The organism is Peribacillus sp. NPDC060253, from assembly GCF_042727425.1.
GTDB lineage: Bacteria > Bacillota > Bacilli > Bacillales > DSM-1321 > Peribacillus.
In genome coordinates this window covers 1-57,671 of the sequence record NZ_JBHXAS010000001.1, presented here as the reverse complement: position 1 = coordinate 57,671, position 57,671 = coordinate 1, and the positions used below count along the sequence as shown (strand labels likewise).

Here is a 57,671-nt window from a genome sequence, read left to right as displayed (position 1 = left end):
AATCATAAACTTACAAGCATTTCAGGAAAGGAATAAGGAGATTACTGATGAAGCCCTGACAAAATTAAAATTGGCAGCCATGGATGGGAACAATATCTTTGCTGAACTCATGAATTGTGTGAAAGTGGCCAGCCTGGGCCAGATAACCCGTGCGCTGTATGATGTTGGCGGACAATATCGAAGAAATATGTAGAGGTAAGAAGGGGGATCCAGGTAGGGTCCCCTTTTTTGATAACTTCCGTATTTTTTTCACAAAATGTAAATTTTCCCTTATAATTAATTGGAAAAGGGGCAAAAATGATGAATCAGCCCCCATTGGAGTTGAGGAAATGAACCTGAAAATGATTGGATTAATCATAGGTTACATTCTTGCCATCATTTTTTTATTTGAGCTGTATGAGCATCAATTGGGTGCCATTTCTTTTTTTATCCTGGCTATTGTTTTTTTTTCGGCAGCCTATCGTCAGAAATCGAAGAAAGAGAGTAAATAATTTTTGCTTTTGGGTTCCTGATAACATAGACATCAAGGTAAATCTGTGAAAGTATCAGATAGAACTAGCATAAACCCATTTAGATTGTTTATAATGGAGTATATGTCTAGCAGGAATTGTCGTTATTTTATCGAAATACTGTTTTAGATTATTTTTTTATGTAAAAAAACACGGCATTCAGTGTTTGAATAGAGAAGGGAAGTGCGGAATTTGAGTTTAAAACAATACTCAAAAGAGCAATTATTGGAAATGTCCTTAATAGAGATGGCATATGATTTATTAGTGGAAAGAAATGAACCGATTCCATTCAAAGATTTAATAAGTGAATTAGCTTCGCTGCATAATTTATCTAAAGCGGCAGTGGCAAAAAAAATTGCACAATTCTATACGGATTTAAATGTGGATGGCCGCTTCACTTCACTTGGTGACAACCGCTGGGGATTGAAAACATGGTATCCAGTTGACCAAATTGAAGAAGAAGTCGTACATGTTGTAAAACCGAAAAAGAAAAAGAAAGCTAAAAAAGCTGCTGTCGTTATCGATGATTTTGATGAACTTGAAGATGAAGATCTTGATTTTGAAGAAGATGTCGATGATTTGGACGAGGATGAAGATGACGAGGAAGATGATATCCTAGGTTCTCCAGTTCTCGACGAAGTGCTATTGGATGATGAAGTGGATGAAGATGACGATCTGGAAGAAGAAATAATTGAAGATGATGCATTTGTCCTGGAAGATGATGAGGACGAAGATGAAGACGAAGAAGAATTCGATGAAGAGAAAGATAAATAAATAATCGCCCTTGACTTTTTGAGGCGAAATTTGTAGAATCATTTTTGGGCTCCTTAAAAAAGGACACAATGATTAAATTATACCGCTCCCTTACTTTTATTGTAAGCGGAGCGTTTTTGTTTTTAATGATGGAATGAATAAATGACATCATTTTTTTATTTTTAAAAATGATTTCTCGTAGAATTGTAAAAACTATAGAGAACATATTTTGTTTTACTGTCATTTAAGGAAATTTTCTCTTGTTCATGCATCCTGCATGACTCTCACTAAAGACCTTTAAGTGATTAATGGTTTGTACTTGTTTACGTTTTTTTTGCTTTTAACCGCTTATATGGCGGCGATCTGATGCAAGTTCGATCTCATGGTGAACAGCATTGGAAGAAAACATTCTATAGGAGGATATGAGATGACAAAATATATTTTTGTGACAGGTGGAGTAGTTTCTTCCTTAGGAAAAGGGATAACTGCCGCTTCTTTAGGTAGACTTTTAAAAAATAGGGGATTGAATGTTACGATTCAGAAGTTTGACCCTTATATCAACTTGGATCCTGGTACGATGAGTCCATATCAACATGGTGAAGTGTTTGTGACGGATGATGGCGCTGAAACGGATTTGGATCTAGGACACTATGAGCGTTTTATTGATATCAACCTTGGTAAACACAGCAATGTGACGACAGGTAAAATTTATTCAACCGTCCTGAGAAAAGAACGACGCGGCGATTATTTAGGCGGAACAGTTCAAGTCATTCCCCATATAACGAATGAAATTAAAGAACGGGTTTTCCGTTCAGGTAATGAAACGAATGCGGATATAGTCATAACTGAAATTGGCGGTACTGTAGGGGATATCGAGTCTCTTCCATTCCTTGAAGCGATTCGCCAAATTAAAAGTGATATCGGAATCAATAATGTGATGTATATCCACTGTACACTTGTTCCTTACATCAAAGCTGCTGGTGAAATGAAAACAAAACCGACACAGCATAGTGTAAAAGAATTACGCAGTCTGGGCATTCAGCCGAATATCATCGTTGCACGTACAGAAAGCCCAATTTCACAAGATATGAAGGATAAAATCGCTTTATTCTGCGATATCGATAAAAATTCAGTTATTGAATGTCTTGATGCGGACACGCTTTACTCCATCCCTCTTGCGCTTCAAGCACAAAATATGGACCAAATCGTTTGTGATCACCTGAAATTGGACTGTGGCGAAGCGGATATGGAAGATTGGAAGGAACTTGTCAAAAAGGTCACTTCTTTATCAAAGAAAACGAAAATCGCGCTTGTCGGAAAATATGTTGAATTGCAAGATGCTTATCTTTCTGTAGTGGAAGCACTTAAGCATGCAGGCTACGCATTTGATGCAGATGTTGAAATCGAATGGGTGAATTCTGAAGATGTAACAAAAGAAAATGTTGCAGAGCTTCTTCAAGATTCAGATGGAATCCTTGTTCCTGGTGGATTTGGAGACCGTGGAATCGAAGGGAAAATTATAGCTACCGAATATGCCCGCACGACAAAAACACCATTCTTCGGAATCTGTTTAGGCATGCAGTTGGCATCGATTGAATATGCACGTAACGTATTAGGATTGCCGGAAGCACACTCAGCTGAAATAAAAGAGGATACTCCAGATCCAATCATCGATCTTCTTCCTGAGCAAAAGGATGTAGAAGATTTGGGTGGTACACTGCGCCTTGGTCTATATCCATGTAAGCTTATCGAAGGAACTAAAGCATACGAAGCATATAATGACGAGGTTGTTTATGAACGTCACCGTCATCGTTATGAATTCAATAACCATTACCGTCAGGCCATGGAAGAGGCAGGATTCATCTTCTCCGGTACAAGCCCAGATGGTCGTCTAGTTGAAATCGTTGAATTAAAAGATCATCCTTGGTTTGTGGCTTCTCAATTCCATCCGGAATTCACGTCACGTCCAAACCGTCCACAGCCACTATTCCGTGACTTCGTCGGTATGTCTTTAAAGCGCAGCGAAAAACTTTAATACAAAAAAAAACAGCCTTTGGGCTGTTTTTTTTGTTTAATAATTATTCTTCATCTTTATATTCTCGTATAATTTCTTCAAGTGTGAATTTAATTCCATAATAAGCGAAAAGAGCAGCAATGAGGGTGGGGTACCCATATCGATTGCCGGTTTCATCGGGAATCAATCCTCGTTGGATTCGTAAATCGATATGTACGTCAGCCAGCTCTGAAAGAGAATCTTCTTTAGGAGGAACGGATGTAGATACCGCAACAAATGGTATATCTTTTTCCTTTAGTTGTTGTGCCAGCTTCAATGCTTCCATATCATCGGAATGGCGACTGAATATAAGAAAACGATCTTCTCGGGAAATGGTTTCGCCTTCTTCGTACCTTTTTACGCTTGGAAATGGTTCTGCCCCTTCCACAGCCTCGGCAGTGACACCTTGCATTTCACCAAAACCGTGAATGAAAATGGAGCCATCCCCAACCGCGGCCTGGGCGAGCAGGCGACCGGCATCCTCCATTTCAAAGGTTTCATTTTCAATCATTTTTTTAAATAAACCGCTTATCTGTGTTGAGAAAATTTTTAACATGATCAGGGACTCCTTTAAAAAATAGTACCTTTATTATAAAGGACTTTCCCTTGCATTGACAGGTTTCGGGGCTTTTGATCCTAAGGGTTGAATTTACTAAATCGATCGAAAAAACAAAAAAATTAAAATTCCTTTTAGCTATATAGCAGGAATTTTGTTACAATTATCGAATATGAACAAAGAAATCATGAATGAGAATAAATGCATTAGGCCTCACAATTTGACGCAATCTATGTAACTACCCTTTTTTGGGTAATATGTCGATTAGGCTGATACATTTAATTTTATAAAATCTGAAAGAGTAGAGGTGATAAAATGTCAGGGAAAATATTAATTGTTGATGATCAATTTGGGATACGTATTTTATTGAACGAGGTTTTACATAAAGAAGGGTACGAAACATTTCAAGCCGCAAATGGCATTCAAGCCCTGGAAGTGCTAAATAATCATTCACCTGATCTTGTATTACTGGATATGAAGATTCCGGGAATGGATGGCATAGAGATCCTGAAAAGGATGAAAGTGGTCGATCCGGATATCCGGGTCATAATCATGACCGCATATGGTGAACTTGATATGATTCAAGAAGCAAAAGATTTAGGGGCAATGACCCATTTTGCAAAGCCATTTGATATTGATGATATCAGAAAAGCCGTTCGTGAATATTTACCTATTCAGTCCAGTTAATGGTCTGAAATTTAATAGGATGGACTGAAGAATTGTCGCGGCTATCTTTTTAAGATGGGCCGTGTTTTTTTGGAATGAAATTTGAGACGCGATATAGTGTATTTGTTGCTGTTTTTTTGATGTATTGATATGCTAAAAGAGGAGAGATATTCTGATTAATAAGCGTATGCTACTTTGGTTTTAGGGAATATCTAGAAAGAATTAACTTTAAAAATAAAAACACCCACTAGTAGGAGGAAATCGAATGCCTTTAGTTTCTATGAAAGATATGCTGAATAAAGCTCTTGATGAAAAATATGCAGTAGGTCAATTCAATATCAACAACCTGGAATGGACTCAAGCTATTCTAGCTGCTGCAGAAGAAGAGAAATCTCCAGTCATCCTTGGTGTTTCCGAAGGGGCTGCCCGGCATATGGGTGGTTTCAAAACGACTGTCATGATGGTTCAAGGATTGTTGGAAGACATGAAAATTACAGTTCCTGTGGCCATTCACCTTGACCATGGTTCAAGTTTTGATAAATGTAAAGAAGCCATCGAGGCTGGATTCACTTCAGTAATGATCGATGCATCACATCATCCGATTGAAGAAAACATCGAAACAACTAAGAAGGTTGTTGAATTCGCTCACGCACGAAATGTTTCCGTTGAAGCAGAAGTCGGCACAGTTGGTGGACAAGAAGATGATATAATCGCTGATGGAGTCGTATATGCGGATCCTCAAGAATGTGAACAATTAGTTAAGGAAACGAATGTTGATTGTTTTGCTCCAGCATTGGGATCCGTTCACGGGCCATATAAAGGTGAGCCTGACCTTGGCTATAAAGAAATGGAAGAAGTACGGGATTTAACTCAAAAACCTTTAGTTCTTCATGGCGGCACAGGCATTCCTACTAAAGATATCCAAAAAGCCATTTCACTTGGAACATCAAAAATCAATGTGAATACGGAAAACCAAATCGTTTTCACAAAAGCTGTCCGTGAGATTCTAAATAACGATGCAGAAGTATACGATCCGCGTAAATACATGGTTCCTGGCCGTGAAGCGATTAAGGAAACTGTCATCGGCAAAATTCGTGAATTTGGTTCAAACGGTAAAGCATAATTTCAAATGCAACCAGGGCTTACATCCCTTAAATGCATGAAAACAAAGGTAATAACTCCATTGGGGGGCATCCCCTCCAATGGTTTCTTTTAAATGCAGGGCGGAATAGGAGCTCTATTTTTTGAACAATTAGATTTCGAAAAATAGAGAATGAAAAAAATCGATTACATACGGAGGATAATTTATGAAATTCTTTATAGATACAGCAAACATGGAAGAAATCGAACAAGCGCACCAACTTGGCGTTTTAGCAGGAGTTACGACTAACCCATCCCTTGTTGCAAGAGAAAAGGGAGTTTCTTTCCATGACCGCCTTAAAGAAATCACAAACCTTGTTAAGGAATCCGTTTCTGCAGAAGTCATCGCGCTTGATTTTGAAGGAATGATGGCTGAAGCGAAAGAACTTGTTGCAATTGCACCTAATATCACGATTAAAGTACCAATGACTCCAGACGGTTTGAAGGCTGTTGCAGCTTTAACAAAACAGGGTGTCAAAACAAATGTAACCCTTATTTTCAGTGCTAACCAAGCATTATTGGCTGCTAGGGCTGGAGCAACTTACGTATCGCCATTTTTAGGGCGCTTGGATGATATCGGCCAAAATGGTTTGGATTTAATCTCGGATATTGCTGATATCTTTGCAATCCATGATATCAATGCCGAGATCATTGCAGCTTCTATCCGCCATCCGATGCACATTACGGAAGCGGCACTTAAAGGAGCGCATATTGCAACAATCCCTTATAAAGTTTTAATGCAATTATTCCACCACCCATTAACGGACAAAGGAATTGAAGCTTTCTTGAAGGATTGGAATTCACGTACAGAAGCATAATTCCTTGCCGCTAAGTCGCTATAGATTGCACCGGTAAAATAAAAATTAACATAAATTAGAAATTTTTATCTTTTTTTACATGAATTTTCTACTTTTGTGTAAACTAAAGAACTAGATAGTGAATGTTGTCGGATTATGCAATTTTCTTGTGGTAAAATATTACTTTTGAAAAGTAGCTTCTAAGTGCTTAGCGTGGAAGGGAGTATATTATGGAAAAACTTAAAATTGCCGGTGGCTATCCTTTAAAGGGAAGCATTCGTGTCAGCGGTGCAAAAAATAGTGCGGTCGCCCTTATCCCTGCAACAATTTTAGCGGACTCTCCTGTAACGATTGAAGGCCTGCCTGATATATCGGATGTACAGATGCTGAAAGCGTTAATGGAGGAAATTGGCGGCGAGGTTTCCTTTGATGATGGAGAAATGACAGTGAATCCCAGCAAGATGATTTCAATGCCTCTTCCCAATGGACGAGTGAAGAAGTTACGTGCCTCTTATTATTTAATGGGGGCTATGCTTGGTAAATTCAAGAAGGCAGTGATTGGCTTGCCTGGTGGCTGCCATTTAGGACCTCGCCCAATAGATCAGCATATAAAAGGGTTTGAAGCACTTGGCGCACAGGTGACGAATGAACAAGGAGCCATTTACCTAAGGGCGGACGAGCTACGGGGCGCACGCATTTATTTGGATGTCGTTAGTGTCGGGGCAACGATTAATATTATGCTTGCCGCCGTTTTGGCCAAAGGCCGCACCGTGATCGAAAATGCTGCGAAAGAACCGGAGATCATTGATGTTGCCACTTTGTTGACTAATATGGGTGCGAAAATCAAGGGTGCCGGAACAGATATCATTCGTATTGATGGTGTGGAAAGTTTGCATGGGTGTAAACATACGATCATACCAGATCGGATTGAAGCAGGGACTTTCATGATTTTAGCCGCTGCAGTCGGTGAAGGAATCTTGATTGATAATGTCATCCCCCAGCATTTGGAGTCATTGACTGCTAAAATGAGGGAAATGGGTATAAATATTGAGGCCGGTGATGATCAGATATTTGTCTCACCAGGAGAAAAATATAAATCCGTTGATATTAAGACATTGGTTTACCCTGGCTTTCCGACAGATCTTCAGCAGCCTTTCACGTCTCTTTTAACAAAAGCAAGTGGTTCGAGCATGGTGACAGATACGATTTACGGGGCACGATTTAAGCATATTGATGAGCTGCGACGCATGAATGCTAAGATCAAGGTCGAGGGCAGAGCGGGCATCATTGATGGTCCTGTCCAACTTCATGGAGCAAAAGTGAAGGCGAGCGATTTACGTGCCGGAGCGGCTTTAGTCATTGCTGGCTTAATGGCCGAAGGGATTACTGAAGTGACCGGGCTTGAACATATAGATCGTGGATATAGCCATCTAGTTGAGAAACTTTCAGGTTTGGGAGCAACGATTTGGCGTGAAGAAATGACACAAGAAGAGGTGGAGCAGCTGAAAAGCTGATCCCTTTTCTTGTTACCTCATTGTGTTACTATATATGATATAATGTGTTATACTAATATATAAATAAATCATGCTATTGTACATGAGGGGGAACCGGAAATGGAAAGAAGTTTATCGATGGAGCTTGTTCGCGTAACAGAGGCGGCGGCACTGAATTCTGCTCGTTGGATGGGAAGAGGAAAGAAAGACGAAGCAGATGATGCAGCAACCTCTGCAATGCGGGATGTTTTCAATACAATTCCTATGCAAGGAACAGTTGTAATCGGTGAAGGGGAAATGGATGAAGCGCCAATGCTTTATATTGGCGAAAAACTTGGTACTGGTCTTGGGCCACTAGTGGATGTTGCGGTGGATCCATTAGAAGGAACGAATATCGTTGCATCAGGCGGCTGGAATGCTTTGGCTGTCTTGGCTATAGCCGATAAAGGGAATTTGCTTCATGCACCGGATATGTATATGGATAAAATAGCCGTTGGTCCTGAGGCTGTAGGTCAGATTGATATCAATGCTTCTGTATTGGACAACCTGAAAGCGGTAGCTAAGGCAAAAAATAAAGATATCCAAGACGTAGTTGCCACTGTATTGAACCGCGATCGTCATTCGAAAATCATTCATGAACTTCGTGAAGCAGGGGCACGTATTAAGTTGATTAACGATGGAGATGTAGCGGGAGCCATCAATACGGCTTTCGATCTTACTGGTGTTGACATCTTATTCGGTTCAGGCGGAGCTCCAGAGGGTGTCATTGCAGCTGTTGCTTTAAAATGCCTCGGTGGAGAAATCCAAGGTAAGCTTCTTCCTCAAAGTGATGAAGAAGTGGAACGCTGTGGAAAAATGGGCCTAGATTTAGGAAGAGTTCTAAGAATGGAAGACCTTGTTCGCGGAGATGACGCAATTTTTGCTGCAACAGGTGTGACGGATGGGGAACTTTTACGTGGCGTTCAATTTAAAGGGCATTACGGCGAAACACAATCCGTGGTCATGCGTGCCAAATCAGGAACAGTTCGCTTCATTGATGGGCGTCATAGTCTAAAAATTAAACCAAATGGTTTGATAGACTGAGATCGTTTTTCAGAAAAAACACCGAGAGAAAGCGAGCGGTTCCATCGCTCGCTTTCTCTTTTAAAAAATTTAAGTTGAATAATTAAAATAAAAAAAGTAAAATAAAGCTTGGTCTACTATTAATTGATTGATATATATAAAATCTGCCCTTTCACTCCAAACTTCAAGAAGCCTTCAAATAATTTTCTTCTTTACATGTAAAAATGTATCATCCTTTCTAAGAAAACTCTGGTCGGGTACATGGATTGCGGTTTTTCTTCCATCTAACAAACCATTTCTTTTTCAGTATGGGTGAAAACGTTTAATTAATAAAAGTGTGGTGTCATAATGAATTTAACTATTTCTAATTTAGAAAACATGAAACTAAAGGATCTCTATGAGCACGCGCGTGAATATAAAGTTTCCTATTACAGCAAACTTTCAAAAAAGGAACTTATTTTCGCTATCCTAAAAGCACAAGCTGAGCAGGATGGTCTCCTATTCATGGAGGGCGTTTTAGAGATCATCCCTTCTGAGGGCTTCGGTTTCTTGCGTCCAATTAATTATTCTCCAAGCTCGGAGGATATTTATATTTCTGCTTCACAAATCCGGAGATTCGATTTGCGAAATGGAGATAAAGTGTCCGGTAAGGTAAGGCCTCCGAAAGAAAACGAGCGCTATTATGGGTTGTTGCATGTTGAAGCCGTCAATGGCGATAATCCAGAGTCAGCTAAAGAGCGAGTTCATTTCCCGGGCTTAACACCACTGTATCCAAACAGGCAAATTAAACTGGAAACTACACCGAAGAACATATCAACAAGAATTATGGATGTTCTGGCACCGGTTGGTTTTGGACAGCGAGGATTGATTGTCGCACCGCCAAAAGCTGGTAAAACGATGCTTATCAAAGAAATTGCCAATGCGATAACAACGAACCACCCTGAATCGGAATTGATTGTGCTATTGATCGATGAACGTCCGGAAGAAGTGACGGACATTGAACGTTCCGTTGCTGGTGATGTGGTAAGTTCAACGTTCGATGAAGTGCCGGAAAACCATATCAAGGTGGCAGAACTAGTGTTAGAACGTGCGATGCGCCTAGTGGAGCATAAACGGGATGTCATTATTTTAATGGACAGCATAACTCGTCTTGCCCGTGCATACAACCTTGTCATTCCGCCGAGCGGGCGTACACTATCCGGAGGGATTGACCCTGCTGCATTCCACCGTCCAAAACGCTTTTTCGGTGCTGCAAGAAATATCGAAGAAGGCGGTAGCTTGACGATTCTTGCTACAGCTTTGGTGGATACGGGATCAAGGATGGACGATGTCATTTATGAGGAATTTAAAGGTACTGGTAATATGGAACTTCATTTAGATCGTGCCCTTGCCGAAAGACGTATCTTCCCGGCGATCGACATTCGCCGCTCAGGCACTCGTAAAGAGGAATTGTTAATTCCGAAAGATCGCCTGGATAAACTATGGGCCATTAGGAAAACGATGTCAGATTCACCTGATTTCTCAGAGAAATTCCTTCGCCGTCTAAAACAGACAAAAGGTAATGAAGAATTTTTCAGTAAGTTGGATGAAGAGATGTCAGAAATGAAAAAGGGGCCAGCGAGCGTAAAACGTTCTTAAACCCTGTTAGAAACAAACAGTTGCACAACTAGTCTTAAGTTGTTATAATGAGTTCATGTGTTTTTACAATAAATGTGAGGGTGTTTTTCCCTCAACTTGAAGTATATAACTCTGTTTCGAATGATTCAGGGCATAAGGAGATGAAAAGAATGAAAACTGGAATTCATCCAAATTATAAGCTTTCAAAAGTAATTTGCTCTTGCGGAAACACTTTTGAAACTGGTTCAGTTAAAGAAGAGATCAAAGTTGAGACTTGTTCAGAGTGCCATCCATTCTATACTGGTCGTCAAAAATTCGCTGAAGCTGGCGGACGTGTTGATCGTTTCAACAAAAAATACGGTATTAAATAAGCCGGACTTTTTAAAAAACAGGCAAGTATTTTTCTTGCCTGTTTTTTCTTTTTCATAAACAAGTAAGAATTTATATAAAGCCGGGTCCACTTCAATTATGGCCAAGGGATCGACAGGTGGAAGGGAGTAGCTGTTTCCATGTATGTAATGAAACAAACAGGCTGGATCGAGCTTATTTGCGGAAGCATGTTTTCAGGTAAATCTGAGGAATTGATTAAACGAGTCAGCCGTGCTCAATTTGCTAAAGAGCAAATAGCTGTATTTAAACCAGCTATAGATAATCGCTATGCGGAAGAGGCTGTCGTATCACACAATGGCTCTTCTGTGATGGCAAAACCGATTGCCCATTCAACGGATATTTTTAAGTGTTTGGACAAGCCCCTGGATATCATTGCAATAGATGAAGTTCAATTTTTTGATCATGAAATTATCGGGGTTGCCCAGCATCTTGCGGACAGCGGTTATCGAGTGATTATGGCTGGACTCGATCAAGATTTCAGAGGTGAACCATTCGGTCCTATGCCTGTTCTATTATCGCTAGCAGAATCAGTGACTAAGCTACAGGCTGTGTGTGAAGTGTGCGGATCACCTGCGAGCAGGACACAGCGTTTGATTGATGGGGCGCCGGCCTCCTATGATGAGCCGATCATTCTTGTGGGTGCATCGGAATCATACGAGCCACGTTGCCGCCATCATCACGAAGTTCCAGGTAAGCAGGCGGCTGGGATTAAAGAACATATTTGAATGATGATGCCCTATGATCCAAGAGATCATAGGGCATTTTTGAATTTTAGGGAAGTGGATGAAAAGAATGGTGTACTCTACATCGTTATTCTTCTGATGCGAAGATAAAAAGTTAGTGTATAAGAACTATGTGAAAAACTTGGTAATAAGTATGGCGGATAGTGTGGTGGGACCAATACATGGTAAGGAAATAAAAGATTAAATATTGCCCCATGTTGGGAAGGCTAACTTAGGAAATGTTCTTCTTAAAAATTCAAATTGGAGGGAAAAATATGAAATCCATACTGCTTTTTATGACGGCTTTTCTTCTTGCTGCACTAACAGCATGCGGTCAAAACGACAATGCAATAAATAATGATTCGGAATATGGGGATCAAACCCGGGATGGCCAAGATTTTGTGGGCAAAGGTTTAAAGCGAGTGTCCAATGATGATTGGGACAATGAAGCGGAACGGCCATCGGATCAAGTCCTCAACACTCCGCATCATACATCCAATAATTCTATATCCATGGGGCAGGAAATAGAGAAAATCCGAGAAATCATTAAGTCGGAAACGAATTATGAGGCAGGCACCGTTATGTTTAATGGCAATACCATACATGTTACGGTCCATGATAAAGGTGAAATCAAGACTGAGGAAGAAAGAAACAAGGAAAAGAAGCGATTGAAGGACCTGATAACCAGGGGCGTGCCCAGCTACAATATAGATATTGATTTAAAGAAATGACCATAACCTTGAATCCTCTTTGACGTTGATTATTCACCTATACTATAATTAACCTAGAAGTGAACTGAGCTGGGGCACTGAACTACTTATTTATAGTAAAAAAAGATGGATTACTTCCAATTCATTATGTAGATGAATTGGAAAATTTATGAGGTGAATAATTTGTTTGATCGATTGCAAGCAGTAGAAGATAGATATGAAAGATTGAATGAACTATTGAGTGACCCGGAAATCATTAATGATTCGAAGAAGCTAAGGGAATATTCGAAGGAGCAATCCAGCATTCAAGAAACCGCATCGACTTATAAAGAATATAAAGCGGTTCGTGAGCAACTCCAGGAAGCTAAGGCGATGCTCGAGGATAAACTTGATGCGGATATGCGTGAAATGGTTAAAGATGAGATCAACGAACTTGAAGAGATGATACAAGGTCTTGAAGATAAGCTGAAAATATTGCTCATTCCAAAAGACCCTAACGATGATAAAAACGTAATTATGGAGATCCGCGGTGCTGCAGGCGGTGATGAGGCGGCCTTATTTGCTGGTAGCCTATATCGGATGTATAGCCGTTTTGCCGAGGTCCAGGGTTGGCGGACTGAAGTCATTGAGGCCAGCCCTACGGGTCTTGGAGGCTACAAGGAAATCATATTCATGATTAACGGCAATGGAGCCTATTCTAAATTGAAATTCGAAAATGGAGCCCATCGAGTTCAGCGAGTTCCTGAAACTGAATCAGGCGGACGGATTCATACATCTACAGCCACTGTTGCCGTTTTGCCTGAAGCAGAGGAAGTAGAAGTGGAAATCCATGATAAGGATGTGCGGGTCGATACCTTTGCATCAAGTGGTCCGGGAGGGCAAAGTGTCAATACGACAATGTCAGCCGTGCGATTGACGCATATTCCGACTAATACCGTTGTATCTTGTCAGGATGAAAAGTCACAAATCAAGAACAAAGAAAAAGCAATGAAAGTATTGCGTGCCAGGGTGTATGATAAAATCCATCGCGAAGTGCAGGCGGAGTATGATCAAAACAGGAAGCTTGCTGTTGGAACGGGCGATCGATCTGAACGGATACGCACGTATAACTTTCCGCAAAACCGCGTTACCGACCACCGTATTGGTTTAACGATTCAAAAGCTGGATCAAATCATGGAAGGTAAACTGGATGACATCGTGGATGCTTTAATCATGGAAGACCAATCTTCAAGGTTGGAAAATGCGGATGAATGATTCTGCATTGAAAGTATTTGAGGCCCTTAAATGGGCTTCTTCTTTTTTAAAGGAAAACGATCGGGATTCCAATGCGGGGGAAATACTGTTACAGCATTTTTTAAAACAAACTCGTTCCCAGCTCCTAGCGAACATGCATGAAGAGCTCGGTGAAGCGGTTTTTGGACAATTTAAGGCAGCTGTTGAGTTGCATGCTCATGGAACACCCGTCCAATATATAATAGGAAGTGAAGAGTTTTATGGGCGGACCTTCTTTGTGAATGAAGAAGTGCTGATACCGAGACCTGAAACAGAAGAATTGATTTATTATACACTGCGTAAGCTCCCGGCAATTTTTAAGGAGGGACAGGCGCTTAGTTTAGCGGATATTGGGACAGGCAGCGGCGCTATCGCCATTACGATGAAGCTTGAGGAAACAAACTTGTTGGTGACGGCCACGGATATAGCAGAGCCTTCAATTGAAGTGGCGAGGAAAAATGCTGAATCACTTGGTGCCGCCGTGCGATTTATGCAAGGTGATATGCTTTTGCCATTCATTAAGTTAAACCAGAAGGTGGACATCCTTTTATCGAATCCGCCATATATACCAAATGATGATCAAAAATCCATGTCTGTAGTCGTAACGGGCCATGAGCCACATCGCGCCTTATTCGCCGGTGTCGATGGTCTGGACTTTTACCGCCGCTTTATGGAACAATTACCGCTAATCATGAAGGTGCCAGGATTGGTCGGTTTTGAAGTGGGGAATGGTCAGGGGCAGGCGGTTGCCGACTTACTGAGACGGACATTTCCTGGGGCGGAAGTATCCATTGAAAATGATATTAACGAAAAAGATCGAATGGTCTTTGCTGTATTAAAATGAGGGTTCATCTACATTTTAAAAACAAGTTGCTTGGAACGGGTGAGTGAGGCTCCTGCGGGAATACGCGTCCAAGAGAGACGCCAAGGCGCAAAGGCGCCGAGAGGGCGGGACCGTCCGCGGAAAGTGAGTGCCCTACGTTTCAAGCAATGTTCTGAACCCGTCTCTACTATGAGACGGTTTTTTTATGTACACCAACCTCATAATCCAATTAGGAATCTATATTTCCAGCTATCAACTTTTTTTGTTTTTACTAGTTTAAGATAGCTGCAAAATGGTGAGACTAATTCATGTGAGGGGGCGAAGGCGATGAAAACAAAACATTTAGCCATTATTTATCTATTAATCTTAACAATAGGAACGATTGTGAGTATATATATGCCTAAGGTCGAAACGGCAAGCGCTGAAGAAACGATGGTGATCCCGGATGAAGCAATCCGTCTGCGGATACTTGCTAATAGTGATACAGAAGAGGATCAAGCGGTTAAGCGGCTGATCAGGGATAAAGTAAATCAAGATATAACGAAGTGGGTTGCGGAGCTTACATCTTTGGAAGATGCAAGAGATGTGATTACCTCCCATTTACCTGATATTCAAGCGACGGCGGAAGCAGTCGTAAAGGAAAATGGTTTGGAACAGTCAGTAAAAGTAGATTTTGGACAAGCGAAATTTCCAACGAAACTTTACGGGCAATATTTATATCCTGCAGGGGAGTATGAGGCTGTGATTATCACCCTTGGTGAAGGGGAAGGGGCCAATTGGTGGTGTGTGTTATTCCCCCCATTATGTTTCTTGGATTTTTCAAATGGGACGGCTGTAAGTCAAAGCCCGATTGTTGAAGATGAAGATGAAGGATCCGTAACTACGAATGGAAAGGCGTATGCTGCAACGAATGAAGAGAAAGAAACTGTTCCGGAGGAAGAAGTTAAAGATGAAGTCATAGATGATAATGTAAAGGAATCAGAGGAAAAAGTTATAAAGGAAAGTGTAAAAGAGGAAGCACCTGAGGAATCTCAAGAAGTAACGGTAAAAGGTGAGGTTATAGAGCCGAAGGTAAAAGAGGAAGTGATAGAAGTAGAAGGGAAGGAAGAAGTAACACAGGAAATCATTGATGGGAATGTTGAAGAAAACAAAGATAAACTTGCGGATTCAAGTAAGCAAGGTCAACAATTATATGAAGGGGATAAGGAGCCTGAGGTAGAAGTGAAGTCCTTGTTTGCGGAAATTTTCAATGAAATTTTTTAAAGTGAGGGCAGCTGCCCTCATTTTTTGCGATTAAATAAAACATATCCACAGGGTTATTAACAAAATATCAAAAAAGTCTGTCATTAATCTTTAATATCCACAAACTTATCCACCGTTTCGATATGTTTATCCACAATTTGTGGATAACACTTGAATTATGTGTATACTTCTTTTATACTTTCAAGGTACTTTTAAGTAAAATTAGTACGTTAAGTTGAAAATATCGTTCATATAAAAGCGATTATATAAAATAAGAAATGTTAAAAGGCGATGGTGTTTAAGATGAAAACGAAAGTTTGGTCAGTGGATAAAAATGTGGATAATTTACAAAGTTATCCCCAGATTACACAATCAGCGGAATTATTAAAGGCTAATCAAGTGGTTGCTTTCCCTACAGAGACCGTTTATGGATTAGGTGCGAATGCCAAAAGTGACGAGGCGGTCAAAAAAGTGTATGAAGCAAAGGGGCGTCCGAGTGATAATCCTTTAATCGTTCATATAGCCTCTGAAGACCAGCTGTTAGATATTGTTGAAGACATTCCGGAGCAGGCACGGAGGCTCATGGCAGAATTTTGGCCGGGTCCCTTGACTTTGATCATGAAACGAAAACCGGGCCAGCTATCAAACCTTGTGACTGCAGGATTGGACACGGTGGCAGTCAGGATGCCAGATCATCAGGTCGCACTCGGTCTTATTCGTGCGAGTAATTTGCCCATTGCTGCCCCGAGTGCAAATACTTCAGGGAAACCGAGTCCCACTTCAGCTAAACATGTCGAAGATGATCTGATGGGACGAATTGCAGGTATAGTCGATGGCGGGACTACAGGTGTAGGTGTAGAATCCACAGTCCTGGATTGCACACTGGAAGTTCCTGTTATTTTACGGCCTGGCGGGGTTACTCTAGAACAACTGGAAGCAGTCATAGGGGAAGTTGGGCAAGATATTGATTTGAGGAATCAGGAGACGGCCCCAAAAGCTCCGGGCATGAAATATACCCACTATGCTCCGAAAGCCCCTCTTTACTTAGTCAAGGGTAAACAAGCATTCCTACAAAAGCTTGTGGATGAAAAAAGAAGTGACGGGTTAAAGGTCGGAGTCATAACAGCTCGCGAACATCAACAGGAATATAAAGCGGATTATGTGGTTGTCCCTGGTTCATTAGCGGACATGCAAACAATTGCCACGGGGTTATATGATACTTTACGAAAATTTGATGAGTTGGATGTCGATATCATTTTCAGTGAAATGTTTCCTGATTCAGGAATAGGGGCTGCGATCATGAATCGACTTGAGAAGGCTGCAGGTCATCAAATCATCGAGGAATATGTGTAATAAGGACTGATTTATTCTTCTAATTCTTTTCGGACATGCATAACATGTAGTAGGCACGTCCGAGGGAGGATTGGAATGAATACATTTGCTGGAGAAATCATCACCTTATTGCTAATGGCATTTGCGTTGGGAATGGATGCCTTTTCAGTCGGCCTTGGAATGGGAATGTTTAAGCTGAGGTTAAGGCAAATACTTTATATAGGGCTGATAGTAGGCATTTTTCATATGTGGATGCCCTTGCTTGGTATGGGGGCAGGCCGTTTCATTTCAGAGAAATTCGGGACCTTTGCTACATACGCCGGAGGTCTATTGCTGATCGTTCTTGGCATACAGATGTTTATCCCAGGTAAAAAGGGTGAAGCCGGTAGCAGGGAAAATAAGATGCTGGCACCTGTTGGGAAAGGTCTATTCATTTTTGCTTTAGGCGTAAGCTTGGATAGCTTTTCGGTGGGATTGACCCTTGGAATTTATGGTGCGAAGATGATTTTGACGATTCTGTGTTTTGGGATGGCCGCCACTCTTTTAACGTGGGCAGGGCTTTTGCTTGGAAGAAGAATGCAGGGATTGCTTGGTGTTTATAGTGAGATACTTGGAGGAAGCATTCTATGTGCATTTGGTTTGAAATTATTGTTCTCTTTTTAATGTATGTAACTACATATCTTTCCTTCCTCAACTGTTCCGATTACCGGGGCGGTTTTTATTTTTTTATGACGATCTCAATAAAGGGAGAAGATTTGGGGTGATAGCTTATAATGAATAAAAAAGGAGGCGTTAACATGATTCGAGTATTATTTGTATGTACAGGCAACACATGCAGAAGCCCCATGGCAGAAGCGATTTTAAAAAATAAGAATATTGCGGGGGTTGAAGTGAAGTCCGCCGGTGTTTATGCTTCAGCTGGCCAAGATGCTTCAATGCATGCTAAAAATGTTATAACTGAAAATGATATAGTGCATAACCATTATTCAACGCCTTTATCCGAGAAGGAAATGGAGTGGGCTACTCATATTTTCACCATGACGGAAGGGCATAAAGCAGTCATTATCAGAGCAAACCCCAAAATAATTGATAAGACGTTTACTTTAAAAGAATTCATTATTGACGATAAATATGATAGAGACATAATAGATCCATTTGGTGGTTCAGAAGACCTTTATCGGGAAACGTTCAGACAACTGCAAGAGCTAATAGAAGAATTAGTTATACGGCTGAAAGAGTAAACAGTCTACAGGGGGAAAAGAATGGCGGAAAGAACACGTTATAAGTTTGGCTTGCGAAAAAAATTAGTTATCTTCATCACAGTCCTTGCTCTGATCACGTATTCGAGCTCGGCATTTTTCATATTCGTGGTCCATCCTATGTTTTTTGAAAAAATGAGTTCGCTAAGTTTTAATGTAGTGACGCTGATGTTAGGTATATTGTGGTCAGGAATTCTTGCGTTTTTTGCAGCCGGCCTTATTACTAAACCCCTGCAAAGACTAGAAAAAGTTGTGTTACGTGCGGCAGAGGGAAGGGTAAGTGAAGAAGTCGTGTTGTCGAAGACGGATGATGAAATCCGTTCATTAGGCACTGCTTTCAACCATATGCTTTCTAACCTGCGGGAAATGGTTCAAAATATTGAAGAGAATTTCCATGAGACCAACCAAAAGGTCATCCATATCTCGCGAGAATCTTCCAAAGCATCGGAACAGGCTGAAAATATAGCAAGAACCATTGAGGAAATTTCAAAAGGGGCAGATACATCTGCCACTTCCATCATGAATACTGCAGAATCCATTGATGATGTCATCACAATTGCCCAAAAGGTTCAAACTAAAGCACAGGAATCATTTGGATTGTCCAGTGAAATGGCTAATTAACTCATTCAGAGTAAAGAGGTGGTCAAATCCTTGGTTGATGGCATTAAACAATTGGCTGAAGAAAATCAACAGTCGCTGAAAACAGTCAAGCGTTTAGAAGAAAATGCCAAAAAGGTGGAACGAATCATCGAGCTTGTCGGCAATATTGCAGCTCAGACAAACCTGCTGGCACTGAATGCTTCCATTGAGGCTGCACGGGCAGGTGAACATGGAAAAGGGTTTGCTGTTGTCGCTGAAGAAGTCCGCTTGTTAGCAGATCAAAGTGCTAAGGCTGTTCAAGGCATTTCGAACTTAGTCCAAAATATTCAAGTTGAGGTCCAGGCTGTTGTGAAACAAATCAACGATCAGGTCATCTCTGCAAATGAAGCAGCCCAAAAGGGGACCGATACGGATATGGCGATTCGTGGAATGACAAAAACGGTACATAATGTTGTCGTTGCGGTAAAAGATATTACTGAGCTTGTTGACCTTCAAATGGAAAGTGTAGAGGAAACATCAAGGCAGTCCCAAGAAGTGGCTGCGATTGCAGAAGAAACATCTGCTGGAGCGGAAGAAGTAACGGCTACGACGAACGAGCAAGCAATCGTCATGGAAAACGTCGAAAAATCGGCGATGGAACTTAAAGAGCAAGCGGAAAAATTGAATAGGACCATTATTCGCTTTCACACTTGAGATTTTCCTGCAGGAAACCTAAGCCGGTTTCCTGCTTTTTTATGCGCTTAAAAAACGTCGGCCATCCTTTATCTTTTCATAATTTTGTGACACAATAAAATCAAATAAAAAGCAAGAGGAGGATTTTGATGAAAGTTGCGATTGCTTCGGATCATGGTGGTATTCATATCCGTGAAGAAATAAAGAATTTAATGAATGAGTTACAGATTCCATATGAGGATTTTGGCTGTGAATGCAGTACGTCAGTGGATTATCCGGATTATGCCCTGCCGGTTGCAGAAAAAATAGCAAATGGTGAGTTTGATCGTGGAATTTTAATCTGTGGCACAGGAATTGGGATGAGCATTGCAGCGAATAAGGTTAAAGGGATACGATGTGCTTTGGTTCATGATGTCTATAGTGCGAAATTGACCCGTCAGCATAATGACACCAATATGTTAGCAATGGGGGAACGTGTAATTGGCCCGGGTCTTGCCAGGGAAATTGCACAAACATGGCTGACCTCGGAATTTGAAGGCGGTCGTCATCAAAACAGGATCGGTAAGATAGCCGAGTATGAAGGGAAACACAGCTAATCGTTAAGGTTGTGGAAAAAGAGCTAGAAAGACCTCTCTTTTCTTCCAACAGCAAGTTTTCATATTGAAAGGAGGCGTTTTCATGACAAGTGATGCTACAATTTCAAACGAGCTTGATATATGGGAAAACCAGTTTCGGATACTATTGAATGAGTTTCAAGAAGAGGCAGCTTTAAAAGAGAAACAGCTATTGGTAATCGGCTGCAGTACGAGTGAAGTGATCGGGAAGCGAATTGGGACCGAAGGAACGCTTGATGTTGCGGGGATGATTTTTTCTGTAGTGAAGGATTTTCAAGAAAAAACGGGCGTTTTTGTTGCTTTTCAATGTTGTGAGCATCTAAATAGGGCCCTGGTTTTACAAAGAGAAACGGCGGTTCGAAAAGATTATGAAGAAGTGTCGGTGGTACCGGTCAGAACAGCTGGGGGATCGATGGCAACGTACGCCTATCAACAATGGAAAGATGCTGTCGTCGTTGAGCATATTAAAGCGGAAGCTGGGATAGACATTGGGGACACCTTCATTGGCATGCATCTAAAACATGTGGCCGTTCCTGTTCGATCTACCATTAAAGAAATAGGACATGCACATGTGACCATGGCAAAAACCCGCCCGAAACTGATTGGCGGAGAGCGAGCCGTTTATCGGGACAGCTCCGAAAACAAGAGGTGTACGTAAACTTATAGGTAAGTGAGACAGCATTTCTCGGATGGGGAATGCTGTTTTTGTATAATTTGTTAAAAAGATAAAAAAATGTAAAGGTTAATAGTAAGATTCACAATAAAAAAGTTTTTATCTTACGTTAATCGAATGGTTTTTTCGCTAATCAAATATAGGGTAAAAGGGCTATTCAGCTTGAAATGGATGTCAAATACGAACGTTTTTAAAAGAAAAAACATTTAATGTTCGATAAAAATAGACTATCACTTCTAAAATAGACATGTTAAAATGGAATAGAATTTTCTAATAACTATAGGTAAGGCTTTTTCATGTCTTTTTGAAGACATGTTGCACATAAATACTAAAAAGCGAATCACGCACAATTTGGGGAGGAATTACGGAATGAATCGTTTAGCAAAGCAAGATGAGCAAGTGTTTAACGCAATTCAACTGGAATTAGGGCGTCAAAGAAGTAAAATTGAGCTTATTGCTTCTGAAAACTTCGTGAGTGAAGCTGTCATGGAAGCGCAAGGGTCGGTCCTAACTAATAAGTATGCAGAAGGTTACCCTGGAAAACGCTACTATGGCGGATGTGAGTATGTCGACATCGTTGAAGATCTAGCGCGTGAGCGTGCGAAAGAAATTTTCGGCGGGGAGTATGTGAACGTACAGCCTCACTCTGGAGCTCAAGCTAATATGGCCGTTTACTTTACAGTACTTCAAACTGGAGACACAGTGCTTGGGATGAACCTTTCCCATGGAGGTCACTTAACACATGGAAGTCCAGTTAACTTCAGTGGCGTTAACTACAATTTTGTTGAATATGGTGTAGACGAAAAAGATCACCGTATCGATTACAATGACGTATTGGAAAAAGCACGTCAGCACAAACCGAAATTGATCGTAGCTGGTGCAAGTGCATATCCACGAGAAATTGATTTCAAGCGATTCCGTGAAATTGCAGATGAAGTTGGGGCTTATTTAATGGTCGATATGGCGCATATCGCAGGTTTAGTTGCGGCGGGATTACATCAAAGTCCGATTCCTTATGCTGACTTTGTAACGACAACTACTCATAAAACACTTCGCGGACCACGCGGAGGGATGATCATCTGTAAAGAAGAATTCGGTAAGAAAATTGATAAATCCATCTTCCCTGGAATTCAAGGCGGGCCGCTGATGCATGTAATATCCGCTAAGGCTGTTGCATTCGGCGAAGCGCTTCAAGATGATTTTAAAGTGTATGCACAACAAATCATCGACAATGCTAAACGCTTGGGCGAAGGCTTGAAGAAAGAAGGATTCACCCTTGTTTCTGACGGAACGGATAATCACTTAATTCTTCTTGATGTACGATCTACAGGATTAACAGGAAAAATTGCAGAACACGTTTTGGATGAAATCGGTATTACCGTTAACAAAAATGCAATTCCTTATGATCCGGAAAAACCATTCGTTACTAGTGGTATTCGTATTGGGACTGCGGCAGTGACATCACGTGGCTTCGGGTTGGAAGACATGGATGAAATAGCGTCAATTATCGGACTTGTTCTGAAAAACAATGAAGATGCAGCTACACTTGAAGAAGCAAAACAGCGTGTTGAAACATTAACGAATAAATTTGATTTATATACTTCATTGTAATATCGGAGCCGCTCCCATTTAAAGGGAGCGGTTTTTTTTGTACCTTCTGGAAGGTCAATGTGTTAGAAGAATCCGAATAGTGAAAATAGGTCTGACATCTAAACCTTTATTGAAGATTTAAACGTTTTTCTGTAAAATAGGTTGAAGTGAATTTTAAACGACACGAATATTTTTCTATTCGATTAGGGAAATCATAAAAAAACGCAAAACTAAGCAATGGAATTGGAGAGATGCTAAATGGGAAAAGTTTATGTTTTCGATCACCCGTTAATTCAACACAAATTAGCCTATATACGTGATATAAATACAGGAACAAAAGAATTCCGCGAACTAGTGGATGAAGTCGCATCATTGATGGCATTTGAAATCACAAGGGATATGCCGCTGGAAGAGGTGGAAATCCAAACACCGGTAAGCACGGCGAAAGTGAAAATGCTTTCTGGTAAAAAAGTGGGAATCGTCCCGATTTTACGTGCGGGCATAGGGATGGTGGACGGGATCATTAAATTGATTCCTGCTGCAAAGGTTGGCCATGTTGGTCTTTACCGTGATCCGGAAACATTGAAACCTGTTGAATATTATGCGAAAATGCCGAGTGATTTGGCAGAAAGAGAATGCATTGTCGTTGACCCGATGTTAGCTACAGGCGGTTCTGCCATCGAAGCGATCCATTCTATTAAAAAGCGCGGTGCAGTCAATATTAAATTCATGTGTTTGATTGCAGCACCAGAAGGTGTGGAAGCATTGAAAGAGGCCCATCCTGATGTAGATATTTATATTGCAGGACTTGACGAAAAACTGAATGAACATGGTTATATCGTTCCAGGCCTTGGAGACGCGGGAGATCGTTTATTCGGCACAAAATAAAGGAAAGAAACTGAGGTGTCACGAATGAACAAACCGATAAAGGTCATGACAATTTTCGGGACGAGACCAGAAGCTGTAAAAATGGCTCCCTTAGTACTCGAATTTCAAAAACACCCAGAATATTTCAATCCGGTCGTTGCTGTTACGGCTCAGCATCGCCAAATGTTAGATCAAGTTCTTGAATTATTTTCCATACAACCAGACTATGATTTGAACATAATGAAAGAAAGGCAAACGCTGGCTGATATTACAACAAGAGCATTAAGTGGTCTTGATTCCATAATGAAGGAAGCTAAACCTGATATTGTTCTTGTCCATGGTGATACAACGACAACGTTTGTCGCAAGTCTGGCAGCTTTTTATAATCAGATCGTCATTGGACATGTAGAAGCTGGGCTGCGCACTTGGAATAAGTATTCTCCATACCCGGAAGAGATGAATCGACAACTTACCGGTACGATGGCGGATTTACATTTTGCGCCCACTTCAAAAGCGGAAGAGAATTTGCTGAATGAAAACAAGAGAGATAATATCTTCGTGACGGGAAATACGGCAACCGATGCTTTAAAAACGACTGTACGTTCTTCGTATTCTCATCCTGTTTTAAATGGACTGGGAGAGGATAAGCTCATTTTACTTACCGCTCATCGCAGAGAAAATCTAGGGGAACCCATGAAGAATATCTTCAGGGCAGTCAAAAGAATCATTGCCGAGCATGATGACATTCAAGTGGTATATCCTGTCCATTTAAATCCGCTTGTTCAAGAATTAGCAAACGAAATTCTCGGGGACGATCCGCGTGTTCATTTGATCGAGCCGCTGGATGTATTGGATTTTCATAACTTCGCTTCAAGAGCCTATTTGATTTTGACCGATTCTGGAGGAATCCAAGAGGAGGCGCCATCACTTGGAGTACCTGTTCTTGTTTTAAGGGATACGACTGAACGCCCAGAGGGGATATTAGCTGGAACCTTAAGGCTGGCGGGTACTGATGAACAGACCATATTTAATATGGCACATGAATTGCTTACCAATCAAGAAGAGCATAAAAAAATGGCAAAGGCTTCAAACCCATATGGGGACGGAAATGCTTCGGTCCGCATAGCTGAAGCCATCCGTTACTATTTTAAGCAAGTAAAAGTGCCACCAACTAGATTTGACTCATAAAAAAGGAAAAGCCATGCGGCTTTTCCTTTTTTATTTGCATACTCCAAGGCTGTTGAGAAAAGATAACTGCTAAGGGGATGATGATTATGTTGGGAAAGAAAAGGTTCATAGTGTTTGTTTTCCTTTTTATGTTTATTTATTCAAGTGAAAAGGGAGTAGCCTCCGTCATTCTGCCGCCCTTACCAAAACTATCCGAATCCAAGAAAGTAACGGTTGTCGTCACGATGGATACAGCATTTCAACAAAAAAAGATCAATAAACTGCTTGAAAAATATCCATCCCTTCAATTACGGACTGTTTATTCGGTTGCCCTGAATGGATTTTCCCTCCATGGAAAAAATACTGAAATAGAACAACTCAAAAAGGAGAATGATATTCAGACTGTTACTGAAGTATCCATGTATCATGCCGTATTGGATGAAAGTGTCCCATACATAGGAGGAGACAAAGTGAGGGGTTTCTTTGATAAGGAGAACCGTCGAATCACAGGGAAAGGGATAAAAGTAGGAATTATCGATACAGGGATTGATTATTCACATCCGGATTTACAACGTGCTTATAAAGGAGGTAAAGATCTAGTTGATGACGATGAAGATCCGATGGAAACCAAAAATCAAGGAGATCTAGATACATTACATGGAACTCATGTGGCCGGTATCATAGCAGCCAATGGAAAAATGAAAGGCGTCGCTCCAGATGCGGAGATATATGCATATCGGGCATTGGGACCGGGCGGAGCAGGAGATACAGAACAAGTCTTGACAGCTATTGAGTCAGCAATGAAGGATAAAGTGGATGTATTGAACCTCTCTCTTGGAAATAACGTGAATGGGCCGGATTTACCGATATCTCTTGCGTTGAATAAGGCAGTCGAAAGCGGCATCGTTGCCGTGACATCAAATGGGAATTCCGGTCCTGCTGTATGGACCGTCGGGTCGCCCGGTACAGCGGAAAAAGCGATTTCCGTTGGAGCATCGACACCTCCCTTAAAGGTTCCATATATGATTTACGGACTCGGTTCAAAAAAGTATAAAACCCATTTAACTTTATTTCAAGGTTCTAAGAAATGGAACCTGACGTTTTCGGAAGATGTGATATACGGGGGACTTGGAAATGAAAAAGATCTGAAGGATGTTCAGGGTAAGATTGTGTTGGTGGAACGAGGTATCCTCACCTTTCAGCAGAAAGTATCCTATGCACAAAAGGCAGGTGCAAAAGGTGTAATTATCTATAATAATACAAGCGGTACATTCACTGGAAGTTTAGAGAAAAAAATGAACATCCCGGCAGCTTCTATTAATAGAAGGGATGGAATGCTTCTGAAGAAGTTCCTGAAGCAAAAGCATAGCAAAACCGTTCAATTTGTTTATAAAAACGAGCAAGATAGACTCGCCGATTTTAGCTCAAGAGGCCCTGTAACCGTATCGTGGGGAATAAAGCCGGATGTGTTGGCTCCGGGAGTGGAGATCGAAAGCACCATTCCTAAAGGATATATGTCCCTGGATGGTACAAGTATGTCTGCACCGCATGTTACAGGTGCGTGCGCTCTAATCTTGCAAAAGCACCCTGAATGGACTCCTGATCAAGTCAAATCAGCATTGATGAGCACTTCCAAGCCATTAAGGAAAACGGCCAATCAATTTTATCACACATATGAACAGGGAGCTGGCCGCATCCGGATTGATGAAGCATTAAAAGCGGATACGCTCTTGAATCCAAGCTCTTTATCCTTTGGGATGTATACGAAAAAAGAAGGAATTGAAGAGCATCATGAAACGATAGTCATTGAAAACACAGGAAAGCAGATGAGGAATTACTCTTTTATGGTTCCATTAAAAGAGAGAGGACTCACTTGGGAATTGCCGAAATCCCTGATTTTGAAACCGAAGGAAAAGAAAAAGATTAAAGTGGGGCTGCAAGTTAACCCGGCCGAACTTAGAAAAGGGGTCTTTGATGGTTACCTTATTATAATGGAAGGAACGAAAAAAATTTCCCTTCCTTATTTATATGTAAAGGAAGAGCCAGATTATCCGAGGGTAATGGGGTTTGACTTTGGCCAAGGAGACCAAGCAGGCACATATCGATATGAAATGTACCTGCCTCGGGGGGCTGAGGAATTCGGGATTGCTCTTTATGAGGAAGATAGCTTGAAATTCGTTGGATATTTGGATTGGTCGAGACCGGCACCCTCGGGATTGATCAAAAAAGATGTATTGAGGAAGAACTTACCGCCTAAAGGAGTGTATAAAGCGATAATCTTTGCGAGAAGGGATGGAAGGGAAGATCGGGTAGAAAAGACGTTACTTATTGAGTGAACAGAGAGCAATAAGTAAAATAAAATGGATGTCAATAGTATAAAAAAGATAATTTGTGAACAATTCGTTAATAATTACAAACCTGTGACAAATTTCACTAACCACTCATTGACATTGATTCTTGCCTATTGTATGCTAACTAAGGATGTAAAATGAGAGGGGTTTCATACGTTAATAATGTGTCAAATAGAAGTAAGTTTTTGACCTTCTATTTGGACTTGTTACGGGCAAATTCTCCTAGCTAAACACAGATACTACAATATTTCTAGGGAGATTACATGACAAAATGCTAGAATTGGAAAAAATGTTCAATAGGCAGCTAAAATACATGTTGTATTTAATGGGTATTTATGTACTTGGGGTGGTCTTCACTTCACATGATTCAGTCTTCCAAGGATTATTGCTTGGAACTGCCTTCAGCCTATTTATATTCTGGTCAATGGTCAAAAAAAACAAAAAGTTCGCTCAAGAGGTTGCCGAAGGTAAGAAAACGCGCTCCCTTGGTAGTTTAACTAGAATGTCTGTAGCGGGTTTAGCTGCAATTATTGCATTGAGATATCCTGATGAGTTTCAAGTAGTCTGCGTGGTTGTGGGATTAATGACAGTTTACTTTGTCATTATGATAGATTATTTTATGCAAAACATATGTAGTAGTAAAGAAGAGAGGTGAATACTGTTGAATCATGAAGCCCCTATGTGGGAATTTATGGATACCGGAATACATTTCAACTTGGCTAATGTTCTTATGATGACTATCGCAAGTCTCATTGTCTTCATAATTGCTGTTACAGCAACTCGTAAACTTGCGATGAAGCCAACAGGAATCCAAAACTTTATCGAATGGGTTATGGATTTTGTGAAAAACATCATCAACAGCAATATGGATTGGCGTACGGGTGGTCAGTTCCTTATGTTGGGAATGACGTTAATATTGTACGTATTTGTTTCAAATATGTTAGGATTGCCGTTCTCGATTGTAATAGGAGGACAGCTTTGGTGGAAATCACCTACATCTGATCCAGCAATAACTTTAACCTTGGCAGTTATGGTAATGGGTTTATCTCATTATTATGGTATCAAGATGAGAGGCATGAAAAATTATGCCAAAACTTATGTCCAACCAATGGGTTTCTTGTTTCCGTTAAAGATTATTGAAGAGTTCGCTAATACATTAACTCTAGGATTGCGGCTTTACGGGAATATTTATGCGGGTGAGTTACTATTAACTTTACTTGCTGGACTAGGAACAAGTAGTGTTTTGGGTGCAGCTACTGCTGTATTACCAATGTTAGCTTGGGAAGGATTTAGTATCTTTGTCGGCTCCATTCAAGCTTTTATCTTTACTATGTTAACGATGGTTTATCTTTCACATAAAGTAAGTGACGACCATTAATTATAAATATTGTTCATTTTGAACATTATATTGATGAAAAAATAAAACAACATTTCAAGGAGGAAATTTATCATGACAGGTTCTTTAGGTCTTATAGCTGCTGCTATCGCAGTTGGATTAGGTGCACTAGGTGCGGGTATTGGTAATGGTCTTATCGTTGGGCGTACAATTGAAGGAATGGCTCGTCAGCCAGAAGCTCGTGGTATGCTTCAAACTACAATGTTCGTTGGTATTGCGTTAGTTGAGGCACTTCCAATTATCGCTGTAGTTATCGCGTTTATTGTTATGGGTAAATAAGATAACTTGAAAAAGTTCAATAATGGCGAAGATGATCCAAGGAGACCCTTCGCCATTGCTCTGTGTTAAAGTGAACATTTATGGCAGTGATACTGTCAATTGAAAATACAGAACTTCAATAGTGAATCTCATGAAGGGAGTGAACCGAGCGTGTTAACAAGCAATTTTGTTCTTGGTCAAGCAGCCCACTTTAATGGTGGGGATATCATATTCCAGCTTTTTATCTTTATTATTTTGTTAGCGTTGCTTAAGAAGTTTGCATGGGGTCCGCTAATGGGCATCATGAAAGAACGTGAAGAGCATGTTGCAAATGAAATTGAAGCAGCTGAAGTTAGTAGAAAAGAAGCACTGAAGTATTTAGAAGAACAGCGTGAAATCGTAAAACAATCTCGCACAGAAGCGGGACAACTTATAGAGAATGCTAAGCAACAAGGCGAAGCACAACGCGAAGATATTATTAATCAAGCGCGTGCAGAAGCTGAACGTGTTAAAGAATCAGCAAAACGTGAAATCGTTCAAGAGAGAGAAAAAGCAGTTGCCGCCTTACGCGAGCAAGTAGCTTCATTATCTGTTATGATCGCATCTAAAGTGATTGAGAAAGAACTTTCATCAGCTGATCAAGAAAAACTAATCAATGAATATATTCAAGAGGCAGGAGAAGGTAAATGAGCGATATAACTGTAGCAGGACGTTATGCTGTAGCTCTTTTCCAAATTGCGAAAGAGCAAAATCTCATTAACCAACTTGAAGAAGAGCTTCGCATAGTGACTGAAGTTTTTACAAAAGATAAAGAGCTATTAGGCTTCTTGGCTCATCCTAAAATGACTAGCAGTGCAAAAAATGCATTGCTTGCAAATGCATTTGCAAGTCTATCATCTTCCGTTCAAAACACTGTAATGTTAATGGTGGAGCGTCATCGTACAGATGAAGTGACTGCTATGGCACAAGAGTTCATTGAACTTGCGAACGAAGAAAATTCAGTTGCGGATGCGACTGTTTATACCGTGAATCCTTTAACTGAAGCTGAAGCGGAAGCTGTGTCTTCAGCTTTTGCTGCAAAAATCGGCAAACGGAATTTACGTATTACCAATATTACGGATAGCAATATCATTGGCGGCATCAAACTTCAAATCGGTAACCGTATTTATGACGGAACGATAAGCGGGAAGCTTGATCGCCTTAGCAAACAACTATTAGGTTAATATTCACAGATAGGGGTGAAATTCATGAGCATCAAAGCTGAAGAAATCAGTGCGCTGATTAAAAAGCAGATTGAAAACTATCAGTCGGAAATTAAAGTAAGCGATGTAGGTACAGTAATCACTGTTGGTGATGGTATCGCTCGCGTTCATGGTTTAGATAATGCAATGGCTGGGGAGCTCTTAGAATTTTCTAATGGTTCAATGGGATTGGCACAAAACCTTGAGCAAAATAACGTAGGTGTTGTTATTCTTGGACCATTCAGAGACATTCAAGAAGGCAGTGAAGTACGCCGTACAGGAAGAATCATGGAAGTACCAGTTGGAGAAGAATTAATCGGACGTGTCGTGAATCCGCTAGGACAACCTTTGGATGGTCTTGGTCCAATCGCTACAACAAAAACTCGTCCAATCGAAAGCCCTGCTACAGGTGTTATGGACCGTAAATCTGTTCATGAGCCATTACAAACAGGGATTAAAGCAATCGATGCTCTAGTACCAATCGGACGTGGACAACGTGAGTTAATCATTGGTGACCGTCAAACTGGTAAAACATCAGTTGCGATCGATACAATCCTTAACCAAGCTGACCAAGACATGATCTGTATTTATGTTGCAATTGGTCAAAAAGAATCAACAGTTCGTGGAACAGTTGAGACACTACGTAAAAATGGTGCACTAGATTACACAATTGTTGTATCTGCATCAGCTTCTCAACCAGCACCACTTTTATACCTAGCTCCATATGCTGGTGTGACTATGGGTGAAGAGTTTATGTTCTCTGGCAAGCACGTTTTAGTGGTATATGATGATCTTTCTAAACAAGCATCAGCATACCGTGAACTTTCCTTGCTTCTTCGCCGTCCTCCAGGTCGTGAAGCATTCCCTGGGGATGTATTCTACTTGCACTCCCGCTTACTTGAGCGTGCAGCTAAATTGAATGACACTTTAGGTGCCGGTTCAATCACTGCGCTTCCATTTGTTGAAACACAAGCAGGCGATATCTCTGCTTACATTCCAACAAACGTTATTTCCATTACAGATGGACAAATCTTCTTACAATCTGATTTGTTCTTCTCAGGTGTACGTCCTGCGATTAACGCTGGTCTTTCCGTATCCCGTGTTGGTGGATCTGCACAAATTAAAGCGATGAAAAAAGTTGCTGGTACATTACGTCTAGACTTAGCTTCTTATCGTGAATTGGAAGCATTCTCTCAATTCGGTTCTGATCTTGATGCTGCTACTCAAGCAAAACTTAACCGTGGTGCTCGTACAGTTGAAGTTCTTAAGCAAGATCTAAACAAACCAATTAAAGTTGAAAAACAAGTCATGATTTTCTATGCATTGACTAAAGGTCATCTTGATGATATTCCAGTATCCGATATCCTTCGTTTTGAAGAAGAATACTATGTGTTCCTAGATCGTTCTCATCCGGAATTATTAGATCACATTCGCACAACTAAAGGTCTTCCTGAAGACGCTGCTATCGTTGGTGCAATTAACGAATTCAAAAAGAACTTCGTTATTTCTGAATAATAAGGTCTAACTAATTTATAAAGGGTGGTGAGAATGAATGGCCTCTTTACGCGATATTAAGTCTCGGATTACTTCAACGAAAAAGACGAGTCAAATTACAAAAGCCATGCAGATGGTATCTGCTTCTAAAATGAACCGTGCTGAAGCTAATGCTAAAGCATATGTTCCATATATGGAAAAAATTCAAGAAGTAGTGTCAAGTATTGCGAACGGAAGTACGGGTGCAACTCATCCAATGCTTGTCTCACGTCCAGTGAAGAAAACCGGTTACCTGGTAATCACATCGGACCGCGGATTGGCAGGAGCATACAACAGTAGTATCCTTCGCCACGTTCATAAAACTATTCTTGAACGTCATAAATCCAATGATGAGTTCGTCATTATCGCAATCGGAAGGGTTGGCCGTGATTTCTTTGTCAGCCGTAATATGCACGTAGAGCTTGAAGTAATTGGTGTTCCTGATCAGCCATCTTTCGCTGACATTAGCTCCCTTGCTAAATCAACAGTGAATTTGTATCTAAATGAACTGTGTGATGAGCTTTATATGTACTATAACCATTATGTCAGCCCAATCCAGCAGGATGTAACGGAAACGCAAGTACTTCCTTTAGCTGACTTTAATACTTCCAATGCAAAATTGACATCTTATGAATTTGAACCGAATGCAGAAGAAATTCTTGAGGTATTACTACCTCAGTACGCAGAAAGTTTAATTTATGGTGCTTTGTTAGATGGTAAAGCAAGTGAGCACTCTGCACGTATGACTGCAATGAAAAATGCAACCGATAATGCGAAAGAATTGATTGATTCACTTTCATTGCAATATAACCGTGCACGTCAGGCCGCAATCACTCAAGAAATCACGGAAATTGTTGGCGGTGCAGCAGCTTTAGAATAAAATTATTTAAGGGACGGTCGGCTCGGACGATGCTTGGCCGTTCCATAAACTTGATTGTCGTTATAAGCAACGTTAGGAGGGAAAACGATGAATATAGGACGCGTTACTCAAGTTATGGGTCCGGTTGTTGACGTGAAATTCGAAGACGGACAACTTCCTAAGATCTATAACGCGTTAAGAATCGAAAATACAGCGTCTGGTACAGGACTAACTCTTGAAGTAGCCCTTCAACTAGGTGATAATACAGTTCGTACTGTAGCAATGTCTTCCACGGATGGTTTAACTCGTGGTGCAGAGACTGTTGATACAGGAGCTCCAATTTCCGTTCCTGTAGGTGAAGTAACTCTAGGCCGCGTTTTCAACGTATTAGGGGAAAACATTGACCTATTTGAACCACTTACAGCAGAAGTACGTCGTGATCCAATTCACAGACAAGCACCAACTTTTGAGGACTTATCAACAACAGTTGAAATTCTTGAAACTGGTATTAAAGTAGTAGATTTACTTGCACCTTACATCAAAGGTGGTAAAATCGGTCTCTTCGGTGGTGCCGGTGTTGGTAAAACTGTACTTATCCAAGAACTTATTAATAACATCGCACAAGAGCACGGCGGTATCTCTGTATTCGCTGGTGTAGGTGAGCGTACTCGTGAAGGAAATGACCTTTTCTACGAGATGACTGATTCTGGTGTTATTAAGAAAACAGCGATGGTATTCGGACAAATGAACGAGCCACCAGGTGCACGTATGCGTGTAGCTCTAAGTGGTTTGACAATGGCTGAATATTTCCGTGACGAACAAGGACAAGACGTTCTTTTCTTCATCGATAACATCTTCCGTTTCACTCAAGCAGGTTCAGAGGTTTCTGCCCTTCTAGGCCGTATGCCTTCAGCGGTAGGTTACCAACCAACCCTTGCTACAGAAATGGGTCAATTACAAGAACGTATCACATCAACTAATAAAGGTTCTGTTACATCTATTCAAGCTATCTATGTACCTGCCGATGACTATACGGATCCGGCTCCAGCTACCACTTTCGCTCACTTAGATGCAACAACTAACCTTGAGCGTAAACTTTCTGAAATGGGTATCTACCCAGCAGTTGATCCATTGGCTTCTTCTTCTCGTGCTCTTAGCCCAGAAGTCGTTGGAGCTGAGCACTATAAAGTAGCTCGTCAAGTTCAATCAACTTTACAGAAATATAAAGAACTTCAAGATATTATTGCGATCTTGGGTATGGACGAGTTAAGCGAAGGCGAAAAAATAATCGTTGGCCGTGCTCGTAGAATTCAAAACTTCTTGTCACAAAACTTCCACGTGGCTGAACAATTTACTGGTCAAAAAGGATCTTATGTACCAGTTAAAGAAACAGTCCAAGGATTCAAAGATATCCTAGCTGGAAAATATGACGAACTTCCTGAAGATGCTTTCCGTCTAGTTGGTCGCATCGAAGAAGTTGTTGCTAAAGCAAAAGAAATGGCTTAATTAAAGGGACCTAGGAGGGAATGAAATGAAGACCATTAAAGTCAATGTTGTTACTCCCGATGGCCCAGTATATGATGCAGAAGTTGAAATGGTAAGCACTAAAGCTAAAAGTGGTGAGCTGGGAATTATGGCTGGACACGTTCCAACTGTAGCTCCTCTTACCATCGGTGCTGTCCGTCTTAAAAATGGAAGCAACACAGACTATGTAGCTGTAAACGGTGGCTTCTTAGAAGTTCGCCCTGATGTGGTAACCATTTTAGCTCAATCTGCTGAAAGAGCTGAAACTATCGATCTTGCACGAGCTCAAGAAGCAAAAGCACGTGCGGAACAAAGATTGCAGAATAATGATGGATCAAATGATACCAAAAGAGCTGATTTAGCACTTAAACGTGCTATTAATCGGATTCAAATTGCAGAAATGCGATAACCTAAAATGATAAAAAACCTGATCAAACCATTCGTGGTAAGATCAGGTTTTTTTATCCCTCAAAAAAGTTTTTGAAGTTTTTTGTCATGGAATGTCGAAATGACCTGCTGAAGATTTGAAAATATTATCGAATTATAAAAAAAAGTATTTTCCATATATAACCTAGGCTCATCGACATACCATTATTTTGATGTTATAATGTATACGCTTACATATATTACTTCAAACCTCCTCCAGTCACGTATGCTTCTAAAAGATTGTTACCCTGCATAAATATTTAAAAAGGTATCCTACAAAAAAAGAAGACAAGCAAAAGTAAAATGTACCCATTAAACATGATTTATCCATAAAGGGAGATGAATATGGGACAACTGCATATTTACCAAAATAATTATTTAATTGTATTTGTTTTTCTTTGTCTCGGCATTTTATTACCAGTGATTGCATTATTTCTTGGCAGACTGCTTAGGCCCCATAAACCGACAGATATGAAATATACGACTTATGAAAGTGGAATCGAGCCTTTTCAGGATTCGAGAGTTCAATTCAATGTCAGATACTACTTATTCGGCTTGATGTTCGTCATATTTGACGTAGAAACGGTTTTTCTATATCCATGGGCGGTAGCTTATGATGAGCTCGGATTGTTTGCCCTGTTTGAAATGCTATTTTTTGTTCTTATCCTTATGTTGGGACTAATCTATGCTTGGAAAAAGAAGGTGTTAAAATGGAATTGAAGTTAGACGAACTTACTCCCGCAGAAATGGAAGAAATGCGTAACAGTATTTTTTTATCGACACTTGAACAAATAAAGGGATGGGCTAGAAGTAATTCACTTTGGCCAATGACTTTCGGTTTAGCATGCTGTGCAATTGAAATGATGGGTGTGGGCTCCTCACATTATGATTTGGATCGTTTTGGTTCATTTTTCCGGACATCACCAAGACAATCTGACGTCATGATTGTCTCAGGAACGGTAACGAAAAAAATGGCCCCGATAATAAGTAGATTGTACGATCAAATGCCTGAACCGAAGTGGGTAATTGCAATGGGATCTTGTGCTACAGCAGGCGGACCCTATGTGAAATCCTACTCGGTGGTCAAAGGAGTAGATCAAATAGTACCTGTCGATGTATATATTCCGGGGTGTCCCCCAAACCCGGCAGCACTTATATATGGAATCAATAAATTAAAAGAGAAAATCCGTTATGAGGCGAAAACCGGAAAGCGGGTGATATAGATGAGCGAGAAGCAGGACTTAGCCCAACAAAAGAAAGAGGCAGCGGCTAAGGCGAAGGCCACCGCACTGGCCCGAAAACATGCGAAGGAGGAAGCGACGGAAAAGCCGGAAGGTGAACTGAATCTGTTGAAACAAAAGGCGGCCGCGGCAGCCAAGGCGAAAGCTGTAGCTCTGGCTCGGAAAAAGGCGAAGGAGGAAGCGACGGAAAAGCCGGAAGGTGAACTGAATCTGTTGAAACAAAAGGCGGCTGCGGCAGCCAAGGCGAAAGCGGCAGCGCTGGCTCGAAAAAAGGCGCAGGAGGAAGCGGTCGAAAAGCCGGAAGGTGAATTGGATCTAGCGAAACAAAAGGCGGCTGCGGCAGCCAAGGCGAAAGCGGCAGCGCTGGCTCGAAAAAAGGCGCAGGAGGAAGCGGTCGAAAAGCCGGAAGGTGAATTGGATCTAGCGAAACAAAAGGCGGCCGCGGCAGCCAAGGCAAAAGTTGCCGCGCTGGCTCGAAAACAGGAATCCAGTGATAATGATGATGATCTTGAAAAAGCCAAGGCAAAGGCAATTGCAGCTGCCAAGGCGAAAGCTGCTGCTGTTGCGAAGGCCAGGAATAGTGTAATGGAAAGCAAGGAAGATCAAATTCCAGATGAACCCTCTCCAAACCAGGCCAAACTCGATCAAATTGTTCATGCTATTGAAAGGAATGTGGGACAAGAGGCATTAATAGACCACTATATTAATAGACTATCAAAAGATGTACCCACAATAGTAGCTAATCCAGATACATATTTCTCAATAGCGAAATTCCTTCGATATGATGAACAGCTTAACTTTTCGTATTTATCGGAACTTCATGGAACGGATTTCGAAACCCATATGGAAATTTATGTACATTTGCATTCATTCAACATGAATCAATCAGTTGCCTTGAAGGTGAAGCTGGACAGGGATTCTCCCGCTATTCCATCATTGGTTCCATTATGGTCAGGAGCCAATTGGCCGGAATGTGAGGCGTATGATTTATTAGGTATTCATTTTCATGAACACCCTGATTTAAAGAGGATTTTACTTGGTGATGATTGGAAAGGGTATCCCCTTAGAAAAGATTATCAGCCTTATGATGTGGAGGTGTAACCCCAATGTTAAGGACAGAAGAAATGCTTCTCAATGTCGGGCCGCAGCATCCGAGTACACATGGTGTTTTTCGGCTTGTCATCAAAATCGATGGTGAAATTATAAAAGAGGCTACCCCTGTCATTGGGTATCTGCATCGTGGTACGGAAAAACTAGCGGAAAACTTGCAATATACACAAATCATTCCATATACCGATCGGCTGGATTATCTGGCCGCAATGACAAATAATTATGTGCTTTGCCATGCTGTTGAAACAATGATGGAGATGGAAATCCCCGATAGGGCAGAATATTTGCGGGTAATCGCAATGGAGTTGGGCAGAGTTGCAAGCCACCTTGTCTGGTGGGGTACATACTTGCTTGATATAGGTGCGACGAGCCCTTTTTTATACGCTTTTCGTGAACGGGAAATGATCGTTAATTTACTAACTGAATTGTCAGGGGCACGGCTTACTTTCAATTATATGCGTGTTGGTGGTGTAAAATGGGATGCCCCTGAAGACTGGATTGAAAAGGTGGCCGAGTTTGTGCCGTATATGAGGGAACAGCTTGCCGGTTACCATGAGCTTGTAACAGGGAATGAAATCTTTGTGAATCGAGTTAAAGGGGTAGGCACCTATACGAAGGAAGAAGCGTTGCAGTATTCGCTTAGCGGGGCAAACTTAAGATGTACAGGTGTGAACTGGGATTTACGAAAAAATGAACCATATTCCATTTATGACAGGTTCAACTTTGATGTACCTACACGGAGAGAGGGCGATGCCTTTTCACGCTATCACTGTAGAATGGAGGAGATCGAAGAATCATTGAAAATTCTTGAGCAGGCGGTCGAGCAATTTCCAGAAGGGCCGGTCCTTGCTAAGGTCCCGAAAATAATAAAGGTTCCCAAGGGTGAAGCATTTGTCCGAATTGAATCACCAAGAGGGGAGATCGGCTGTTATATTGCGAGTGAAGGGAAAAAGGAGCCATATCGTTTGAAATTTCGCCGACCTTCATTTTATAATCTGCAAATACTTCCGAAGTTATTGGAAGGGGAAAATATGTCGAACTTGATAACGATATTAGGTGCAATCGATATTGTTCTAGGGGAGGTGGATGGATAAATGATCAAGGATTTGCTTCACTCCACTCCAAGCTTACTGAATTTTGGCATTTTTTTTGGTTTGGCAGTCCTGCTGCTATTCGTTGTGTTAGGGTTTGTTACCTATGGAATCCTATCAGAACGGAAAATCATGGGGTTCATGCAGCTACGGGTGGGTCCCAACCAAATTGGAGGAAAATGGGGTCTCTTGCAGACCGTTGCCGATGTTTTGAAACTTCTGATCAAGGAAGATACGATACCCAAAAAAGCCGATAAGCCGCTTTATATATTAGCGCCAGTGATTGCTTTTGCTCCAGCCTTCATGGTCCTTGCCGCCTTGCCGTTCACGGATGCCTTCCAATTTGCCGATATAGGTGTAGGGCTTCTGTATTATATGGCCATTTCCGGCATATCGACAATCGGAATCGTCACGGCTGGCTGGGCATCCAATAATAAGTATTCGTTGATCGGCGGGATGCGGGCAGCCGCACAAATGATATCTTATGAGATTCCGTTGGTGATGTCGCTAGTGGGAATCGTACTCTTAACAGGTAGTTTAAACTTGAATGAAATAGTCGCAGCCCAGGAGAAGGTTTGGTTCATTTTTCTTCAGCCGATTGCATTTATCGTGTTTTTTATTGCATCGGTTGCCGAGTTGAACAGGGTACCTTTTGATCTTCCGGAAGCGGAATCTGAACTTGTTGCGGGGTATCATGTTGAATACTCTGGTTTTCGCTGGGCCTTCTTTATGTTATCCGAATATGTATATATGTTTGCAATGGCCACGCTAACCACTGTATTATTTTTAGGGGGATGGAATTCTATTCCGTTTTTGGATTTTATTCCTGCGGCTATCTGGTTCGGTCTGAAATTCAGTGCTGTGTTCTATGTACTGGTTTGGATCCGTGTAACCTTTCCTCGTATAAGGGCCGATCAATTGATGGAGTTCGGATGGAAAGTATTGCTCCCGGTTGCGTTAGCTAATATATTTTTGACAGCACTTATAAAAGAATTAATCAACCTTTTTTAAAAACTTAAGCTGGTCAGAAAGCGAGGGATTTAAATGCTTGGTTTAGCAAAAGGTTTAACCTATACATTAAAGAACTTGACCCGGAAAAAAGTGACCTATGACTACCCGAATGAGCCGCTGCCGCTCCCTGACCGATTCCGCGGAATCCAGAAGTTCTACCCTGAAAAGTGCATTGTATGTAATCAATGCGTGACGATTTGTCCAACGGATTGTATTCAATTAACCGGTAAAAAGCATCCTGATCCGTCGAAAAAAGGAAAGATCATCGATACGTATGACATTAATTTCGAGATCTGTATTTTATGTGATCTATGTACGGAGGTCTGCCCTACAGAAGCAATCGTAATGACGAACCAATTTGAGCTGGCGGAGTATAGCCGGGATCATTTATTTAAAAATCTGGAGTGGTTGGATGAGAACGATGAAAATATCCGGAAGGTGAATAAAGTATGACTTTATCCGGTGAATTAATTGCCTTTTTTGGCTTGGCACTTGTAGCCATATTAGGCGGGGTGCTGCTAATTACGTTAACTAAAGTGGTCCATATGGTCATTGCACTTGTTTTTACTTTCTTAAGTATTGCCGGCATTTATTTGTTGCTCTCGGCAGAGTTTGTCGCCGTCGTCCAAATCCTGATTTATTCAGGGGCCATTACGATCGTGATGTTATTTGGCATTATGCTGACTAAACACCAAGAAAGTGACGAACCGGCAAAAGGAGGCTGGGGGAAAATCACTTTGCTATTAGCGATTGCTGGATTCGCCGTGGCGGTTTATCTGGGGATTTATAATCTGGATATACCTGTACAGCCAGCCACCTTGCATGAGGAAAATACAAAACAAATAGGAATCGAACTTTTTTCAAAATATGTAATCCCATTTGAAGTAATGTCTGTACTCCTGCTTGTAGCTTTAGTTGGTGCCATCGTATTAGCTAAAAAAGATGATGAGGAGGGAGATCAATCATGACGGGAGTTCCCTTGTCAGCTTATCTCGTATTGGCACTCGTTTTATTTTGTATAGGGTTGTATGGAGCATTGACAAAAAGAAATGCTGTCATTGTTTTGATTTCAATCGAGCTGATGCTAAACGCCGCGAATATCAATTTAGTTGCCTTCAGTAAATTAGGGGTAACGCCATCTATTACGGGTCAAGTGTTTTCATTATTCACGATTACAATTGCTGCAGCCGAGGCAGCTGTAGGTCTGGCTATATTAATGTCCCTATATCGCAATCGGAAGACGGTCAATGTCGATGAAATGGACATTATGAAGCATTGAAGGTTCATATAAATGAAGAAGGGGATTTGATACGATGATGGAGAACGCTTGGCTCATACCGATCTTTCCACTCGTCACGTTTCTGGTTCTGCTTCTATCAGGTGGGCGGTTGCGGGAAAGAGGGGCATATATTGGAATAATATGTACTCTTGCTTCGTTTATTTTATCGTTGCTTGTCTTGATGGAACGGTTTAAGGAACCTACTTATAAAATAACGATAGATTGGCTTTCCATCGGAGGGACGCAACTTAAAGCGGGATTTGAAATCAATCAGCTTAATGCTTTGATGCTTGTGATCGTTTCTCTTGTCAGCCTGCTTGTCCAGTTATATTCGAAGGGATATATGAAGGGTGAAGAGCGATTCTCAACTTTTTATGCTTATCTGGGCTTTTTCACATTTGCCATGCTTGGGCTTGTCATGGCACCCAATTTATTACAACTTTATTTTTTCTGGGAATTGGTAGGGGTGGGCTCCTTCCTGCTGATCGGATTTTACTATTATAAACAGGAAGCCAAGAATGCAGCGAAGAAGGCGTTCATCATGACCAGAATTGGGGATGTAGGGCTCTTGGTCGGTATTATTCTACTTTTCTGGGGAACAGGTAGCTTTGAATATGGAGAGATCTTTCAAGCCGTTCAATCGGGCGTGATATCAAATGAAAGCTTGACGTTGATTGCCATTTTAATTTTTATCGGTGCGGTTGGGAAATCTGGACAATTTCCTCTTCATTCATGGCTTCCCGATGCAATGGAAGGCCCGACTCCAGTTTCCGCGCTGATTCACGCAGCAACCATGGTTGCTGCAGGGGTTTACCTGGTAGCGACCATGTTCCCATTATTCCTGGCTAGTTCTGCTGCGATGCAAGTCGTGGCGATAACAGGCGGATTTACAGCCATCTTTGCCGCAAGCATTGCTCTTGTGCAAAAGGATGTTAAGCGAGTATTGGCCTATTCGACTGTCTCTCAGCTTGGTTTTATGATGCTTGCTTTGGGTACTGCTGGATATGTGGCTGGCGTGTTTCATTTAATGACCCATGCCTTTTTTAAAGCATTGCTGTTTTTGGCAGCAGGCAGTGTTATTCATGCTATACATACACAGGATATAGAAAAAATGGGTGGCTTATGGGGGAAATTGAATTGGACTGGGCCGCTGTTCTTGACTGGCACTTTAGCGATATCAGGATTTCCCTTACTCTCGGGTTTTTTCAGTAAAGATGAAATTCTAATGGCAGCATGGGAGAATGGTAATTATTTGTTGTTTGCACTAGCGGTGATCACCTCCTTTTTAACTGCGTTTTACATGTTCCGGCTGTTTTTCATGATATTTACAGGAGAATCACGCAGTCAAGTGAAGCAGGTCAAGGAATCACCTTCAATCATGTTGCTTCCCATGCTTGTATTGGCGTTCCTTGCAGTAATCAGTGGATATGTCCAAACACCATGGTTCGGAACCTTCCTTGGTGAGTGGCTAATGGAGGGAAATGAAACGCTTCTTGGAGGTAATAGCCATAGTGAGGGTCCCGTTTGGATTATGGTCATGGCCGTGCTTGTATCGCTGGCAGGTATATTCCTTGCTTATATGATATACGCTAAAAAGAAGTTACCTCGGAGCTGGCTTGTTCAAGAAAACAACGAGTTTTATAGAGTTTTGGATAATAAGTATTATATTGATGAGATTTACCATTTTACCGTAGGCTATGCAATCAAAGGCTTAAGTTTATTCCTATCTTATATCGAAAGGTTCATTGTCGGTGGGGTGGTATCCACTGTAACAATCTCGATAGAGGGGTTGGGGAAAATAGGGTCTAAACTGCAAACGGGACAGGTACAGCGTTACGGCATGATAGCCTTTTTGGGACTTGCGGTATTGTTGGTCATTTTTGCAGTAACTGGGGGGTATCTAAGATGAATGTCTATTTGCTCTCACTTTTAGTGTTTTCACCCTTGCTGGGTATTGTGATGGTTGCCCTTATGCCGAAAAAAGAGGAAAGGACGATTAAACAATTTGGCTTTTTCGGAACACTGCCTCCTCTTTTCCTCTCGTTCTTTCTATGTAGTCAATACTATTCAGGTGTTGCCCTTTCCCTCTTTGACATTAAGGTGAATTGGATCAGGTTTGGGAATCTGGAGGTGTATGATCCCAAGCTCTTCACAGTTAATTTTGAGTTGGGTCTGGATGGATTAAGTCTAATCTTCATATTACTGACAACAATCATTTCTTCACTGGCAGCAATCGCCTCCATCTATATAAAACAAGAATGGAAAGGGTATTATTTGCTATTTTTGATCTTGGAGATTGGCATGCTCGGTGTATTTACAGCAGAAAATTTGATCCTTTTTTTCATCTTTTTTGAAATGACCTTGATTCCCGCTTTCTTTTTAATTGGCAGATGGGGCTTTCTGGAGAGGGAGAAAGCATCTTATAGTTTCTTAATTTATAACGGCATTGGTTCGGCAGTTTTATTGGTGGTTATTTTAATTTTATTTGCCCGGACAGGTACAACCAATATTGCGGCTTTGACGCAGATGATGACAATGGGCGGTGTATCGCTTTTTGCACCCATATCCGGTTCGATGAAGTATGGCTTATGTCTGGCCTTCCTCATTGCATTTGCAGTAAAGCTGCCGGTATTCCCTTTTCACAGCTGGATGGTGCAGGTCCATGCAGAGGCACCTCCATCCATAGTCATGATTCATGCAGGTGTCTTATTGAAAATAGGAGCGTACGGAATCATCAGGTTTGGAATGGGGATATTTCCAGAGCAATATAAAAGCTTGGCCTTCACCGTTGTCCTATTTGGGGTCCTCAGCTTTTTATATGGTGCATTTTTAGCGTTGGTACAGACGGATTTCAAGCTCGTTTTAGCATACTCATCGATCTCGCATATGGGTATCGTCATGATGGGGTTGGGAGCCTTGAATGAAGCGGGCATTCAGGGAGCCATCTTTCAAGTCATCTCACATGGGTTAATTGCTGCTCTGTTGTTTTTCTTGGTGGGTGTATTATACGAACGGACGGGAACCACCATGCTTCCTAAGCTTGGGGGATTGGCCAAGTCGATGCCGGTTTTTTCCGGGTTTATGTTAGCGTGCGGGATGGCTTCACTCGGTTTGCCTGGCATGTCTGGCTTCATCAGTGAATTCATGGTATTTCTCGGCTTATTCAAGAGCCAACCAACGCTTGCTGCAGTTGGGGTGATCGGGCTGATTTTAACGGCAGTATATATACTGAGGGCAGTTATGTTGATGACCTTTGGTAAAACTAATAGTTTGGTAGAAAAAGAGAAATGGGACCTTAAAGGGCTGGAGTTTGTACCGGCATTGGTTCTTCTCGGTTTGATCATATCCGTTGGGGTGTACCCAAATTTGTTAGGCGGGCCTCTTCAAGGAACGATTGAAGCCATGATGCTAGCTTTAGGGGGGCGATGAAGGATGGATTGGAACACGATGCTTTCTTATAATTGGGGAGCGATGATGCCGGAATTCATCATCCTTGGAACGGCCATGATTCTTTCGATATTGGATTTATTCTGGCCTAAGCACTTTAATCGAAGGAAACTGGCCTGGCTCGCGCTAACAGGCATCATTTTAGCCTGTTTGTCACTGATTAGCTTATTATCCTTTGAGTCAGTAAGTATCTTATCCGATACATTTCGGTTAGACTCTTTTGCAAAAGCATTTAAGCTACTCTTATTATTCGGAGCAGGTCTTATCATCCTTCTGGCTGAAAGCTATGAACCGCAAGAGGGGTTGCATGAGCATAGGGGGGAATTTTATTATCTGTTCCTGACCGCCTTGCTTGGAGCGATGATCATGTCCTCAAGCGGGGATTTGATAACCCTGTTTGTTGGGCTGGAACTGCTTTCACTTTCATCGTATATATTAGTCGGTATACGTAAACATGATCTGAAGTCTAACGAAGCGTCCATGAAGTATGTAATAAACGGCGGTATTTCCACGGCGATCACTTTATTCGGGATGAGCTATTTATATGGTGTGACTGGTTCAGTCAACCTAGCCGAGATGAGCCGGACGATGGCCGCACTGACGGATGGTCAGCTGCAATACATTATGGGTCTCGCTTTCTTCATGGTTTTTGTCGGATTATCCTTCAAGATTGCTGCGGCTCCATTTCATATGTGGGCACCGGATGTTTATGAGGGGGCACCAACACCAGTCGTAGCCTTCTTAAGTGTAATATCGAAAATAGCAGGTTTCGTCATTATCCTGCGCATTTTTCTTTCGTTATTTCAAACAGCTTCCGGTGACGTGTTCGGTGCGCTTGACTTTTTGGAGAAAAATAATATCTATATAGCTTCATTGGCAGGTCTGACGATCATCATTGGGAATGTGATTGCGTTAAGGCAGCAAAATTTAAAACGATTATTCGCCTATTCAAGCATCGCCCATGCGGGTTACCTCCTTGTAGCGGTAGCTACATTGGGTGGAGGATATTTCCTGATGGACACAGTCTGGTATTACTTACTGGCATATGTATTAATGAATATCGGTGTATTTGCAGTCATTCAACTGCTTTCCAGTCAAAGCGGATCAGATGACATTAGCATTCTTGCAGGACTAGGGAAAAAATCGCCGTACCTTGCCATTGCATTTACGGTCTTTATCCTTTCGCTGGCCGGAATTCCCGGGACGACAGGCTTTATTGGCAAACTGAATATTTTTCTTGGAACATTCATTACGGAACCTGGACATTTTGTCCTTGCAGGAATCATGATTGCAGGTACCATCGTATCCTATGTGTATTATTTCGGATTATTGGTTCAAGTCTTTTTCCGACCCTTTCATTCAGACAAGGTCATTAAAATCCGTTCTGGTCTATATACCGTGTTAATCATTTGCGTAATAGGCACGATCATTTTCGGGGTAGCCCCTAATCTTGCCTTTGACTTCATTCACGATCAATTTGGTGATTTTACAGACTTTATTTCGAGTAAATGATATAATATCTGTATCAGAGGCTCATTCCATTGGATTAGCCTCTATTTACAGTTTTAAAAAGATATTTTGCAATTCTTCCTTTTTAATTCCAAATACGAAGGGGTTTTGTGTTAGAATATAAGACGGGTGTCTTTTAGGAGGTATGTACATGTTTTCAGCAATGGGACAGCAGGCTTTAACAGGAATAATTGCGCACTTGTTTTTCATTGCAGTTACCTGGTGGGCTCTACAGGCATTACATTTTGATAAAATTTTAAGATCCAATTCGGTCATCAAGGCCAGGGTTTTATATATTTTATTAACGGTTGCCATCGGTTCAGTTGTGAGTAATTTCTTCCTTGACTACCTGGGATTTGCAAACCAACTCCCCTATATGTTTAGTGATGACTGATAAGCTGTAAAGCTCTGCTTATAGCAAAATATGATTCTACTCTTGTATTCGCCATGCTTCTCCTGTAACTTTTTCAGGTGGAAGGTGTCACCAATTGTCGGAAAACTCGAAGTATGATCTCTCTCCTTATGGAAATAATGTTTAAAAGGGGAGGGATTTAACATGTATAGTTTGAACAAAAAAATGTTAATATACATAATATTTCTTGGTTTAATGGTGATTTTAATTGGGAATAGTACGATTGTGGCAGAAAACAAACCAGATATAGTCAAATTGGTGGGACTGTTACAAAAGGATAAGGATTTAGACATAGGTAATTGGTCTGTGCTCGCTAGAGAAATAAATAAAGAGATTACTACTAAACAAGAGTTTGGAAGAGAAGTTTCAGCTTTGAAGCAAAAATACCCTCAATTTCAATGGCATCGGAAAGATGATGCTTCCGGCTGGAAGGCTGAGGCGTTAGCTTACAATGTCGATTCAGGTCTAACCGAGTCTATTAAAATAATGACAACAGAAGAGGAATTTGATAAAGTTACCTATGTTATTTACGAAGTGAAGGGACAAAAATGGGAAAAAGCCAATTCAACGTTTTTTACAACTACGTTCCAGAACAGGGTGAATGACCTATTTATAGGGACTCCTTCAATTTTTTCTTGTATTAAAGGGTCTATCAATGATAATATGGATTCGGTTTTAAACTCTAAAACTGAAGACCTGTTAGATATGTTCCAAGCAAGGGAAATTGAGAGTGTGCATGAAACAAACTTTACATCTATATCTGCACATTCAACATTGTTTAAACAACCTTTGACAAAAGAAAAATTAAATTTGCAGTTTGGGCTACGGACAGAAGGATTGGGTGACCGAACGAACTTTGTAGTTGGCACACCAATCATAACGTTTGAATATTAATATAGAGAAAATGGACGCGGAGGGGAATACTTTTGGAAAAAATCATCGTCCGCGGCGGAAAAAGGCTTAGCGGGACAGTTAAAGTAGAAGGTGCTAAAAACGCCGTTTTGCCAGTTATCGCTGCAACATTATTAGCAAGTGATGGGAAAAGTATCATTAAAGATGTTCCTACGCTCTCCGATGTATATACAATCAATGAAGTATTGCGCAACTTAAATGCAGATGTTGCCTTTCATGACAATCAAGTTACTGTAGATGCATCAAGAGAGTTATTAGAAGAAGCACCATTTGAATATGTACGTAAAATGAGAGCTTCCGTTTTAGTGATGGGCTCATTACTAGCAAGGAATGGCCGGGCCCGCGTTGCTCTTCCAGGTGGCTGCGCCATCGGATCACGTCCTATCGATCAGCATTTAAAGGGTTTTGAAGCGATGGGAGCAAAAGTGAAGGTCGGTAATGGTTTTATTGATGCCGAGGTAGAAGGAAGACTTAAGGGTGCAAGAGTGTATCTTGACTTCCCGAGTGTGGGTGCCACTGAAAACATCATGATGGCAGCAACACTTGCTGAAGGTATAACTATTCTTGAAAATGTGGCCAAAGAGCCTGAAATAGTAGATCTTGCGAATTTCCTTAATAAAATGGGTGCCAAAGTCAGAGGTGCTGGTACGGGTACGATGAGAATCGAAGGTGTCGATAAATTATATGGCACTGAACATGCGATTATACCTGACCGTATCGAAGCTGGTACATTCATGACAGCGGCTGCTCTTACTGGCGGCAATGTTCTTGTTCAAGGAGCTGTACCTGAACACCTTACTTCCCTTATTGCTAAAATGGAAGAAATGGGCGTTAAAATTCTTGAAGAAGAAGATGGATTACGCGTCATCGGTCCAAAAACCTTGAAGGCCATTGATATCAAAACAATGCCGCATCCTGGTTTCCCGACTGATATGCAATCACAAATGATGGCATTATTATTGCGTGCTGAAGGAACAAGTATGATTACGGAGACCGTTTTCGAAAACCGTTTCATGCATGTTGAGGAATTCCGTCGCATGAATGCCAATATTAAAATCGAAGGTCGTTCTGTAATCGTTAATGGACCAACTAACATTCAAGGGGCAGAAGTAGCTGCAACAGATTTACGTGCCGCGGCAGCACTCATCCTGACTGGATTGGTTGCAGATGGCATTACTCGTGTTACAGAATTAAAGCATCTTGACAGAGGATACGTGAACTTCCATGGTAAATTGGCATCTTTAGGTGCTGATGTGGAACGTATTAACGAAGATGTGCCTGCAGAAACGAAAAAAATTGCCGATCTAAACGCTTAAGATATTTATAAAAACCATTCATGTTTTGAGTCATTGAAACGTGAATGGTTTTTTTTGTTTTGTTCCAGAATTTACGGCCTCCAACTAAATCGTTGTTTGTTTTTCTATTCATAAAAGCTTGTCCTTCGACATACATTTGTTATGTAAAGATACCTGCTGGATGTGGAGATTTTACGGCAGAGAAAACAAGTGTAGGGAGGCTCAGGAATTTGAAAGCAATCAAACCGATGATCGTACTATTCATAGCAGTAGCATTCGTAATTATCATGATTCCAGCAGTGCTTGTGCTTCCATTTTCAAATGATAAGACAAGTGGGGAGTTAGCCGAACAATTAGAAAAGAACGTGAAGAAGGAAGGTAAAGAAGTAAGTGCAAATGAAATGAGTTCCGTAGAAGTTGCCGTATACCGTACATCTGCAAAAAAGATTGAAAAACTGCCAATTGAATCGTATTTGACTGGTGTGGTTGCAGCTGAAATGCCAGCGGATTTTGAAGAAGAAGCACTGAAAGCACAAGCGCTGACGGCGAGAACTTACATTGTCAATCAGCTCATAAGTGAAAGTCGTTTGGGTTTACCGGACGGTGCTGATGTAAGCGATACGGTCATGCACCAAGTATATATGAATAATGATGAGCTAAAAAAGCAGTGGGGCTCTGATTATAAATGGAAGATGAAAAAAATTAATAAAGCTATAAAGGACACAGCGGGTCAAATCCTAACTTATGAAGGAAAGCCGATTACAGCCACTTTTTTTTCGACCAGCAATGGTTACACGGAAAATTCAGAGGACTATTGGGAAGCGGATTTCCCCTATTTAAAAAGTGTATCCAGTCCATGGGATAAAGAAGAATCCCCCAAGTTTTATAATAAAGTTGTAGTGAATACTGCAGATTTTGAAAGCAAACTCGGTGTAAGTCTATCATCGGGAGCAACAATAGGGACTGTCATTAAAAGGACTTCCGGTAATCGCGTGGGTGTGGTGGATATCGGAGGAAAGAAAATGACAGGTAAACAGATTCGTGAAAAGCTAGGGTTGACATCATCTGATTTTAACTGGGAGCGCCAAGGCAACCGCATTGTCATCACGACAAAAGGATCTGGACACGGAGTTGGTATGAGCCAGTACGGTGCAAATGGAATGGCAAGAGAAGGAAAAAACTATGAAGACATCGTAAAGTACTATTATAAAGGTGTTAAAGTTCAGTCTTCAAATAAGTGGCTGAATACGATGACAGCGAAAAAATGAGAGATGGGGAATCCCATCTCTCATTTTTTTGTGCTTAATTTCTCTATAATGGTCAAAAAGCCCCGTTCATGCTTGAAATAATGATATTGGACATGAAAATAGACTGCAGCTACTCCAATGATATCTTTAATGACATCTATTAAGGTAGAGGAGCGGTATGGGACGAAAGATTGGTGGTATTCGTCAAGTACTCCGTAAAGGCAAGCGACAAGGGCCGCCAACAGGCTTAAACCAGGTTTCAGTTTTTTGTTTGCAGCAAGGGCCGAAACGAATAATATGAACAACAGGGCAAATTCGACTAAATGGAGTGCCTCTTTAATAAATCGGTCAATTGAGGATGATGGAAGATCAAGAATCATATCATCGGGATTGCTCGACATTATCCAAATGGCAATCATATATAGAAAAGGCAATAACGTTAACACGAGTTTAATGGTTTTTTTCATGAATTAGACATCCTTCAACAGTAAGATACCAAACATTTTACCATTCTACGAATAAAATCGGTTTCATTTCCACAAAATAAATCTAAAAAAATTTTTTTCTGAATGTATATAATCTTAACAAAATGTTCAGAATGATTGCTGAGGTGATTAATATGAGAGAGGAAGAAAAGAAACCAACTTCCACAATCCGACGTATACTAAAACAACGTTGGGCATTATCAGCAATCTATATCGCAAGTGCAGCCATAATCTTAGCCGCGGCCTTCTTATTACAAAATAGTTTTGATGATTCAGCTAAAGATGGCAAAGAGGAATCAGCTGAAACAGGAAAAAACTATGGTCAGCCTTCTGTTGAGGTCAACAGTAATCTTGAGACAATCAAGATGCCTGTAGCCGATGCAGACAAATCGGTTATCAAGAAACAATTTTATGATGTGAATGCGGATGAAAAGGCACAAGAAGAAGCATTGGTTTTCTACAACAATAGATATGAGCAAAACAAAGGTATAGATATTGCAATGGAAGATGGAAAGTCTTTCGATGTAAAAGCATCATTAAGTGGAAATGTAACGAAAGTTCAAGATGATGCGTTACTTGGAAATTTAATTGAAGTAGAGCATGAAGATGGTGTCGTTACTCGTTATCAATCTGTTAAAGACATTAAGGTTGCAGTTGGTGACAAAGTGAAACAAGGACAAGCAATTGCTACAGCTGGAAAAAGTCAAATCAACGAAGAGGCGGGCGTACATGTCCACTTCGAAATCAGAAAAGATAACATTGCGTTAAACCCAACTGATTTTATTGATAAACAAGCTTCTGCCATCCAATCTGCAACTGAAATGGAAGGCAGTGAACTTGACGATTCGGCTAACAAAGAAGAAACGCCTGCAGTCGAAGAATCTAAAACTGACAAAGAAGAAACACCTGCGGTCGAAGAATCTGAGACTGGCACGGATGAAACGCCAGCCGTTGACGAAACTGACGAGAGCACTGATTTAGAGAATGGCACTGATAAAGAAGGCTCTACCCCAGGTGAAGATACAACTGAGGAAAGCGATTCCTTAAAAGATTCGTTAAATCAATCTAATTAATAATAAAATCAAAACAAAAACCTTAAGCGTTACGAATGACAACAACTGAAAATTTGGTAAAAGAAAGCCGTTCATTTTGAACGGCTTTCTTTTTTTCTTTCGAGGAAATATTGAGCAATTTGCTGAAATAGTTGAATTTGCGACAAATTTCTCGGGAAATAATTTGTTCCTAAGGAAAATAAATAGATAAAACTAAGAAATAAATCCAAACCTCCTGTCCCATTAGGCATATATTCTTAACCAAGCTAATAAGATGTTATAAACCATGCAAAGAGAGTGTTTGAGGTGAGGAATCGTTTATTACAAATTATCTAATAGGTGAATAATTCTATCTTTCATTGTTTATAGGGCAGCGGTATTCGATTCGAAAAATACGAATCTCATTTCACACTTCTCACATCCAATTTGGGGAGGTCGAGTGGTGTGCACGATTACATCAAAGAAAGAACTATCAAGATAGGAAAGTATATCGTGGAAACTAGAAAAACAGTCCGGGTCATTGCAAAAGAGTTTGGAGTCTCTAAAAGTACAGTGCATAAAGACTTAACGGAGAGGCTGCCAGAAATTAATCCAGATTTGGCTAACGAAGTGAAGGATATATTGGATTATCATAAATCCATTCGTCACCTTAGAGGTGGTGAAGCAACAAAATTAAAATATAAACGATCTGAAAGAGAAGAAGAAATCGTTAAATAATCACTGATATCATTCCGGTATTTGGAAGTGATCGGGCAATCAGGGAATGGATAAAGGGACATGAAAATGTGTCAACTTTTTTCTGATTTTTGACTCCGATTCCGTACCGGGATTTTTTTTATGGGGAAAGGCAGAAAATAGTACTTATGGTATTGAAATTTAATACATATTGGGATTTTAGGTAAAAATAGTCTCTGTTAGTGATTATTTATAATTCATACTTACTTGTGTCAATGCAATATGGTAAAATAAACAATTAGGACAGAAGTAGGTTATATGTGAGGATATTCAAGGAGGATTTAAGAAATGTTTGCTAGAGATATTGGGATAGATCTTGGAACAGCCAATGTTCTTATACATGTCAAAGGTAAAGGAATTGTGTTAAATGAGCCATCGGTAGTAGCGATTGATAAGAATACAAACCGCGTTCTTGCTGTCGGGGAAGAGGCTCGTAAAATGGTAGGCCGTACTCCAGGAAACATCATCGCAATTCGTCCTTTAAAAGACGGGGTCATTGCGGATTTTGATGTAACAGAATCGATGCTTAAGCATTTTATCAATACATTGAATGTGAAAGGCTTCCTTTCAAAGCCTAGAATTTTGATTTGCTGCCCGACAAACATAACAAGTGTCGAGCAAAAAGCGATTAAAGAAGCTGCTGAAAAAAGTGGCGGGAAGAAAGTATTCCTTGAAGAAGAACCAAAAGTGGCTGCAATCGGCGCTGGTATGGATATTTTCCAACCAAGCGGCAATATGGTCGTAGACATTGGCGGCGGTACAACCGATATAGCCGTTCTTTCAATGGGGGATATCGTTACATCTTCTTCAATTAAAATGGCCGGTGACAAATTCGATAATGAAATTTTACATTATATCAAGCGGAAGTATAAACTTCTGATTGGTGAACGTACTGCGGAAAACATTAAAATCCAGGTTGCAACCGTCTTCCCTGGTTCACGTAATGAAGTCATCGATATTCGTGGGCGTGATATGGTATCAGGATTACCTAGGACCATTTCGGTCAACTCTGAAGAAATTGAGGAAGCTCTTCGCGAGCAGGTTTCCATCATTGTACAAGCTGCGAAAAGCGTACTTGAACGGACACCACCTGAACTTTCAGCTGATATCATCGATCGTGGCGTCATTTTAACAGGTGGCGGAGCATTGCTTCACGGCATTGACTTACTACTTGCGGAAGAACTCAAAGTCCCAGTACTCGTCGCAGAGCATCCAATGGACTGTGTAGCAATTGGAACTGGTATCATGCTTGATAATATGGATAAATTGCCACGCCACAAGTTCAACTAAAAAGCGGATGGAAATCTGCATCATAAGATAGGGGTCTAAGGTTCAGACAAACATGAGGCATAGTGAAAGTGCGTGCAGTTCTAGTACTGATGAGCAATAGGCCCTCTTCTTTTAATCAATAATTTAACACCATTCCTTTAAATTTGACCTAGCCTAAAATACAGACAAACTCTTCTGCCTAATGCTTTTCTTTTTTCCTTAAGATACTGATGTTCATGACCGATAAGAAAGATATGAGAAATTGAACGGATAAGTTATGTTGAATGAGGAGTGAAGAAGATGTTAAGAGGTTTTTATACAGCTGCTTCCGGGATGCTTACACAGCAAAGGCGAACGGAATTGCTCACAAATAATATGTCCAATGCAAATACAACGGGGTATAAGGCGGATCAAACAAGTGTAAGGTCATTTCCGGAAATGCTTATTAGCAACATGGATGGTAAAACGATTCCTACGGAGAACAAATTGAGTATGTCTACTTTATCCAAGATTGGTGGGCTTAGTACCGGCGTTTACGTACAGGAGGCTAACCCTTTATTTACCCAGGGTACATTGGAGGAGACCCAGCTTAATACAGATATTGCCTTGGCTGATGAAAACCCTCCAATCAATGAAGAAACCGGCCGGCAAGGATCGGTGTTTTTTACTGTTCAGGATGGTGATGGTAACCTTCGTTATACGCGCAACGGCAGTTTTACTCTAGATGGACAAGGTTATTTAACTACACCTGCTGGTCATTATGTATTGAATGAAAGTAATGAGCGGATCAAGCTTGATAGCGATCGGTTCACCATAACGGAAAACGGTATTCTTTTAGAAGGAAATGTTCAAACGGCACGTCTGGGCATCGGTTATTCAGATAATCCATCATCACAGCTCATGAAGGACGGGGAAGGCCTTTATAGGGTTTTGAATGATGGGGAATTACCAAGCGCATACGCAGCCTTAGAGGTTGGTTTTTCTACTAAGCAAGGCTTCCTTGAAGGCTCTAATGTCGATCAATCGAGAACGATGACAGAAATGATGTCGGCATACCGTTCCTTTGAATCGAGTCAGAAGGTCCTTCAAGCCTATGATAAAAGTTTGGATAAAGCGGTCAATGAAGTTGGCAATCTTTAAGTGAACATTAGAAGAAAAGCGGCTTTGGGAAATTGAACATGTAAGGGGAATATCCATGAATCGGACCATGATGACAGCGACGAATACGCTGAACCAACTTCAAAGTAAACTCGATCAAATAAGTAATAATATCGCTAATGTGGACACGACTGCCTACAAAAAGACCCAAACAAGTTTCAATGACTTATTGATACAGAGTTTCAATAATCAGCCGAGTGAGACGAAGGAAAAAGGGAGGTTGACCACACCTGGCATTCGACAGGGAACAGGTGCTAGGATAAGCCAATCTCAATTGGTGCTATCGCAGGGGGCATTAAAGACGACCGACCGTAACCTTGATGCAGCATTCACTAGGGAAGACCAATTCTTCACTGTAAGCGTTAAGGATGACAAAGGAATCAATACAAGGCTTACACGGGATGGTGCCTTTTATTTATCTCCTAATGGGAATGGTCCAGAACAAATGGTGCTCGTTACCTCCGCAGGACATCAAGTCCTTGACGAAAATGGAAACCCGATCCTTATTGACGGAAGTATTAAAGACATTAAGATCTCGGAAAATGGCTTATTGTTGGTGGATACGGAAGAATACGGCGAAAAGAGTTTTGGGCTCGGCATCGTCTCGGTCAAGAAACCGCAATTTCTTGATCAGCTAGGCGGAAATTTACTGGGCCTTCCTGAAAACATCGATGCCTTGGGTGTTGCAAAAAATGATATCATGTCTGCACTAACAGGGAATACCCGTAATCAAATAGCTGTCCGTCAAGGCACTCTGGAGTCATCAAATGTCGACCTTTCCAAAGAAATGACGGATCTGATCACTGTTCAGCGTTCTTATCAATTTCAATCCCGGGCAGTTACGATGGCTGATCAAATGAGTGGATTAATCAATGGAATCCGTTGAGTTTTCTGGAAAATAAAATGCTTCCCTGCGGAATTATAGCAAATCGGTTATAATGAATTCATAGCAAAGAGAATCGTTTGTGCCTATCATTTTGCATAGCTGCCGAATTTCTGGAGTATAGAGAAAAATCAGTCGGCGAGTTTTCTTAGAAAAAGGAGCTTTCACATTCTATATGGAACAAAATCGTGTAATGAGACAACAAATTGAAGAAGAGATAAAGGAAGTTGAGACGAAACCGAATCGTAGAATCAAGGTCCGTCTTTTGCCAATTTGGCTTCGTTTACTCATTGTTATCGGATTGATTTTCATTGCTGTATTGTCCGGGGCACTATTAGGTTATAGTGTGATCGGGGGAGGACATGCAATGGATGTTTTCCAAAAATCCACATGGACCCATATTATTGATATAGTGAATAAGGGTGCATAGTGCCTTGTCTTATGAGGCAGTTGCCGTCGGTTTCGGTTCTATAGTACATGGCAACCACGCCTCTGTCTTTAAGGCAGGGGCACGTTTACGTTATTGAAAAAAAAATCTCAGGAGGAAAAAAATATGCTTGATATCACACAAATAAAGGAAATCATTCCGCATCGCTACCCATTCTTATTAGTGGACCGGATCATAGAAATAGATGAGGGGAAAAGAGCGGTAGGTTTGAAGAATGTCTCAGCGAATGAAGAATTCTTTAATGGGCATTTTCCGGATTACCCAGTTATGCCAGGGGTATTAATTGTCGAGGCTTTAGCGCAAGTCGGCGCTGTAGCCGTTTTGAAACAAGATGAATATAAAGGGCGTCTTGCATTTTTCGCTGGAATTGATAATTGTCGTTTTAAAAAGCAGGTAAAACCAGGTGATCAGCTGCGTCTTGAAGTCGAAATAGTGCGTATGAGAGGCTCGATGGGCAAAGGGAAAGCGGTCGCAACGGTGGATGGCGAAATAGCATGTGAAGCCGATATCATGTTTGCTTTTGGTGACAAATAAAAAAAGTACATTCATTTTTATAAAATGGATTCATATAACTATATTTCAAAAAAGGTTTAGGGGATCGTGTAGCAGTGTATATATAAAAGAAGCACTGCATTGCTTATAAAAAGCAAAAGCAGATAAGATCCTTTCTATTCTCCCTTTGAATGCCGGACATTTTATATGTCCGGCGTTTTTTTTTGATGAAATTCCTATGAAAGATGAGATCGGTGGTTTTTCTTTTTAAATAAAAAAAATAGGACGCAAGTTATTTTCACATTCGGGCAAAATAGCTAATGATTAAGAAAGAAGGGAGGTTGCCAAAAATGATGAAGAAAAGAATTTTTGCACTACTCGGGGGCTCTTTATTATCCATAATGTTCCTTGCTGGATGTGGAACGAATGATAATGATAACAATCCCGCACCTGAAGATGATAACAAAATCATTGAAGATGATAAGAATGGTGTAAATGATAACAATGGCACAGATGATAACAACATCAATGATAATAATGATGATGATGGAATGATGGACAACAACGATAATGACGTAGATGACAAAGATGACTTGATTGACAACAATGATAAAAAAGACGACAACAATAAGTAATTAGCACTGAATGAAAAAGACTGTCTTAGGTAAGAAGAGGATTATCATCCTTATTCGTCTAAGTCAGTCTTTTTTTGTGTGTATTCGATTAGGGGAATTGGAAATAAGGGAAGGGTATTTATTTATTCGTGGCCAATTTAGGCTTTGAGCGGATTTTTTGCTTGAACTCATTTATTAGCTCTTCGCCGGATAGACCTTTTTGGACCAAATCTTCAAGAAGAAGTTCTGCATATTTGCTACGCGTTTTTTGGATGTGACCAACGAATAATAGGCTGTAATGGTTGCCTACTTTTCTTATGGTGCGTAAGACAGTGTGAAACAAAGCCGGTTCATTGTCCTTTTTGGTAATGACGGCCTGAATATACACCTCTCCGTCAATCTTGGGAAGTGCGGGTTCAAGCTCATTGAAATGACTTTCTTCTACAAAAGCTTCCAGTAACCATGTTCTAGCGTCGTTTTCTTTATTAATGATTAACCCGTCTGTCAATGCAATATCAATCAAGTGTAAATTCTCAGTAACAATTTGCAACGAGATTAATTTAAATGATTTCATCTAATTCCTCCGTTTCTTGCCAGAAGAGCGGTATTACCCCTCTCATTGTAAATGTAAATCTACCCCCCGAAATGGTTCAAATGATTAATCCTTATTAAGGTAATTATATCATACTAAAAAACTGTCCCTTAATGAAATGAAAACCTAACAACTGTCTAAATTATGAACGATAGAATAAAATTTTGCAAAATATTTAATTTTGTTAACTTTTCGTTTTTTACGAAATTTCAAACGATAAAAATTGATTTTTGAATCGCTTCAAATCGATTTTTCATGAAGAAAAAGGCAGGAATAAGGTCATTTCATCCATTTTTTAATTAAGTCGAGAACGAGTATGATAAAAGCATAATAAACAGAAAGGAGTGAATAGATGATCAACCAAGTTACCCTCGTCGGCAGGCTTACGAAGGATCCAGAATTAAGATATACCCCTGACGGTAAGGCTGTTTCCAATGTCACGTTAGCGGTCAACCGTAACTTTCGAAATACTGTTGGTGACTATGAGGCTGACTTTGTACAATGTATCATATGGAGAAAGTCGGCTGAAAATACGGCTCAATATTGTAAAAAAGGTGCATTAATCGGTATCACAGGCAGAATACAAACGAGAAGATACGAAAACAAAGAGGGTAAAAATGTATATGTTACTGAAGTGATCGCAGAGATGGTTCAATTTATTGCAACTAAACAAAATGATGTTAAGCCAAAGGATTTTCAACATATTGGTTTATAGTCTTACTTGGAGGTTGAGCATGAGTGAAGGAGATAAGGCTTGCGTCCGGGCAGAAGCACCCTCGATTTTTCAGACAATAAAAAATAATAAGCGCATAGAAGAACTCATTAGTGTTTTAATTCGTCATGTAGCGAAGACCCAGGTAAAAGCTTCGGATAATGAATATGAATTAGTACAGATTAAATTGATGCTTGCCCAATTGGTAACTCAAAATAAGTATTTATACGACCATAATGAAAAATTAACGGAACGTATTTCAGCTCTTGAACAAGGCGAAGGATGTTTCGGTGACAGAAAAAAACTCCGTAAAGCTTGATTGCAGCATAAAGCTCATTTTTTCCCCTTTCATTCCCCAAAGCAAATAAGCTTTTTCCTCGCTGGAAACTCCGGTTTACCCGCAAAAGGTATCAAGTTATTTGATTCCCCCCCCTTTTTAATGACTGCAAAAAATGCAGTCTTTTTTTCATGCCAAAAAGTGTGTTTTTTAACAAAATAAAAAAATTATTC

Annotated in this window: 62 protein-coding genes and 1 pseudogene (1 of these 63 running past the window's edge); 60 read left to right on the top strand and 3 right to left on the bottom strand. The window is 40.8% G+C overall.

The genetic code is table 11. The features are described from left to right. From icmF to ACFWE9_RS00300, 4 genes are all read left to right on the top strand, one after another. On the top strand, positions 1-193 hold the 3' end of the coding sequence (gene icmF, locus ACFWE9_RS00315; protein ID WP_377355293.1) for a fused isobutyryl-CoA mutase/GTPase IcmF. The gene continues 3,074 nt to the left of window position 1, outside the view; only the last 193 of its 3,267 coding nucleotides appear in the window; its start codon lies beyond the left edge, outside the window; it ends in the stop codon at positions 191-193. 136 nt (positions 194-329) lie between these two features. After that, complete coding sequence (locus ACFWE9_RS00310; RefSeq protein WP_230159193.1) at positions 330-491, top strand: hypothetical protein; 162 nt, start codon at positions 330-332, stop codon at positions 489-491. A gap of 201 nt (positions 492-692) precedes the next feature. Next, a complete protein-coding gene (rpoE, locus tag ACFWE9_RS00305; RefSeq protein ID WP_356714543.1) occupies positions 693-1,283 on the top strand; it encodes a DNA-directed RNA polymerase subunit delta in 591 nt (196 codons plus the stop codon). A gap of 406 nt (positions 1,284-1,689) precedes the next feature. Further along, positions 1,690-3,297 carry a CTP synthase gene (locus ACFWE9_RS00300; RefSeq protein ID WP_230159195.1) on the top strand — a complete coding sequence of 536 codons (1,608 nt, stop codon included), beginning with the start codon at positions 1,690-1,692 and terminating at the stop codon, positions 3,295-3,297. Between the two features lie 43 nt (positions 3,298-3,340). Here ACFWE9_RS00300 and ACFWE9_RS00295 read toward each other — a convergent pair whose 3' ends face one another. Further along, complete coding sequence (locus ACFWE9_RS00295) at positions 3,341-3,871, bottom strand: DUF2529 domain-containing protein (RefSeq protein WP_230159196.1); 531 nt, start codon at positions 3,869-3,871, stop codon at positions 3,341-3,343. A gap of 315 nt (positions 3,872-4,186) precedes the next feature. On the opposite strand from ACFWE9_RS00295, the gene ACFWE9_RS00290 reads away from it, so the two are divergent. From ACFWE9_RS00290 to spoIID, 46 genes and pseudogenes are all read left to right on the top strand, one after another. Then, positions 4,187-4,558 carry a response regulator gene (locus tag ACFWE9_RS00290; RefSeq protein WP_061465740.1) on the top strand — a complete coding sequence of 124 codons (372 nt, stop codon included), beginning with the start codon at positions 4,187-4,189 and terminating at the stop codon, positions 4,556-4,558. Positions 4,559-4,802: 244 nt separating this feature from the next. Further along, positions 4,803-5,660, top strand: a complete 858-nt coding sequence (locus ACFWE9_RS00285; RefSeq protein WP_230159197.1) for a class II fructose-bisphosphate aldolase — start codon at positions 4,803-4,805, stop codon at positions 5,658-5,660. 184 nt (positions 5,661-5,844) lie between these two features. Beyond that, positions 5,845-6,495, top strand: a complete 651-nt coding sequence (gene fsa / locus ACFWE9_RS00280) for a fructose-6-phosphate aldolase (protein ID WP_230159198.1) — start codon at positions 5,845-5,847, stop codon at positions 6,493-6,495. 209 nt (positions 6,496-6,704) lie between these two features. After that, on the top strand, positions 6,705-7,988 hold the full coding sequence (locus ACFWE9_RS00275; RefSeq protein WP_230159199.1) for a UDP-N-acetylglucosamine 1-carboxyvinyltransferase: 1,284 nt from the start codon (positions 6,705-6,707) through the stop codon (positions 7,986-7,988). A 99-nt stretch (positions 7,989-8,087) separates the two neighbouring features. Further along, a complete protein-coding gene (gene glpX, locus ACFWE9_RS00270) occupies positions 8,088-9,050 on the top strand; it encodes a class II fructose-bisphosphatase (protein ID WP_230159200.1) in 963 nt (320 codons plus the stop codon). Between the two features lie 327 nt (positions 9,051-9,377). Beyond that, positions 9,378-10,667 carry a transcription termination factor Rho gene (gene rho, locus ACFWE9_RS00265; RefSeq protein ID WP_063234168.1) on the top strand — a complete coding sequence of 430 codons (1,290 nt, stop codon included), beginning with the start codon at positions 9,378-9,380 and terminating at the stop codon, positions 10,665-10,667. Between the two features lie 149 nt (positions 10,668-10,816). Continuing rightward, positions 10,817-11,017, top strand: coding sequence for a 50S ribosomal protein L31 (gene rpmE / locus ACFWE9_RS00260; protein WP_034315847.1), 201 nt, complete (start codon positions 10,817-10,819; stop codon positions 11,015-11,017). Positions 11,018-11,155: 138 nt separating this feature from the next. Further along, a complete protein-coding gene (locus ACFWE9_RS00255) occupies positions 11,156-11,761 on the top strand; it encodes a thymidine kinase (protein WP_230159201.1) in 606 nt (201 codons plus the stop codon). Positions 11,762-12,033: 272 nt separating this feature from the next. After that, positions 12,034-12,489, top strand: coding sequence for a hypothetical protein (locus ACFWE9_RS00250; protein WP_230159202.1), 456 nt, complete (start codon positions 12,034-12,036; stop codon positions 12,487-12,489). Positions 12,490-12,651: 162 nt separating this feature from the next. Further along, on the top strand, positions 12,652-13,722 hold the full coding sequence (gene prfA, locus ACFWE9_RS00245) for a peptide chain release factor 1 (protein WP_483878208.1): 1,071 nt from the start codon (positions 12,652-12,654) through the stop codon (positions 13,720-13,722). Further along, complete coding sequence (gene prmC, locus ACFWE9_RS00240; RefSeq protein WP_377355291.1) at positions 13,715-14,584, top strand: peptide chain release factor N(5)-glutamine methyltransferase; 870 nt, start codon at positions 13,715-13,717, stop codon at positions 14,582-14,584. The genes prfA and prmC overlap by 8 nt, the downstream gene beginning before the upstream one ends. A gap of 306 nt (positions 14,585-14,890) precedes the next feature. Next, the gene (gene spoIIR, locus ACFWE9_RS00235; protein WP_377355290.1) at positions 14,891-15,826 is read left to right on the top strand and encodes a stage II sporulation protein R; all 936 of its coding nucleotides are present in this window, start codon (positions 14,891-14,893) and stop codon (positions 15,824-15,826) included. Between the two features lie 282 nt (positions 15,827-16,108). After that, positions 16,109-17,158: an L-threonylcarbamoyladenylate synthase gene (locus tag ACFWE9_RS00230; protein WP_377355289.1), complete on the top strand. Its 1,050-nt coding sequence runs from the start codon at positions 16,109-16,111 to the stop codon at positions 17,156-17,158. A 75-nt stretch (positions 17,159-17,233) separates the two neighbouring features. Then, positions 17,234-17,800 (top strand): manganese efflux pump MntP, encoded by a 567-nt coding sequence (locus tag ACFWE9_RS00225; RefSeq protein ID WP_230159206.1) that lies wholly within the window; start codon positions 17,234-17,236, stop codon positions 17,798-17,800. Between the two features lie 134 nt (positions 17,801-17,934). Beyond that, on the top strand, positions 17,935-18,378 hold the full coding sequence (locus tag ACFWE9_RS00220) for a low molecular weight protein arginine phosphatase (RefSeq protein WP_230159207.1): 444 nt from the start codon (positions 17,935-17,937) through the stop codon (positions 18,376-18,378). A 21-nt stretch (positions 18,379-18,399) separates the two neighbouring features. Further along, a pseudogene (locus ACFWE9_RS00215) lies at positions 18,400-19,689 on the top strand (methyl-accepting chemotaxis protein). Between the two features lie 128 nt (positions 19,690-19,817). Further along, positions 19,818-20,264, top strand: coding sequence for a ribose 5-phosphate isomerase B (gene rpiB, locus ACFWE9_RS00210; protein ID WP_377355288.1), 447 nt, complete (start codon positions 19,818-19,820; stop codon positions 20,262-20,264). 82 nt (positions 20,265-20,346) lie between these two features. Next, positions 20,347-20,940, top strand: coding sequence for a TIGR01440 family protein (locus tag ACFWE9_RS00205; protein WP_230159210.1), 594 nt, complete (start codon positions 20,347-20,349; stop codon positions 20,938-20,940). Positions 20,941-21,324: 384 nt separating this feature from the next. Further along, a complete protein-coding gene (locus ACFWE9_RS00200) occupies positions 21,325-22,566 on the top strand; it encodes a serine hydroxymethyltransferase (RefSeq protein WP_230159211.1) in 1,242 nt (413 codons plus the stop codon). Between the two features lie 237 nt (positions 22,567-22,803). Then, positions 22,804-23,433 (top strand): uracil phosphoribosyltransferase, encoded by a 630-nt coding sequence (gene upp / locus ACFWE9_RS00195; protein ID WP_034315825.1) that lies wholly within the window; start codon positions 22,804-22,806, stop codon positions 23,431-23,433. A 24-nt stretch (positions 23,434-23,457) separates the two neighbouring features. Next, positions 23,458-24,600 (top strand): non-hydrolyzing UDP-N-acetylglucosamine 2-epimerase, encoded by a 1,143-nt coding sequence (wecB, locus tag ACFWE9_RS00190; protein ID WP_230159212.1) that lies wholly within the window; start codon positions 23,458-23,460, stop codon positions 24,598-24,600. Positions 24,601-24,686: 86 nt separating this feature from the next. Next, positions 24,687-26,915: a S8 family serine peptidase gene (locus ACFWE9_RS00185; protein WP_377355287.1), complete on the top strand. Its 2,229-nt coding sequence runs from the start codon at positions 24,687-24,689 to the stop codon at positions 26,913-26,915. Between the two features lie 286 nt (positions 26,916-27,201). Beyond that, complete coding sequence (locus tag ACFWE9_RS00180; RefSeq protein ID WP_230159213.1) at positions 27,202-27,585, top strand: ATP synthase subunit I; 384 nt, start codon at positions 27,202-27,204, stop codon at positions 27,583-27,585. 6 nt (positions 27,586-27,591) lie between these two features. After that, positions 27,592-28,308 (top strand): F0F1 ATP synthase subunit A, encoded by a 717-nt coding sequence (atpB, locus tag ACFWE9_RS00175; RefSeq protein ID WP_230159214.1) that lies wholly within the window; start codon positions 27,592-27,594, stop codon positions 28,306-28,308. Between the two features lie 72 nt (positions 28,309-28,380). Next, the gene (gene atpE / locus ACFWE9_RS00170) at positions 28,381-28,605 is read left to right on the top strand and encodes a F0F1 ATP synthase subunit C (protein WP_034315818.1); all 225 of its coding nucleotides are present in this window, start codon (positions 28,381-28,383) and stop codon (positions 28,603-28,605) included. Positions 28,606-28,755: 150 nt separating this feature from the next. Next, positions 28,756-29,274: a F0F1 ATP synthase subunit B gene (atpF, locus tag ACFWE9_RS00165; RefSeq protein ID WP_230159215.1), complete on the top strand. Its 519-nt coding sequence runs from the start codon at positions 28,756-28,758 to the stop codon at positions 29,272-29,274. Then, the gene (locus ACFWE9_RS00160; protein ID WP_230159216.1) at positions 29,271-29,807 is read left to right on the top strand and encodes a F0F1 ATP synthase subunit delta; all 537 of its coding nucleotides are present in this window, start codon (positions 29,271-29,273) and stop codon (positions 29,805-29,807) included. Before atpF ends, ACFWE9_RS00160 begins: the two co-directional genes overlap by 4 nt. Positions 29,808-29,831: 24 nt before the next feature. Beyond that, positions 29,832-31,340: a F0F1 ATP synthase subunit alpha gene (gene atpA / locus ACFWE9_RS00155; RefSeq protein ID WP_230159217.1), complete on the top strand. Its 1,509-nt coding sequence runs from the start codon at positions 29,832-29,834 to the stop codon at positions 31,338-31,340. 37 nt (positions 31,341-31,377) lie between these two features. Then, positions 31,378-32,238 carry a F0F1 ATP synthase subunit gamma gene (locus ACFWE9_RS00150; protein ID WP_230159218.1) on the top strand — a complete coding sequence of 287 codons (861 nt, stop codon included), beginning with the start codon at positions 31,378-31,380 and terminating at the stop codon, positions 32,236-32,238. 87 nt (positions 32,239-32,325) lie between these two features. After that, positions 32,326-33,723 carry a F0F1 ATP synthase subunit beta gene (atpD, locus tag ACFWE9_RS00145; RefSeq protein WP_230159219.1) on the top strand — a complete coding sequence of 466 codons (1,398 nt, stop codon included), beginning with the start codon at positions 32,326-32,328 and terminating at the stop codon, positions 33,721-33,723. 25 nt (positions 33,724-33,748) lie between these two features. Further along, positions 33,749-34,150, top strand: a complete 402-nt coding sequence (locus tag ACFWE9_RS00140) for a F0F1 ATP synthase subunit epsilon (RefSeq protein WP_230159220.1) — start codon at positions 33,749-33,751, stop codon at positions 34,148-34,150. A 362-nt stretch (positions 34,151-34,512) separates the two neighbouring features. Next, entirely contained in the window at positions 34,513-34,887 is a 375-nt protein-coding gene (locus ACFWE9_RS00135; RefSeq protein ID WP_377355286.1) for an NADH-quinone oxidoreductase subunit A, read from the top strand. After that, on the top strand, positions 34,878-35,390 hold the full coding sequence (locus ACFWE9_RS00130; protein WP_230159222.1) for a NuoB/complex I 20 kDa subunit family protein: 513 nt from the start codon (positions 34,878-34,880) through the stop codon (positions 35,388-35,390). The genes ACFWE9_RS00135 and ACFWE9_RS00130 overlap by 10 nt, the downstream gene beginning before the upstream one ends. Next, a complete protein-coding gene (locus ACFWE9_RS00125) occupies positions 35,391-36,509 on the top strand; it encodes an NADH-quinone oxidoreductase subunit C (protein WP_377355285.1) in 1,119 nt (372 codons plus the stop codon). A 5-nt stretch (positions 36,510-36,514) separates the two neighbouring features. After that, the gene (locus ACFWE9_RS00120) at positions 36,515-37,612 is read left to right on the top strand and encodes an NADH-quinone oxidoreductase subunit D (RefSeq protein WP_377355284.1); all 1,098 of its coding nucleotides are present in this window, start codon (positions 36,515-36,517) and stop codon (positions 37,610-37,612) included. After that, entirely contained in the window at positions 37,613-38,620 is a 1,008-nt protein-coding gene (gene nuoH, locus ACFWE9_RS00115; protein WP_230159225.1) for an NADH-quinone oxidoreductase subunit NuoH, read from the top strand. Between the two features lie 33 nt (positions 38,621-38,653). After that, on the top strand, positions 38,654-39,073 hold the full coding sequence (gene nuoI, locus ACFWE9_RS00110; RefSeq protein ID WP_048685828.1) for an NADH-quinone oxidoreductase subunit NuoI: 420 nt from the start codon (positions 38,654-38,656) through the stop codon (positions 39,071-39,073). Continuing rightward, positions 39,070-39,588 carry an NADH-quinone oxidoreductase subunit J gene (locus ACFWE9_RS00105; RefSeq protein WP_230159226.1) on the top strand — a complete coding sequence of 173 codons (519 nt, stop codon included), beginning with the start codon at positions 39,070-39,072 and terminating at the stop codon, positions 39,586-39,588. Before nuoI ends, ACFWE9_RS00105 begins: the two co-directional genes overlap by 4 nt. After that, positions 39,585-39,899, top strand: a complete 315-nt coding sequence (gene nuoK, locus ACFWE9_RS00100; protein ID WP_057911923.1) for an NADH-quinone oxidoreductase subunit NuoK — start codon at positions 39,585-39,587, stop codon at positions 39,897-39,899. Before ACFWE9_RS00105 ends, nuoK begins: the two co-directional genes overlap by 4 nt. A 34-nt stretch (positions 39,900-39,933) precedes the next feature. Next, complete coding sequence (nuoL, locus tag ACFWE9_RS00095; RefSeq protein ID WP_377355283.1) at positions 39,934-41,808, top strand: NADH-quinone oxidoreductase subunit L; 1,875 nt, start codon at positions 39,934-39,936, stop codon at positions 41,806-41,808. Beyond that, complete coding sequence (locus ACFWE9_RS00090) at positions 41,805-43,328, top strand: complex I subunit 4 family protein (RefSeq protein ID WP_377355282.1); 1,524 nt, start codon at positions 41,805-41,807, stop codon at positions 43,326-43,328. The genes nuoL and ACFWE9_RS00090 overlap by 4 nt, the downstream gene beginning before the upstream one ends. 3 nt (positions 43,329-43,331) lie before the next feature. Next, complete coding sequence (gene nuoN / locus ACFWE9_RS00085) at positions 43,332-44,858, top strand: NADH-quinone oxidoreductase subunit NuoN (protein WP_230159229.1); 1,527 nt, start codon at positions 43,332-43,334, stop codon at positions 44,856-44,858. A 148-nt stretch (positions 44,859-45,006) separates the two neighbouring features. Continuing rightward, the gene (locus ACFWE9_RS00080) at positions 45,007-45,249 is read left to right on the top strand and encodes a DUF1146 family protein (RefSeq protein WP_061465671.1); all 243 of its coding nucleotides are present in this window, start codon (positions 45,007-45,009) and stop codon (positions 45,247-45,249) included. Positions 45,250-45,411: 162 nt separating this feature from the next. Further along, positions 45,412-46,161, top strand: coding sequence for a YwmB family TATA-box binding protein (locus ACFWE9_RS00075; protein WP_230159230.1), 750 nt, complete (start codon positions 45,412-45,414; stop codon positions 46,159-46,161). A gap of 32 nt (positions 46,162-46,193) precedes the next feature. Next, positions 46,194-47,495 carry a UDP-N-acetylglucosamine 1-carboxyvinyltransferase gene (murA, locus tag ACFWE9_RS00070; protein WP_230159231.1) on the top strand — a complete coding sequence of 434 codons (1,302 nt, stop codon included), beginning with the start codon at positions 46,194-46,196 and terminating at the stop codon, positions 47,493-47,495. Positions 47,496-47,704: 209 nt separating this feature from the next. After that, on the top strand, positions 47,705-48,742 hold the full coding sequence (gene spoIID, locus ACFWE9_RS00065) for a stage II sporulation protein D (RefSeq protein WP_230159232.1): 1,038 nt from the start codon (positions 47,705-47,707) through the stop codon (positions 48,740-48,742). Between the two features lie 20 nt (positions 48,743-48,762). Here the strand turns inward: spoIID and ACFWE9_RS00060 are convergent, their stop codons facing one another. After that, the gene (locus tag ACFWE9_RS00060; RefSeq protein ID WP_377355281.1) at positions 48,763-49,188 is read right to left on the bottom strand and encodes a VanZ family protein; all 426 of its coding nucleotides are present in this window, start codon (positions 49,186-49,188) and stop codon (positions 48,763-48,765) included. Between the two features lie 152 nt (positions 49,189-49,340). Here ACFWE9_RS00060 and spoIIQ point away from each other — a divergent pair, with 152 nt between their 5' ends. From spoIIQ to ACFWE9_RS00020, 8 genes are all read left to right on the top strand, one after another. Beyond that, positions 49,341-50,279: a stage II sporulation protein SpoIIQ gene (gene spoIIQ / locus ACFWE9_RS00055; protein WP_230159234.1), complete on the top strand. Its 939-nt coding sequence runs from the start codon at positions 49,341-49,343 to the stop codon at positions 50,277-50,279. A gap of 423 nt (positions 50,280-50,702) precedes the next feature. Beyond that, on the top strand, positions 50,703-50,975 hold the full coding sequence (spoIIID, locus tag ACFWE9_RS00050; protein WP_034315767.1) for a sporulation transcriptional regulator SpoIIID: 273 nt from the start codon (positions 50,703-50,705) through the stop codon (positions 50,973-50,975). Positions 50,976-51,281: 306 nt separating this feature from the next. After that, entirely contained in the window at positions 51,282-52,283 is a 1,002-nt protein-coding gene (mreB, locus tag ACFWE9_RS00045; protein ID WP_057911932.1) for a rod shape-determining protein, read from the top strand. 279 nt (positions 52,284-52,562) lie between these two features. Continuing rightward, positions 52,563-53,402, top strand: a complete 840-nt coding sequence (locus ACFWE9_RS00040; RefSeq protein ID WP_377355280.1) for a flagellar hook-basal body protein — start codon at positions 52,563-52,565, stop codon at positions 53,400-53,402. A gap of 55 nt (positions 53,403-53,457) precedes the next feature. Continuing rightward, positions 53,458-54,306 (top strand): flagellar hook-basal body protein, encoded by an 849-nt coding sequence (locus tag ACFWE9_RS00035; RefSeq protein WP_377355279.1) that lies wholly within the window; start codon positions 53,458-53,460, stop codon positions 54,304-54,306. A gap of 172 nt (positions 54,307-54,478) precedes the next feature. After that, entirely contained in the window at positions 54,479-54,733 is a 255-nt protein-coding gene (locus ACFWE9_RS00030) for a DNA-directed RNA polymerase subunit beta (RefSeq protein WP_230159095.1), read from the top strand. A 123-nt stretch (positions 54,734-54,856) separates the two neighbouring features. Then, a complete protein-coding gene (gene fabZ, locus ACFWE9_RS00025) occupies positions 54,857-55,285 on the top strand; it encodes a 3-hydroxyacyl-ACP dehydratase FabZ (protein WP_230159094.1) in 429 nt (142 codons plus the stop codon). A gap of 308 nt (positions 55,286-55,593) precedes the next feature. Further along, a complete protein-coding gene (locus ACFWE9_RS00020; protein ID WP_230159093.1) occupies positions 55,594-55,878 on the top strand; it encodes a hypothetical protein in 285 nt (94 codons plus the stop codon). A gap of 118 nt (positions 55,879-55,996) precedes the next feature. Here the strand turns inward: ACFWE9_RS00020 and ACFWE9_RS00015 are convergent, their stop codons facing one another. Further along, a complete protein-coding gene (locus tag ACFWE9_RS00015; RefSeq protein ID WP_230159092.1) occupies positions 55,997-56,431 on the bottom strand; it encodes a YwpF family protein in 435 nt (144 codons plus the stop codon). A gap of 370 nt (positions 56,432-56,801) precedes the next feature. Between ACFWE9_RS00015 and ssb the strand changes: the two genes are divergently transcribed. Next, complete coding sequence (gene ssb / locus ACFWE9_RS00010) at positions 56,802-57,164, top strand: single-stranded DNA-binding protein (protein ID WP_230159091.1); 363 nt, start codon at positions 56,802-56,804, stop codon at positions 57,162-57,164. A gap of 19 nt (positions 57,165-57,183) precedes the next feature. After that, a complete protein-coding gene (locus ACFWE9_RS00005) occupies positions 57,184-57,480 on the top strand; it encodes a hypothetical protein (RefSeq protein ID WP_230159090.1) in 297 nt (98 codons plus the stop codon). Positions 57,481-57,671: the final 191 nt, after the last annotated feature.

Excerpts from the sequence above, each read along its gene's own strand:
- ACFWE9_RS00310 (WP_230159193.1), top strand. The coding sequence starts at position 330 with ATGAACCTGAAAATGATTGGATTAATCATAGGTTACATTCTTGCCATC.
- ACFWE9_RS00300 (WP_230159195.1), top strand. The coding sequence starts at position 1,690 with ATGACAAAATATATTTTTGTGACAGGTGGAGTAGTTTCTTCCTTAGGA.
- ACFWE9_RS00295 (WP_230159196.1), bottom strand. The coding sequence starts at position 3,871 with ATGTTAAAAATTTTCTCAACACAGATAAGCGGTTTATTTAAAAAAATG.
- ACFWE9_RS00290 (WP_061465740.1), top strand. The coding sequence starts at position 4,187 with ATGTCAGGGAAAATATTAATTGTTGATGATCAATTTGGGATACGTATT.
- ACFWE9_RS00285 (WP_230159197.1), top strand. The coding sequence starts at position 4,803 with ATGCCTTTAGTTTCTATGAAAGATATGCTGAATAAAGCTCTTGATGAA.
- fsa (WP_230159198.1), top strand. The coding sequence starts at position 5,845 with ATGAAATTCTTTATAGATACAGCAAACATGGAAGAAATCGAACAAGCG.
- ACFWE9_RS00275 (WP_230159199.1), top strand. The coding sequence starts at position 6,705 with ATGGAAAAACTTAAAATTGCCGGTGGCTATCCTTTAAAGGGAAGCATT.
- glpX (WP_230159200.1), top strand. The coding sequence starts at position 8,088 with ATGGAAAGAAGTTTATCGATGGAGCTTGTTCGCGTAACAGAGGCGGCG.
- rho (WP_063234168.1), top strand. The coding sequence starts at position 9,378 with ATGAATTTAACTATTTCTAATTTAGAAAACATGAAACTAAAGGATCTC.
- rpmE (WP_034315847.1), top strand. The coding sequence starts at position 10,817 with ATGAAAACTGGAATTCATCCAAATTATAAGCTTTCAAAAGTAATTTGC.
- ACFWE9_RS00255 (WP_230159201.1), top strand. The coding sequence starts at position 11,156 with ATGTATGTAATGAAACAAACAGGCTGGATCGAGCTTATTTGCGGAAGC.
- ACFWE9_RS00250 (WP_230159202.1), top strand. The coding sequence starts at position 12,034 with ATGAAATCCATACTGCTTTTTATGACGGCTTTTCTTCTTGCTGCACTA.
- prmC (WP_377355291.1), top strand. The coding sequence starts at position 13,715 with ATGAATGATTCTGCATTGAAAGTATTTGAGGCCCTTAAATGGGCTTCT.
- spoIIR (WP_377355290.1), top strand. The coding sequence starts at position 14,891 with ATGAAAACAAAACATTTAGCCATTATTTATCTATTAATCTTAACAATA.
- ACFWE9_RS00230 (WP_377355289.1), top strand. The coding sequence starts at position 16,109 with ATGAAAACGAAAGTTTGGTCAGTGGATAAAAATGTGGATAATTTACAA.
- ACFWE9_RS00225 (WP_230159206.1), top strand. The coding sequence starts at position 17,234 with ATGAATACATTTGCTGGAGAAATCATCACCTTATTGCTAATGGCATTT.
- ACFWE9_RS00220 (WP_230159207.1), top strand. The coding sequence starts at position 17,935 with ATGATTCGAGTATTATTTGTATGTACAGGCAACACATGCAGAAGCCCC.
- rpiB (WP_377355288.1), top strand. The coding sequence starts at position 19,818 with ATGAAAGTTGCGATTGCTTCGGATCATGGTGGTATTCATATCCGTGAA.
- ACFWE9_RS00205 (WP_230159210.1), top strand. The coding sequence starts at position 20,347 with ATGACAAGTGATGCTACAATTTCAAACGAGCTTGATATATGGGAAAAC.
- ACFWE9_RS00200 (WP_230159211.1), top strand. The coding sequence starts at position 21,325 with ATGAATCGTTTAGCAAAGCAAGATGAGCAAGTGTTTAACGCAATTCAA.
- upp (WP_034315825.1), top strand. The coding sequence starts at position 22,804 with ATGGGAAAAGTTTATGTTTTCGATCACCCGTTAATTCAACACAAATTA.
- wecB (WP_230159212.1), top strand. The coding sequence starts at position 23,458 with ATGAACAAACCGATAAAGGTCATGACAATTTTCGGGACGAGACCAGAA.
- ACFWE9_RS00185 (WP_377355287.1), top strand. The coding sequence starts at position 24,687 with ATGTTGGGAAAGAAAAGGTTCATAGTGTTTGTTTTCCTTTTTATGTTT.
- ACFWE9_RS00180 (WP_230159213.1), top strand. The coding sequence starts at position 27,202 with ATGCTAGAATTGGAAAAAATGTTCAATAGGCAGCTAAAATACATGTTG.
- atpE (WP_034315818.1), top strand. The coding sequence starts at position 28,381 with ATGACAGGTTCTTTAGGTCTTATAGCTGCTGCTATCGCAGTTGGATTA.
- ACFWE9_RS00160 (WP_230159216.1), top strand. The coding sequence starts at position 29,271 with ATGAGCGATATAACTGTAGCAGGACGTTATGCTGTAGCTCTTTTCCAA.
- atpA (WP_230159217.1), top strand. The coding sequence starts at position 29,832 with ATGAGCATCAAAGCTGAAGAAATCAGTGCGCTGATTAAAAAGCAGATT.
- ACFWE9_RS00150 (WP_230159218.1), top strand. The coding sequence starts at position 31,378 with ATGGCCTCTTTACGCGATATTAAGTCTCGGATTACTTCAACGAAAAAG.
- atpD (WP_230159219.1), top strand. The coding sequence starts at position 32,326 with ATGAATATAGGACGCGTTACTCAAGTTATGGGTCCGGTTGTTGACGTG.
- ACFWE9_RS00140 (WP_230159220.1), top strand. The coding sequence starts at position 33,749 with ATGAAGACCATTAAAGTCAATGTTGTTACTCCCGATGGCCCAGTATAT.
- ACFWE9_RS00135 (WP_377355286.1), top strand. The coding sequence starts at position 34,513 with ATGGGACAACTGCATATTTACCAAAATAATTATTTAATTGTATTTGTT.
- ACFWE9_RS00130 (WP_230159222.1), top strand. The coding sequence starts at position 34,878 with ATGGAATTGAAGTTAGACGAACTTACTCCCGCAGAAATGGAAGAAATG.
- ACFWE9_RS00125 (WP_377355285.1), top strand. The coding sequence starts at position 35,391 with ATGAGCGAGAAGCAGGACTTAGCCCAACAAAAGAAAGAGGCAGCGGCT.
- ACFWE9_RS00120 (WP_377355284.1), top strand. The coding sequence starts at position 36,515 with ATGTTAAGGACAGAAGAAATGCTTCTCAATGTCGGGCCGCAGCATCCG.
- nuoH (WP_230159225.1), top strand. The coding sequence starts at position 37,613 with ATGATCAAGGATTTGCTTCACTCCACTCCAAGCTTACTGAATTTTGGC.
- nuoI (WP_048685828.1), top strand. The coding sequence starts at position 38,654 with ATGCTTGGTTTAGCAAAAGGTTTAACCTATACATTAAAGAACTTGACC.
- ACFWE9_RS00105 (WP_230159226.1), top strand. The coding sequence starts at position 39,070 with ATGACTTTATCCGGTGAATTAATTGCCTTTTTTGGCTTGGCACTTGTA.
- nuoK (WP_057911923.1), top strand. The coding sequence starts at position 39,585 with ATGACGGGAGTTCCCTTGTCAGCTTATCTCGTATTGGCACTCGTTTTA.
- nuoL (WP_377355283.1), top strand. The coding sequence starts at position 39,934 with ATGATGGAGAACGCTTGGCTCATACCGATCTTTCCACTCGTCACGTTT.
- ACFWE9_RS00090 (WP_377355282.1), top strand. The coding sequence starts at position 41,805 with ATGAATGTCTATTTGCTCTCACTTTTAGTGTTTTCACCCTTGCTGGGT.
- nuoN (WP_230159229.1), top strand. The coding sequence starts at position 43,332 with ATGGATTGGAACACGATGCTTTCTTATAATTGGGGAGCGATGATGCCG.
- ACFWE9_RS00080 (WP_061465671.1), top strand. The coding sequence starts at position 45,007 with ATGTTTTCAGCAATGGGACAGCAGGCTTTAACAGGAATAATTGCGCAC.
- ACFWE9_RS00075 (WP_230159230.1), top strand. The coding sequence starts at position 45,412 with ATGTATAGTTTGAACAAAAAAATGTTAATATACATAATATTTCTTGGT.
- ACFWE9_RS00060 (WP_377355281.1), bottom strand. The coding sequence starts at position 49,188 with ATGAAAAAAACCATTAAACTCGTGTTAACGTTATTGCCTTTTCTATAT.
- spoIIQ (WP_230159234.1), top strand. The coding sequence starts at position 49,341 with ATGAGAGAGGAAGAAAAGAAACCAACTTCCACAATCCGACGTATACTA.
- mreB (WP_057911932.1), top strand. The coding sequence starts at position 51,282 with ATGTTTGCTAGAGATATTGGGATAGATCTTGGAACAGCCAATGTTCTT.
- ACFWE9_RS00040 (WP_377355280.1), top strand. The coding sequence starts at position 52,563 with ATGTTAAGAGGTTTTTATACAGCTGCTTCCGGGATGCTTACACAGCAA.
- ACFWE9_RS00035 (WP_377355279.1), top strand. The coding sequence starts at position 53,458 with ATGAATCGGACCATGATGACAGCGACGAATACGCTGAACCAACTTCAA.
- ACFWE9_RS00030 (WP_230159095.1), top strand. The coding sequence starts at position 54,479 with ATGGAACAAAATCGTGTAATGAGACAACAAATTGAAGAAGAGATAAAG.
- fabZ (WP_230159094.1), top strand. The coding sequence starts at position 54,857 with ATGCTTGATATCACACAAATAAAGGAAATCATTCCGCATCGCTACCCA.
- ACFWE9_RS00020 (WP_230159093.1), top strand. The coding sequence starts at position 55,594 with ATGATGAAGAAAAGAATTTTTGCACTACTCGGGGGCTCTTTATTATCC.
- ACFWE9_RS00015 (WP_230159092.1), bottom strand. The coding sequence starts at position 56,431 with ATGAAATCATTTAAATTAATCTCGTTGCAAATTGTTACTGAGAATTTA.
- ssb (WP_230159091.1), top strand. The coding sequence starts at position 56,802 with ATGATCAACCAAGTTACCCTCGTCGGCAGGCTTACGAAGGATCCAGAA.
- ACFWE9_RS00005 (WP_230159090.1), top strand. The coding sequence starts at position 57,184 with ATGAGTGAAGGAGATAAGGCTTGCGTCCGGGCAGAAGCACCCTCGATT.